Here is a 57,671-nt window from a genome sequence, read left to right as displayed (position 1 = left end):
TGCAGCAGGTCGTAGGCGTGCGACTGGCAGTCGATGTCGAAGCCGGAGCGCGCGCCGATGCCGTGCACCACCATGTGCAGCGGGCGGGAGGCGGTGACGAGCGGGTCCTTCTGGCGCAGCGAGCCGGCGGCGGCGTTGCGCGGGTTCATGAACAGCCGGATCATCGCCCGGGGCCGCTTGCCCTCCTTGGCGCGCTCCTCGTTCTCCACCCGGCGGCGCTCGTTCTCCTCCGCGAAGGAGGCGTTGAGCGCCTCGAAGGCCTCGGTCGGGAAGTAGACCTCGCCGCGGATCTCCACCAGCTCCGGGACGTTGTCGCCCTGGAGCCGGTGCGGGATCTCCTTGATGGTGCGGACGTTGGCGGTGATGTCCTCGCCGACCCGGCCGTCGCCGCGGGTCGCCGCCTGCACCAACTGGCCGTTCTCGTACGTGAGGTTGACGGCCAGGCCGTCCACCTTGAGCTCGCACAGGTAGTGGTAGTCGATCCCGGCCAGCTCGCCGGCGACCCGCTCGGCCCAGGCGGCGAGCTCCTCGTCGTCCATCGCGTTGTCCAGGCTGAGCAGCCGCTCCCGGTGCTCGACCGGGGCGAACAGCAGGGTCGGCGCGCCGCCGACCTTCTGCGAGGGCGACTCCGGGGTGACCAGCGCCGGGTGCTCGGCCTCCAGCCCCTCCAGCTCGCGCATCAGCGCGTCGAACTCGGCGTCGCTGACGACCGGAGCGTCCTGCTCGTAGTAGCGGGCCCGGTGGTCGGTGATCTCGGCCGCCAGCTCGGCGTGCCGCTTGCGCACCTCCGCCGGAACGTCCTCCCAGCCCTCGACAGCCACCACCGCAAGCCCTCCGTCAATCTCTCATTCCGGGTTGTCCACCAGGCTCCGGGCCGCCTTCACGCTGAGTGACAGCGCCGCGCGCGCATGGGACGGGGAGGCCCCGGCCAGCCCGCAGGTCGGCGTCACCAGCACACGACGGCCCAGCAGCTCCGGGGCGAACCCGAGCCTGCGCCACAACGTCCTGACACCCTGGACACTACCGGCCGGGTCCGACAGTGCCTGGTCAGTGGAGGGGACGACACCGGCGAGGATCACGGTGCCGGCCTCGACCGCCTCGCCGAGGTCGTCGTCCTCACGCTCGGTCAGCAGCGAGAAGTCCACCGAGACGCCGGCCACCCCGGCCCGGCGCAGCAGCGGCAGCGGCACCCGGGGCGAGCAGCAGTGCACCACGACGGGCGCGTCGAGTCCGCGGACCAGCTCCCGCAGCGCCTCCTCGGCGACCTGCCGGTCGACCGAGCGCAGCCGCTGGAAGCCGCTGGCGGTCTTCACCTCGCCGGCCAGCACGGCGGGCAGCAGGGGCTCGTCCAGCTGGAGCACCACCTCCGCGCCGGGCACCCGCTTGCGGACGTCGGCGAGGTGGCGGCGCAGGCCCTCGGTCAGCGAGCCCGCGATGTCCCGGCAGGCACCGGGATCGGCGAGCGCCTTCTCGCCGTGCTTGAGCTCGACGGACGCCGCCAGCGTCCACGGGCCGACCGCCTGGACCTTCAGCGCGCCCCGGTAGCCCTGGGTGAACTCCTCCAGCGCGTCGAGGTCCTCGCCGAGCCAGGAGTGGGCGCGCCGGGTGTCCCGGCCGGGGCGGTCGGCGAAGCGCCAGCCGCTCGGCTCGGTCTGCGCGAACAGCTCGACGAGCAGACCGGCGGAGCGGCCGATCATGTCGGCACCCGGCCCGCGGGCGGGCAGCTCCGGCAGGAACGGCAGGTGCTCCAGCGCGCCGGTGGAGGTCCTGACGGCCTCCCGGGCGTCGGTGCCGGGCAGCGAGCCGACGCCGGTGGCGGCGCCGACCAGGTCGGGGAAGGGGTGTCCGTTGCTCACCCGTCCGAGCCTAGTGCGCCGCCACCACGCCTTCGCTCAGCGTCCGGGGCGGACCGTGATGTCGGTGATCTCCGCGTCCCGGGAGGCGTCCAGCGCCGCCAGGATCGCCTTCGCCACCGATTCCGGCTCGATCCACTGCCCGGCGTCGTACTGCTTGCCCTCCTGCTGGTGCACCTTGACCTGCATCGCGGTGGCGGTCCGGCCCGGGTACACCGAGGTGACCCGCACGCCGTTGCCGTGCTCCTCCAGCCGCAGCGCGTCCGCGAGCGCCTTCAGGCCGTGCTTGCTCGCCGCGTACGCCGACCACTCGGCGCTCGCCCGCAGGCCCGCACCGGAGTTCACGAACACCACGTGCCCCTTCACCAGCCGCACCGAGGGCAGCAGCAGCCGGGTCAGCTCGGCGGGGGCGACCAGGTTGACGTTCAGGGTGTCCTGCCAGGCCTTGACCGGCAGGTCGCCGACCGGGCCCAGCTCGACCGTGCCGGCCACGTGCAGCAGCGAGTCCAGCTCGACCGGCAGCGCCTGGTGCCCGAAGGCCCAGGACAGCTTGCCCGGGTCGCCGAGGTCGCCGACCAGGGTCCTCGCGCCGGGGAACCGCTCGCGCAGCTCGGCGGCCCGGCGGGCGTCGCGGGCCAGCAGCCAGAGCTCGTCGCCGCGCTCGGCGAGACGTTCGGCGAGGACGGCGCCGATGCCGGAGCCGGCGCCGGTGATCAGATGAGTGGCCATGGTCCCGATCCTCTCAGGCCCCGAGCTGCTCGAAGACCTGGGCCGGGGTGTCGGCGAAGGTGATCAGCTCGGCGAGCGGGCGCGGCAGGAAGCCCTCCGCCTCCATCCGCTCCATCTGCGTCCGGAGCCCCGCGTAGAAGCCCTCGGTGTCCAGCACGACCACCGGCTTGTCGTGCAGCGCGTGCTTCTTGAGCTCCAGCACCTCGGTGACCTCGTCCAGCGTCCCGAGCCCGCCGACCAGCACCACGACCGCGTCCGCCCGGGACAGCAGCGTCGCCTTGCGCTCCGCGAGGTCGGCGGTGACGACCAGCTCGTCGGCCCCCTCGTACCCCTTGTGCTTCAGGAACTCGACGGATATCCCGACCAGCCGCCCCCCGGCCGCCTTCACCCCGTCCGCCAGCTCGCCCATCAGCCCGGTGTTGGAGCCGCCCCACACCAGGGTGTGACCCCCCTCACCGAGGAGCCGGGCGAAGTCGGCGGCGGGGGCCGAGTAGCGGTCGTCGAGCGAGTTCGCGGAGCAGAAGACACAGATATTCATAGTGGGATCCGGTCTATCACGCCCCCGCGCCCCCGCTCACCGCCTTTATCCACCGCATCAGTCCCTGTACGGCAGGAGCGCCGCCAGGCTCAGCGTGAACCCGAAGGGCTCCGGAATGTGGATCTCGTCGCCGAACTTCCGGTCACTGCGGGTGTGGTACCGGTCGTGGTCCGGCTCGGAGAACAGCGTCACCGTGTGCTGGCGCGGATCCACGATCAGATAGAGCGGGACGCGCATCACGGCGTAGTCGTGCAGCTTGTCCATCCAGTCGTTGCCCGGGTTCGACGGCGAGACGATCTCCACCGCGATCAGCGCCTCAGCGGCCGGCGCCCGGTTCCCCGGCTCGGAGAGCACCTCCAGTGGCAGGTAGGTGAGGTCCGGCTCACGCCCCTTGGAGACGTCCGGGCTGACGATCCTGGTGTGCTCACTGGGAAGGCAGCCATCGGGAGCGTGTCGCTCGAACTGCCCGCGCAGCAACGCAAGGTCGAGCGCATGAATGTTCGGCGGCGGCGCCTGCATGATCAGCACGTCCCCGGACCACTCGATCCGGACGCCTTCCGGGGCGATCCGCTCCACCTCCTCGACGAAGTCGCGGTGCCGCTCGTAGAAGCTCATGCCGCGTCCTCCCGGCGGCTCACGACCGTCAGCCAAGCACCTGCCGCCCGTCATGGGCCCGCACGACCGGTACGGCGTCGTCCCGGAGCGCGTCCAGCACGCGCACCGCGTACACCTCGGCCATACGGTCGGAGACCTCGCCCGGCGTGAGCCAGTCGACGGCGGTCGACTCCTCCGAGAGCCGCTCGCTCCCGCTCTCCGGTCGGCAACGGAAGACCAAGGCGACGATTCCGCGGCTCACGTTCTTGTAGACGCCCGTCAACCGCTCCACACCGGCTTTGATCCCGGTCTCCTCGAACACCTCGCGCCGCACGCCGTCCTCAACGGCCTCCGTCATCTCCAGCACTCCACCCGGCAGCTCCCAGGTCCCGTTGTCGGCCCGCCGGATCGCCAGCACCCGGCCGTCCTCCCGCACCACCACCCCGGCGACGGACACCGAGTGGAGCGGCGTTGACTCGGCGATCCTGTCGCTGTTACTCATGTGCAGGAGAATAGGAGCCTTGAAGGTCTCATGCAGCACGCCTCGTTGGAGACTCAGGCGTCTTCCGATGCCTCCCCGACGCCACTCCCAGAAGCGGCCGGTCAGGCGCGCCGGTTCCTCCGAACGACGCTCACGGGGTGGGGGTTGGACGGGCTGGTCGACGCGGCCGTGCTGGTCGGCAGCGAGTTGGTCACCAATGCCGCGAAGACCGGGTGCCGGCAGCAGATGACGGTCGCCGTCCGGCACGTCTCGCGGACGACCGTGCGGATCGCGGTGCGCGACGGCTCGTGTGTTCTCCCGGTCCTGATCCGCGCTTCCCCCGATGAGGAGTGCCACCGGGGCTTGACCCTGGTGGATCACCTGACCGGGGGCCGGTGGGGCGCGACCGTCGAACCGGCCGGGAAGGTCGTTCACGCCGACCTGACGACTACCCGGTGAGGCCGGCGTCCGACGACGACCCCGACTCCGATTCCGTCCGGGTCTGGGCCGCGTACGGGGTCTCCGTCGCGGCCGCTCTCCACGTCCTCGCTGCGGCTCTGGTGCTGATCAACCACTCCCGCTGAACGCCGCCCGCGCAGCCGGGCGGCGCGGGCGGTGGCGACCGAGTCGGGGCTCAGACGGTGACGGCCGGGCGGTGGGTGGTGGCGATGGTGGCGGAGCCGACGACGCGGGGGCCGTCGTAGAGGACGACGGCCTGGCCGGGGGCGATGCCGCGGGCCGGGGTGTCGAGGGTGACGTGGAGGGTGTCGTCGACGACCGAGGCGGAGACGGGCACCTCCTCGCCGTGGGCCCGCAGCTGGGCGGTGTAGCGGCCGTCGGCCACCGGCTCGGTGCCGCACCAGCGGGGGCGGACGGCGGTGAGGGCGGTGACGTCCAGGCCCTCGACCGGGCCGACGGTGACGGTGTTGTTCACCGGGGAGATGTCGAGCACGTAGCGCGGCTTGCCGTCGGCGGCCGGGCGGCCGATCCGCAGGCCCTTGCGCTGGCCGATGGTGAAGCCGTACGCGCCGTCGTGCTCGCCGAGCTTGGTGCCGTCGACGTCCAGGATGTCGCCGGTCGCGGTGCCCAGGTGCTTGGCCAGGAAGCCCTGGGTGTCGCCGTCCGCGATGAAGCAGATGTCGTGCGAGTCCGGCTTCTTGGCCACGGCCAGGCCGCGCCGCTCGGCCTCCTCACGGATGACGTCCTTGGTGGTGTCGCCCAGCGGGAAGAGCGAGTGGGCGAGCTGCTCGGCGTCCAGCACGCCGAGCACGTAGGACTGGTCCTTGGCCGCGTCCACCGCGCGGTGCAGCTCGCGCGAGCCGTCCGGGAGGTCGACGATCCGGGCGTAGTGGCCGGTGCAGACGGCGTCGAAGCCCAGCGCGATCGCCTTGTCCAGCAGGGCGGCGAACTTGATCTTCTCGTTGCAGCGCAGGCACGGGTTGGGCGTGCGGCCGGCCGCGTACTCGGCGACGAAGTCGTCGATGACGTCCTCGCGGAAGCGCTCGGCGAGGTCCCAGACGTAGAACGGGATGCCGATCACATCGGCGGCGCGGCGCGCGTCCCGGGAGTCCTCGATGGTGCAGCAGCCGCGCGCGCCGGTCCGGAAGGACTGCGGGTTGCTGGAGAGCGCCAGGTGCACGCCGGTCACCTCGTGCCCGGCTTCGACGGCGCGGGCGGCGGCGACGGCGGAGTCCACCCCGCCGGACATCGCTGCGAGCACGCGCAGGCGGCCAGTGGCGGACGGAGCGGTCGGGGCACCCGGGAAGTCAGTCATGATGCATCCAAGCGTACGTGCTGCCGCCCGGCATTCCGCCGGGGTTTCCTCAGCGCCGGACGGCCGCCAGGCCCGCGTTGCGGGCGCGCTGGACGGCCGGGGCGATGGCCCCGGCGAGGGTGGTCACATCGGCCCGGGTGGAGGTGTGGCCGAGCGAGAAGCGCAGCGAGGCGCGGGCCAGCAGCGGGTCGACGCCCATCGCCAGCAGCACGTGGCTGGGCTGCGGGACGCCGGCCGAGCAGGCCGAGCCGGTGGAGCACTCGATGCCCTGGGCGTCGAGCAGCATCAGCAGCGCGTCGCCCTCGCAGCCGGGGAAGGAGAAGTGGGCGTTGGCGGGCAGCCGCCCCTCCCCCGCCGGGTCGCCGTTGAGCACCGCGTCCGGGACGGCCGCCAGCACCGACGCCACCAGCTCGTCGCGGAGCGCGCCCAGCGTGACGGCGTGCTCCGCGCGCCGCTCGACGGCGACGGCCGCCGCGGCGGCGAAGCCCGCGGCGCCGGGCGCGTCCAGGGTGCCGGAGCGGACGTCGCGCTCCTGGCCGCCGCCGTGCAGCAGCGGTACGGGCGTCGCCCCGCGCGAGAGCAGCAGCGCGCCGATGCCGAACGGGCCGCCGATCTTGTGGCCGGTGACGGTGAGCGCGGTGAGCCCGGAGTCGGCGAAGGAGACCGGCACCTGACCGAGCGCCTGCACCGCGTCGGCGTGCACCGGGATGCCGTACTCGGCCGCCACGGCGGCGAGTTCGGCGATCGGCTGGACGGTGCCGACCTCGTTGTTGGCCCACATCACGGTGACCAGCGCGACCGAGGCCGGGTCGCGCTCGATCGCCTCGCGCAGCGCCGCCGGGTGGACCCGGCCGAGCGCGTCCACCGGCAGGTAGTCGACGGTGGCGCCCTCGTGCTCGGCGAGCCAGTGCACCGCGTCCAGCACCGCGTGGTGCTCGACCGGGCTGCACAGCACCCGGGTGCGGGCCGGATCGGCGCCGCGGCGGGCCCAGTACAGGCCCTTGACGGCCAGGTTGTCGGACTCGGTGCCGCCGCCGGTCAGGATGATCTCGCTGGGCCGGGCGCCGAGCGACTCGGCCAGCGACTCACGGGCCTCCTCGACCACCCGGCGGGCCCGGCGGCCGGCCGCGTGCAGGGAGGAGGCGTTGCCGACGACCCCCAGGTGCGCCGTCATCGCGGCGATCGCCTCGGGCAGCATCGGCGTGGTCGCGGCATGGTCCAGGTATGGCATAACCATCCGATTGTAGAGGGCCCCGGCCCGCACCGGACCGGCACGGGCGGACGCGGTCCCCCGCGCCGCACCGATCCGGCCACCGGACGCGGCGCACCGCGGGGTTGCCCGTCCGGGCAACCCCGGTACGGGAGGGGGTCCGCGAGCGGTTAGCCTGACGGCCGGTGCGGCCGGACCGGAACCGGGCGTTCCCGACCGGAAACCACCGGAAGCCAGGAGTCAGGGGGGTGCGATGTCCCAGTCGGTCGACCGCGCCCTGACCCTGCTCGGGTCGCTCGGCGACGGCCCGGTCACCCTGGAGCAGGCCGCCACCTCGATCGGCGTGCACAAGTCCACCGCGCTGCGCCTGCTGCGCACGCTGGAGGAGCACGGCTTCGTCCACCGGCTGTCCGACCGGCGCTACCGGCTGGGCGGCCGGGTGCTGTCGCTGGCACAGGCGGCGCTGCGGGAGATCGACGTCCGGCAGGTCGCCGCGCCGTACCTGGCCTCGCTGCACGAGCGCTGCGGCTGCACGGTGCGGCTGGCGGTGCTGCAGGACGACGAGGTGCTGTACGTGGACGAGCTGACCGGGCGGTGGAGCGCCACCGCGGGCCTGCCGACCCGGATCGGGCGGCGGGCGCCGGCCGCCGGCACGGCGATCGGCCGGGTGCTGCTGGCCGGGCTGCCGGAGGACGGCCGGGCGGCGGAGGAGCTGTCGGCCGATCTGGCGGCGGTGCGCCGGCGGGGCTGGGCGGCGGAGTCGGCCGAGCACCCGGAGGCGGTGACCTGCGTCGCGGCGCCGGTGGCGGGCAGCGACCGGCGGGCGGTCGCGGCGTGCGCGATCTCGGCGCCGCGGGACCGGGTGTCGCCGGCCGAGCTGGTGAAGCTGGTGCCCGAGCTGCTCTGCACGGCGGAGGCGATCTCGCTGGCGTACGGCGGCTCGCCTACTCCTCGCTGGTGCGAGAACCGTTGCGGTGCCAGGCCCGCGGTGCGCGCCAGCCGTACTTGAGGGCGAGCATCCGCAGGCCGAACGCGGTGAGCGCGGCGGCGGTGCCGGTGGCGGCGGTGAGGCTGTCGAGGGCGATGAGGACGGCGACCAGCGCGGCACCGACCAGGGCGGGCACCGCGTAGATCTCGCGGTCCCAGCGGAGCAGCGAGGGGATCTCGCCGGCCAGGACGTCGCGCATCACACCGCCGCCGGCGGCGGTCACCATGCCGAGCGCGACGGCGGAGACGGCGCCGAGGCCGAAGTCGTGGGCCTTGGCGGTGCCGGTGACGCAGAACAGGCCGAGACCGAGCGCGTCGAGGGTCTGCACGGCGCGGTTGATCCGTTCGACCTCGGGGTGCAGGAAGAAGACGACCAGGGCGGCGACCAGCGGGGTGACGAAGTAGCCCAGGTTGCTGAAGGCGGCGACCGGGGTGGCGCCGATCACGAGGTCGCGCATGACTCCGCCGCCGAGCGCGGTGACCTCGGCCAGCACGCAGATGCCGAAGATGTCCATGTTCTTGCGGACGGCGAGCAGGCCCCCGGAGAGGGCGAAGACGAAGATGCCGACGAGGTCCAGCGACTGCTGCACGTCGGTGGGGAAGATCTGGGAGGTCACCGTCCCTTTTGTACCCGACGCCGGAGGCACTCCCGCGCGCCGGGCACGGGGAGGCGCGCGGAGAAAAATGGTCACGGTACGGACAAGAAGGACATCGACGGGAACATTTGCCCTCCCTCGAACAATCAGTTCCACGCCGTTTCGGCTAGCCTCCGCCTGTGAAGCTGATCGAACGCGCATCCAGGCATCGCACCGACCGTCGGTCGGCCAAGGGCGCCACCACCACCCCCGCCGCGTCGCGGCTCGCCTGGCTCGACGCGCTGCGCGGGATCGCCGCCCTCTCGGTGGCGGTCTACCACTTCGCGCTGCCGTTCTACTGGGTGCCGCACGGCACCAAGGTGCCCTACTACCTGGACCCGGGCATCTTCGGTGTGATGCTGTTCTTCCTGGTCAGCGGGTACATCATCCCGGCGTCGCTGGAGCGGCGCGGCGACGTCCGCGGCTTCTGGGCGGGACGGTTCTTCCGGATCCTCCCCGTGGTGATCCTCACCGTGGTCGGCAGCCTGCTGATCCTGCCCCGCCAGTACTCGGTGGTGAACCCCTGGTCCTACGAGCACCCGCTGCTGTCGCTCGTCGCCAGCGGCACGATGCTGCAGGACATGATGGGCGTGGCGAACGTCATCGGGGTGATGTGGACGCTCACCTACGAGATGATCTTCTACTACTTCGCGACGGCCCTGTTCGTCGTCGGGTGGCACCGCAAGAGCGCGCCGATCGCGATCGGCTTCGCCGCGTTCGCCGTCGTCCTCGGCGCGTGGCTGTCGCTGGGCACCATCACCAAGGACATCCAGTCGACCCGGCACCTGGTGGCCGCCGCCACGCTGGTGGTCGTCATGGCGATGGCCTGCATCGCCACCGCGCGCCCGGAGCTGGTCCGCTGGGGCGGCGTCATGCTCGGCGGCCTCGGCCTGACGCTGATCCTCCTCAACGGGCGGTCCACCGCCTTCGAGACCATGATGATCTTCGCCACGATGTTCGCCGGCACCGTCCTCTACCGGCTGGAGCACGGGCAGATCGAGCGCCTGCCCGCCATCCTGTGCTGCACCTTCGTGGCCATCTCGGGCTTCCTCTGCGGCTACCTCTACAACCGCGGCCCGGCCCTGTGGCGGACGTGGAGCAGCTCGTGGATGTCGTTCTCCTACGCCTACATCGCGGCGTGGGCGGTGTTCGTGATCGGCATGCTGCTGCGCAAGCGCCGCTTCCCGCGCTGGCTCAGCTGGCTGGGCGCCGTCAGCTACTCCGTCTACCTGCTGCACAACCCGCTGATCCACGCCATGAACTGGCTGCTGGAGGGCCACGCGCCGATCGTCAGCTGGAAGGACCGCGGCATCCAGCTCGTCGCCTTCTCGGCGGCGCTGCTGATCATCAGCTACGCCAGCTACCGGCTGATCGAGATCCCGTTCCAGAACCTCGGCCGCAAGGTCATGAAGGCCGTGAACCGCCGCTTCCCGGCGCCCGCCGCGGCGCAGCCGACCGTCGTCGGCCAGGCCCGGCCGGCCGAGGCACCCGGCGGTGCGGCCCCGGCCCCGGCCTCGCCGGAGCCGGTGCTGTCCGGCAACCGCGACTGACACCGCTTCGCGCACAGGAGTCCGCCCGCCCCGGTGACCCGGGGCGGGCGGACTCTCTTGTTCCTGCGGGGACCGCGTCACGCGTTCCCCGCGCTCAGCTCGGGACGGTGCCAGTCGCTCCCCTCGCTCCGCTCGGGGCTGCGCTAGTCGTTCCCCTTGCTACCCTCCGGGCTGCGCTAGTCGTTCCCCTCGCTCCGCTCGGGACGGTGCCAGTCGCTCCCCTCGCTCCGCTCGGGGAAGTGACACGCCACCTGGTGCCCCGCCGTCGCGGCGGTCAGCAGCGGCTCCTGGCTCGCGCAGATCTCCTGGGCCTTCCAGCAGCGGGTGCGGAAGCGGCAGCCGCTGGGCGGGTTGATCGGCGAGGGCACGTCGCCCTTGAGCAGGATCCGCTCCCGCCCGCCGCGCTGCCGGCGGCGCGGGTCGGGCACCGGCACGGCGGACATCAGCGCGGTGGTGTACGGGTGCATCGGGCTGCGGTAGAGCGAGTCCCGGTCGGCGATCTCGACGATCTTGCCGAGGTACATCACCGCGACCCGGTCGGACACGTGCCGGACCACCGAAAGGTCGTGCGCGATGATCAGGTAGGTCAGCCCGAGCTCCCGCTGGAGGTCGTCGAGCAGGTTGACCACCTGGGCCTGGATGGACACGTCGAGCGCCGAGACCGGCTCGTCCGCGACGATCATCTTGGGCCGCAGGGCGAGCGCCCGGGCGATGCCGATGCGCTGGCGCTGGCCGCCGGAGAACTCGTGCGGGTAGCGGTTGTAGTGCTCCGGGCTGAGCCCGCACAGCTCCAGCAGCTCCTGGACGGCCTTCTTGATCCCGCCCTCGGGCTCCGCCTTCTGCAGCTTGAACGGCGCGCCGACGATGGTGCCGACGGTGTGCCGGGGATTCAGCGAGGAGTACGGGTCCTGGAAGATCATCTGGATGTCGCGGCGCAGCGGCCGCATCGCCCCGACGCCCAGGTGGGTGATGTCGGTGCCCTCGAACTCGACCGTCCCGCCGGTGGGTTCGTCGAGCCGGGTGACCAGCCGGCCCATCGTCGACTTGCCGCAGCCGGACTCGCCGACGACGCCCAGGGTCTCGCCGGCGTTGACGGTGAAGTCGATGCCGTCGACCGCCCGGACGGCGCCGGTCTGGCGCCGCAGCAGGCCGCTGTGGATCGGGAAGTGCCGGGTCAGACCGGTCACCTTGAGCAGCGGCTGCCGGTCCGAGGCGGGCGCCGGTGCGGGAACCTTCTTCAGAGGTTCGGGGCTCGCCGCCTGAGTGTCCGTCATCGGTTCTCTCCAGAAAGGTGGTACGAGGCCGGGCTCACAGCCGGGGCGCGATCTCTTCGGCGAAGATGCGGTGCCGCTCGGCGAGCGCGAGGTGGCAGGCGGCGTGGTGTCCGGGGGCGACCTCGGTGAGCTTCGGGGTCTCCTCGGTGGAGCGCCCGCCGGTCAGCTCGGCGTAGGGACAGCGCGGGTGGAAGGCGCAGCCGGACGGCACGTTGATCAGGCTGGGCGGGGTGCCCTTGACCGGGACCAGGCGGTCCTGCAGCTCGCGGTCGAGGCGCGGCATCGAGCCCAGCAGGCCCCAGGTGTAGGGGTGCTCGGGCGCGTCGAAGAGGGTCTCGGCCGGACCGCGCTCGACGCACTTGCCGCCGTACATGACGAGGATGTCGTCGGCGAGCTCGGCCACCACCCCGAGGTCGTGGGTGATGATGATGACGGCCGAGCCGAACTCCTCCTGGAGGTCCCGGATGAGGTCCAGGATCTGCGCCTGGACGGTGACGTCCAGGGCGGTGGTGGGCTCGTCGGCGATCAGCAGCGAGGGGTCGTTGACCAGCGCCATGGCGATCATGGCGCGCTGGCGCATGCCGCCGGAGAACTGGTGCGGGTAGTCGTCGACCCGGCGGTCCGGCTGCGGGATGCCGACCCGGTCGAGCATCTCGACGGCGCGGGCCCGGGCCTGCTTCCTGCTCGCCTGCGGGTGGTGCACCCGGTAGGCCTCGACGATCTGCTGCCCCACCGTGTAGTAGGGGTGCATCGCGGTCAGCGGGTCCTGGAAGATCATCGCCATCTGCCGGCCGCGCAGCTGGCGGACCCGGTCCGGCCCGGCCGAGATGAGCTCCTCGCCGTCGAGCCGGATCTCGCCGCTGATCCGGGCCCGCTTGGAGCGGTGCAGGCCCATGATGCCGAGCGAGGTGACGGACTTGCCGGAGCCGGACTCGCCGACGATGCCGAGGGTGCGGCCCTTGGCGAGGTCGAAGCTGACCCCGTCGACGGAGCGGACCAGGCCGTCGTCGGTGTCGAAGTGGATCCGCAGGTCCCGCACGGAGAGGAAGGCCTCCTCGCCGCCCGGGGCGGCCGTGCGGGCCGGGGTCTTCTGGAGCTCGGTCACGACAGCCTCACCCGGGGGTCGACAGCGGCGTACAGGAGGTCAACCACGAGGTTGCAGAGGACGATGAAGAACGCGGCGAGCAGGGTCACGCCGAGGATCTTCGGGAGGTCGTTGTCGGAGATCGCCTGCACGGCGAACTGGCCGACGCCCTGGAGCGAGAAGACCTGCTCGGTGATCAGCGCGCCGCCGAGCAGCAGGCCGAGGTCCATGCCGAAGATGGTGACGATCGGGGTGAGCGCGGCCCGCAGCCCGTGCCGGGTGACGACCTTGGACTCGGCCAGGCCCTTGGCCCGGGCGGTGCGGATGTAGTCCTCGCTCATCGTCTCCAGCATTCCGGCGCGGGTGAGCCGGGCGTAGAGCGCGGAGTAGAGGAAGGCCAGCGAGATCCACGGCAGGATCAGGTTGCGGGCCCACATCAGCGGGTTGTCGGTGAAGTTGACGTACTGGAGGTTGTCCAGGATCGGCCACTCGTAGCTGAACACCGTGAGCAGCAGCGCGCCGGTGAAGAAGACCGGCAGCGAGACGCCGGCGAGCGCGATGCCCATGGAGAGCCGGTCGAAGATCGAGCGCGGCTTGAGCGCGGAGATGACACCGGTGGTGACGCCGGAGGTCAGCCAGATCACCGCGGCACCGATGGCCAGGGAGATGGTCACCGGGATCCGCTTGGTCAGCTCGGGCCAGACCTCCAGGTGGTTCTTGAAGGAGTAGCCGAAGCAGGGCACGTGGCAGGTGGCCGGTTCCGGGCCGAACTTGTACTCGGCGCCGCTGACCAGCGCCTTGAGGAAGTTCCAGTACTGCGTGTACAGCGGCTGGTCGAGGCCGAGGTTCTGCTTGACCGCCTTGATCGCGTCCGGGGAGGGGTTCTTCCCGATGTACTGGGTGGCCAGCTGGTCGGCCGTCTGTCCGGCGAGGCGCGGGAGCAGGAAGAAGATCGCGAAGGTGACCGCGCTGACGACCAGCAGCAGCACCACGGCCGCGAGGATCCTGCGGATGATGTAGGCAAACACAGTTGGTCGGCTCCGGCCGCCCGCCGCCGTCCGGGGTCCTCCGGACGGCGGCGGGCGCCGCTGCCTTCACCTGCCTTCAGGGATGCGGAGCCAGGCTCTTACTTGGTGGTGCCGATGTTCAGGTAGTCGTACTCACCCGAGAAGGCCGGCGTGGACACGAGGTTGGTGGCGTTGTCCGGGCGGTACAGGAAGACCTTGAAGTCGGTCAGCGGGACGTAGACCGCCTGCTCCATGACCTTCTTGTCGATGTCGCCGTAGATCTTCTCGCGGGCCGCCCGGTCCGGGTTGGTGGCGGCGTCGTCGAGCAGCTTGTTGATCGCCGGGTCGTTCAGCGAGGGCAGGTTGCTGTTGCCGGAGGCCTTGATCGCGCGGCCGTCGACGATCTGCTGCAGGAAGCCGTAGCCGGTCGGCCAGTCGGCGCCCCACTGCATCATCATCAGGCCGATGTTGTGCTCCTTGGCGAAGGCCGGGGCACCGGCGCTGTCGGCCAGGTACTTGCCCTGCGGGAACTGCTGGATCTCGGCGTTGATGCCGACCTTCTTCAGCGCGGCCTGGATCGAGGTGGCGGCGGCGACCTCGGTGGCGCGCTCGGTGCGGGCGGAGAGCACGGTGGTGATGCTGTCCTTGCCGCAGGCCTTCAGGGCCTCCTTGGCCTTGGCCTCGTCGCCCTTGTTGTCCTTGGTCTCCCACAGGTTGAAGTCCTGGTGGCCCGGGATGTCCGGCGGGAGCATGGTGTTGGCGACCTGGCCGCGGACCGGGCCGCCGAGCGAGGTCTGCACCGAGACCTTGTCGACCGCGAACTGGACGGCCTTGCGGCACTCGATGTTGTCGAACGGCGCGACCTCGGTGTTGATCGCCATGTAGACCTTGCGGCCGCCGTAGGCGTTGTCGGTGCTGGCCTTCAGCTTCGGGTTCTGCAGGATCTGCGCCTGGGTCTGCGGGTCGACACCGCCGCCCACCAGGTCGACCTGGGCGTTGCCGGCCAGCAGGTCCTTGTCGATGGTGGCCTGGTCGATGTTCATCCGCAGCACGATCTTGTCCGGCAGCTGCTTGCGGATCGGGTCGGTGGCCGGGTCCCAGTTGGTGTTCGGGACCAGGACGGCCTGCTTGCCGTCCTCGTAGGACTCGAACTTGAAGGCGCCGGAGGCGACGATCTTCTTGACGTACTCGGCGCCGGTGTCCTTGGCCTGCGGGACCGGGACGGTCTGCGGGGCGCTCACCAGGTAGTCGAAGTCCGCGAAGGCGTGCTTCAGGTGGAAGACGATCGTGGTGTCGTCCGGCGTCTCGATCGACTTCAGGTCGCCGGTCTTGTCCTTGTACGGACCCGCGTACGGCGTGCCCTCGTTGTCGACCAGCAGCTCCTTGAAGTACGTCGGGCCGTTGGAGTTGACCTCCGGCGCGAAGTTGGAGCGCTCGACGGCGTACTTGACGTCCTTCGAGGTGATCGGGGTGCCGTCGTCGTACTTCAGGCCCTTGCGCAGCTTGTACGTCCAGGTGAGGCCGTCCGGGCTGACCTGGCCGAGCGACTCGGCGAGGTCCGGGACGAGCTTGTTGCCCGCATCGCCGGCGCCCGGCTGGAAGGTGGTGAGCGGACGGCCGTAGAGGCGCGAGAAGTTGTAGATGTACGCGTAGTACGTGTTCCCCGGGTCGAGCGAGTCCGGGGTGCCCTTCATCTCGAAGGTGACCGTCCCGCCCTTCTTGTCCGAGGCGTTGACGATGCCCTTGGTGGCCGCGTTGGCCCCGGAGCCGCCGGCGGCCTCGGTGCTGCTGCCGGTGGCGGTGGACTTGGCGTCGTCGCTCTTCTTGCTCGACGAGCAGCCGGTGACGACCAGGACCGCGGCAGCGGCCATGGCGGTCAGCGCGACGGTGCGGGACCTACGCATGGGTGAGATCAACCCCTTGAGGAAGTGGTGGCTGAACGAGGGATCCTGACGCTGTGTCAGTTGCTCTTGGGATCGAGGGCGTCACGCAGCCCGTCACCGAGCAGGTTGAAGGCGAGCACGGTGAGGAAGATCGCCAGACCGGGGACCACCATGTACTGGGGGTCCACCTGGTAGTACCGGATCGCGTCCTGGAGCATCCCGCCCCAGGAGGCCTGCGGAGGCTGGATGCCGACGCCGAGGAAGCTCAGCCCGGCCTCGAAGAGGATGTTGGTCGGGATCAGCAGGGTCGAGTAGACCAGGATCGGACCGACCAGGTTGGGCAGCAGTTCCTTGAACAGGATGAACGGGCCCCGGGCGCCGAGGCTGCGGGCCGCGTAGACGAACTCGCGCTCGCGCAGCGAGAGGGTCTGTCCGCGCACGATCCGGCCGATGTAGGGCCAGTTGAAGAAGCCGATCACGAAGATCAGCACCAGGATGTGCAGCGGCAGGCCGTGCAGGCCGAACGCGCCGCCCTGCAGCGACGTGGAGATCGCGATGGCGAAGAGCAGCAGCGGGAAGGCGAGGAAGACGTCCATCACCCGGCTGATCAGGGTGTCCACCCAGCCGCCGTAGTAGCCGGCCATGATGCCGAGCACGGTACCGATGGTGTTGGACAGCACGGTCGCGCCGAAGGCGACCAGCAGGGAGACCCAGGAACCCTCGATGACGCGGGTGAGCAGGTCACGGCCCTGCAGCGGGTCGACGCCGAGCGGGTGGTCCCAGCTCATGCCGCCCCAGTCGCCGAACGGCAGGCCGCCGAGGTCGGCGTCCAGCAGGTCCTGGTGGAGGGCGTCGGGGTCGAGCCCGAAGACCGACTCGATCGGCTTGGCCAGCACGGCGAGCAGGATCAGGAGGATCACCACGATGCCGCCGGCGACGGCGGCCTTGTCCCGCTTGAAGCGGGTCCAGGCGATCCGGCCGAGGGAGCGTCCCTCGATCGTCTTGGCCGGGCTCGCGGCGGCGTCTGCCTCCGGTGCGTTGCCGGCGGTCTTGATGGGTGCGGTCATGGTCAGTTCGGTCCCCTCGCCGACGGTGGCCGGCCCACGGGTGCCGGACGCCGGGATCGGCGGCTCGGCTGGTGCGGACGTGCTTGGGTGCGGACGTGCGGAGGTGCAGGTACGGGTGCGGGGGCGTTCCCAGCGGTACGACGTGCTCAGTACTGCTGCCACGCGGGATGGGCGTCACGTGGATCATGCGGTCCGTCAGCGCGTTCGCCTTTGTGAGGCGCCAACCACGCGCGGCGGGCTGTTGCAGAACTCTCTGCCATCCGAACTGGCTTGCGCCAGCCCTGCCAACCGACAGATGCCCAACTGTGATCTGTGCGCATGCACCTCCCGGATCTTCGGCATATCCCTCTTCACACAGCTGTAACAGCCATGTCAAGATGTCTGCCACCCACTCCGCGGAGAACGTCCGGAAAAACGCCGAAACCGGCCTGACGTGACGTCAAGCCGGTTCAACGGGCGGGTATTTGGCGCGTTTGAGCGGTCAGCGACCGGGGTAGCCGGGCCATGGCTGCTGCGGCGGGGGCTGCTGCCCCGGCCAGCCCGGGGCCGGCGGCTGCGTGCCGTAGCCGAAGCCCTGCCCGTGCGCCGGACCCTGCTGCGAGGCGTACGGCGGCGGGGGCACCGGCGGGTACGGACCCGTCTGCGAACGGCCGTGCCCGGCCGCCTCGCGGTCGTAGAACGGGCGCGCGTTGGCCCGCATCCACAGGGCCACCGGGTCGTACTCGTCCGCCATCGCCACCGTCGAGACCGCGAGCCCCTCCGGCGCGACCGCGATCGCCCGCTGCATCAGCGCCCGCACCGCCTCCACCGTGGGCGGCGAACTCTCGTACAGGTCGAGGCCGATGGCGAGGTACGGTTCGCCCACCGACGGCCGCACCCAGGCCCGGCGCAGCGCCTTCACCGCGCGCACCTCGACCGCCTGCCGCTCCAGCAGCGCGAAGAACTGCTGCGCCGGCACCTGCGGTTCGCTCAGCTTCAGCGGCCCGGCCGGCAGCCGGTCCAGGCCCGCGGCGACCCGGCGCAGGTCCGCCCAGGGCACGCCCACCCCGCCGCCCGGGGCGTGCGGGTTCAGCCACAGGCCCCACCGGGTGCGGTACAGCGAGGCCGCGATCTCCCGGCCGGAGATCACCTCGTGCGCCCGCGCCCAGCCGGACGCCGCCAGCTGCTCGGGCGAGGTCACGGCCGGGGCGTACCCGTGGCCGCTGATCTCCATGTTCCCGTACTGGGCGTCCGGACTGCCCGGCGTGCCGTGCCAGAGCAGCATCCAGACCCGGCCCTCGGCGAGCGCGTGCAGCATCGTCTCGTAGGCCTCGTAACGCTCCGGCGCCACCTCGCGCAGCGCGCGCTCCAGCGCGCCCGGATCCGGGCGTCCGGTGGGCGCCTGGCCCCAGGGCCCCGGTGCACCGCCAGCTACCGATCCCGCACTCATGCGCCCACCTCGCTGCGCTTCTTCGTTCCTCGTCCGTCACCGGCGGCCCGGCGGCCGTCAGCACGCACCCTATGGGGCGGTTGCCGACCACCGCCACGCCGACGTGCCAGGGTCCCACCGCCACCCCGCCCGAACCCGTCCGGCGGGTGCCGGACGGACGGCCGGAGTCCGGATCAGCCCCGTCCGTAGAAGGGCGCGACCCGGGTCACCAACCAGTCGACCACCGGATCGTCCGCGAGGTCGAGCAGTACGAGGTGGACGCCGCCGGGCAGCGGCGCGGTTCCCAGCGCTCGCCCCAATGCCTCGTTCACCGCGGCCGGGTCGGCCGGGGCCAGCGGGTCCAGCTGGACGCCGACGAACATCACGGTCGGCTCGCCCTCGACGCTCGCCAGCGCCCGCCGCGCGGTCAGTACTCCCGGCAGCGCCGCGAGTTCCCCGCGGCAGGCGGCCAGGAACGCCTCCGGGTCCTCCCCCGGCACCGGCTCGCGCAGCGCCACCCGGCCGCCGCCGGGGGCGTCCGGCGCGTCCTGGGCGGCGTCCCAGCGCTCCTCGCGCGGCCCGCGGCGCAGCTCGGCCACACCCTCCGGCGGCACCGGGATGCCCACCGCCGCCTCCGGGTTGACCGCGATGCCCACGCCCAGCGGCAGACCCCGGGCGAACTCCCAGACCGGCGCGACCGCGAACGGCATCCCCGGCGCCTGCTGGAGGAACACCTCCTGCGAGGAGAACACCGGGACATAGGGGTCGCCGGCCAGTTCGACGACCGGCAGGTCCAGCGACTGCCCCTGCGGGTCGCCGCCCGACGGCAGCGGGATCCACACCTGGCTGCGCGCCAGCACCTCGACCACCCGCGGGGTCGCGCCCGGGTCGCCGAGCGCGGCGGTGAGCACCTGCTCCAGCTCGTTGGCCGGCCACCCGCCGCCCGGCGGCGCCGAATCCGCCCCGCCCCACCCCTGCTGCTCCACCGGGTACCCCATGCGCCGCCGTACCGCCCTCTGCTCGCCGATGCCCGCAGCCTAGCGTTCCGGCGCCGCGCCCGCCCCGCCCCGGGCCGCCGGGCCCGACGTGACGCAGCCCCCTCTCCCCTCATTCCCGCGGACGTGCCATGATGTGGCCGTCTGCGGTGGCATCCACCCAGGCCCCGCCAACTCCATACCGGCCGCTCGAACCCGCGCGGGAGAGTCCGGAGCGCCCCCGTCCAGGAGGCGCAGCCGGCGCCGAAGGAGCAAGTCCTCCCCGGAATCTCTCAGGCACCCCTACCGCACGGGTTAGGCACATCTGGAAAGCGGCGCACGGCCCTGCCGTCCGCCCACCCACGGTGCAAGCCGCCATGCTGTTCCCCTACAGGGCAGTGGACGGTGAAGCTCTCAGGTTCGACGACAGATGGGGAGACCCAGCCGCCGCATGCCCGCGTGCAGGGTCCGCCGCCCCCGAAGCAGGGCCGGTCCCGGCGCGCGCACCCCTGAGTGCCCCGACCGAGGAGTTCCTGGCCATGTCGTCCCCCCGCCTCACCGCGCTCGACGCGCTGCACCGCGCCCTGGGCGCCACCATGACCGACTTCGCCGGCTGGGACATGCCGCTGCGCTACGGCAGCGAGCGCGAGGAGCACCTCGCCGTCCGCACCAAGGCGGGCCTGTTCGACCTCTCCCACATGGGCGAGATCACCGTCACCGGCCCGCAGGCCGGGGAGATGCTGGACCACGCCCTGGTCGGCTTCGTCTCCGCGCTGGGCGTGCTGCGCGCCCGCTACACCATGATCTGCGCCGAGGACGGCGGCATCCTGGACGACCTGATCGTCTACCGCCTGCGCGAGGACGCCTTCCTGGTCGTCGCCAACGCCTCCAACGCCCAGCTGGTGCTGGACGAGCTGATCGCCCGTGCCAAGGGCTACAACGCCGTCGTCTCCGACGACCGCGACGCCTACGCGCTGATCGCCGTCCAGGGCCCGGAGTCCACCGCGATCCTGGCCGGCACCACCGAGGCCGACCTGGCCGGCCTGAAGTACTACGCGATCCTCCCGGCCCAGGTGGACGGCCGCGACGTGCTGCTCGCCCGCACCGGCTACACCGGCGAGGACGGCTTCGAGATCTTCTGCAACCCGGGCGACGCCGAGCAGATCTGGCAGGCGCTGACCGAGGCCGGCGCCGACCGCGGCCTGATCCCCTGCGGCCTGTCCTGCCGCGACACGCTGCGCCTGGAGGCCGGCATGCCGCTGTACGGCCACGAGCTGTCCACCGACCTGACCCCGTTCGACGCGGGCCTGGGCCGGGTCGTCCGCTTCGACAAGACCACCAACGAGGGCGCCTTCGTCGGCCGCAAGGCCCTGGAGCGGGCCGCCGCCGAGGCCGAGGCCAACCCGCCGCGGGTGCTGGTCGGCCTGGTCTCCGAGGGCAAGCGCGTGCCGCGCGCCGAGTACACCGTGGTCTCCACCGACGGCGAGCCGATCGGCCGGATCACCTCCGGCGCGCCCTCCCCCACCCTGGAGAAGCCGATCGCGATGGCCTACGTGGACGCGGCCCACGCCGCCCCCGGCTCCACCGTCGCGGTGGACGTGCGCGGCAAGCACGAGCCGGTCCAGGTCGTGGCGCTGCCGTTCTACAAGCGCGCCCGCTGACACCCTCCCCCGCTGTTTCCCACGCGAGGCACGTCCGCGCGCCGGGCCGCTTCGCCGTACCCGCTTCCCATCCTGGAGAATGACGCCATGAGCACCAACCCCCAGCACCTGCAGTACACCGAGGAGCACGAGTGGCTGACCGCCGCCGACGCCGACGGTGTGTCCACGATCGGCATCACCCAGCACGCCGCCGACGCCCTCGGTGACATCGTCTACGTCGAGCTCCCCGAGGTCGGCGCCACCGTGACCGCCGGCGAGACCTGTGGCGAGCTGGAGTCGACCAAGTCGGTCAGCGACCTGTTCTCCCCGGTCACCGGTGAGGTCACCGAGGTCAACGAGGACGTCAAGAACGACAACGCCCTGGTCAACGGCGAGCCGTTCGAGGGTGGCTGGCTGTTCAAGGTCCGCGTCGAGTCGACCGGCCCGGTCCTGACCGCCGACGAGTACACCGCGCTCACCAACCCCTCGGCCTGAGCCACCGCCGGGGCGGCCGCCGCACCGCGGCCGCCCCGGGCACGCCGGCCCTCCTCCCTCTCTCCTCCCGGGAAGACCCCACCATGACGGTTCTGAACCAGTCCCTGCACGCCCTCGACCCGGAGATCGCCGCCGCGGTCGACGCCGAGCTGCACCGCCAGCAGACCACCCTGGAGATGATCGCCTCCGAGAACTTCGCCCCGGTGGCGGTCATGGAGGCCCAGGGCTCGGTGCTGACCAACAAGTACGCCGAGGGCTACCCCGGCCGCCGCTACTACGGCGGCTGCGAGCACGTCGACGTGGTCGAGCAGATCGCGATCGACCGGATCAAGGCCCTGTTCGGCGCCGAGCACGCCAACGTCCAGCCGCACTCCGGCGCGCAGGCCAACGCCGCCGCGATGTTCGCGCTGATCAAGCCGGGCGACACCATCCTGGGCCTGAACCTGGCCCACGGCGGTCACCTGACCCACGGCATGAAGATCAACTTCTCCGGCAAGCTCTACAACGTGGTGCCGTACCACGTGAACGACAAGAGCGGCCAGGTCGACATGGAGGAGGTCGAGCGCCTCGCCAAGGAGCACCGGCCGCAGCTGATCATCGCCGGCTGGTCCGCCTACCCGCGCCAGCTCGACTTCGCCGAGTTCCGCCGGATCGCCGACGAGACCGGCGCGCTGCTGATGGTCGACATGGCCCACTTCGCCGGCCTGGTCGCCGCGGGCCTGCACCCCAACCCGGTGCCGTTCGCGGACGTGGTCACCACCACCACCCACAAGACCCTGGGCGGCCCGCGCGGCGGCGTGATCCTCTCCAAGGCCGAGCACGCCAAGAAGATCAACTCCGCGGTCTTCCCCGGCCAGCAGGGCGGCCCGCTGGAGCACGTCATCGCCGGCAAGGCCGTCGCCTTCAAGGTCGCCGCCTCGGAGGAGTTCAAGGAGCGCCAGCAGCGCACCCTGGACGGCGCCCGGATCCTGGCCGAGCGCCTGCTGCAGGACGACGTCACCGAGGCCGGCGTCTCCGTGCTGTCCGGCGGCACCGACGTCCACCTCGTCCTGGTCGACCTGCGCAACAGCCAGCTCGACGGCCAGCAGGCCGAGGACCGCCTGCACGAGGTCGGCATCACGGTCAACCGCAACGCCGTCCCGAACGACCCGCGCCCGCCGATGGTCACCTCCGGCCTGCGGATCGGCACCCCGGCGCTCGCCACCCGCGGCTTCGGGGCCGAGGACTTCCGCGAGGTCGCCGACATCATCGCCGAGGCCCTGAAGCCGGCCTTCGACGAGGGCACCGCCGAGGCGCTCAAGGCCCGGGTCACCGCCCTGGCCGAGAAGTACCCGCTCTACCCGAACCTGTAAGTCCCGCCGTTCGGCTGCGGGTGACCGGGCTCACCCCGCCCGGACACCGGGGATTCCGGGGCACCGCGCACACTGGAGAGTGCACGCGGTGCCCCGTCCCGTGTCAGCCGCCCGACCGCCCCTTCCGCCACCGCCGTCCTCCCCTCCCTGCCGGCACCACCCACGAGACCAGACAAGGACGTCCCTCCGTGGCCATCAGCGTCTTCGACCTCTTCTCCATCGGCATCGGTCCGTCCAGCTCCCACACCGTCGGCCCGATGCGCGCCGCCCGGATGTTCGCCCGCCGACTGAAGTCGGACGGCCTGCTGGCCGAGGTGACGGCCGTCCGCGCCGAGCTGTACGGCTCACTGGGCGCCACCGGCCACGGCCACGGCACCCCCAAGGCGGTGCTGCTGGGCCTGGAGAACGCCTCCCCCCGCACCGTCGACGTCGACCAGGCCGACCGCGACGTCGAGCGGATCACCGCAGAGAAGCGGATCCACCTGCTCGGCGTCCACGCCATCGACTTCGACCCCGACACCCAGCTGGTGCTGCACCGGCGCCGCTCGCTGCCGTACCACGCCAACGGCATGACGCTGTGGGCGTACCGGGCCGACGGCTCCACCGTGCTGGAGAAGACCTACTACTCGGTCGGCGGCGGCTTCGTCGTCGACGAGGACGCGATCGGCGCGGACCGGGTCAAGCCCGACGACACCGCGCTGAAGTACCCCTTCCGCACCGGCGAGGAGCTGCTCCGGCTCACCCGGGAGACCGGCCTGTCGATCTCCGGCCTGATGCTGGAGAACGAGAAGGCCTGGCGCACCGAGGAGGAGATCCGCGCCGGGCTGCTGGAGATCTGGCGGGTCATGCAGGAGTGCGTCCGGGCCGGCATGTCCCGCGAGGGCATACTCCCCGGCGGCCTCAAGGTCCGCCGCCGTGCCGCCGCGGCCGCCCGCGCGCTGCGCGCCGAGGGCATCGGCCCGGCCAACGCCATGGAGTGGGTGACCCTCTACGCGATGGCGGTCAACGAGGAGAACGCCTCCGGCCGCCGGGTGGTCACCGCCCCGACCAACGGCGCGGCCGGCATCATCCCCGCCGTCCTGCACTACTACCTGAACTTCATCCCGGGCGCCGACGAGGACGGCATCGTCCGCTTCCTGCTCGCCGCGGGCGCCATCGGCATGCTCTTCAAGGAGAACGCCTCCATCTCCGGCGCCGAGGTCGGCTGCCAGGGCGAGGTCGGCTCGGCCTGCTCGATGGCCGCCGGCGGTCTCGCCGAGGTCCTCGGCGGCAGCCCGGAGCAGGTCGAGAACGCCGCCGAGATCGGCATCGAGCACAACCTCGGCCTCACCTGCGACCCGGTCGGCGGCCTGGTCCAGATCCCCTGCATCGAGCGCAACGGCATGGCCTCGGTCAAGGCCGTCACCGCCGCCCGGATGGCCCTGCGCGGCGACGGCCGCCACCACGTCTCCCTCGACAAGGCGATCAAGACCATGAAGGAGACCGGCGCCGACATGAAGATCAAGTACAAGGAGACCTCGCGCGGCGGCCTCGCCGTCAACGTCATCGAGTGCTGACGGCGCACCCGGCAACGCCCTCGCCGCTTCCCCGCTGTACGGCCGCGTGCCGTGCGGCCGCATGCCGGACGGCCGCGCGCTCACTCGGCCGGGTGAACCGCTCCGCATCCGGCCCGTCCGGGGTTCCGGTGGCTGCCATCGTGGCGGAACACCACCACCACGAGCCCCCGGAGCGCGGATGAAGCACACCCGAAACGGTGTCCGCACCCTCACCACCCTGCTGCTGGCCGCCGTCCTGGCCGCGGCCGCCACCACCCCGGCCGCGGCCCGCGCCGCGCTGCCGGACGCCACCGACGCCGCCTTCACCGACGACTGCCTGCGCGCCCACAACGAGTACCGCGCCCGGCACGGCGTCCCCGCGCTGACCCCGGACCCCGCCGTCCAGGAGCACGCCAGGACCCGCGCCGCCCGCCTGTCGACCTCCGAGCGCCTCTCCGGCGGCCACGCCGGCCTCGACCCCGCGTACGGCGAGAACCAGTCCTGGTTCGGCTCCACCGCCCCCGGCCCGGCCACCTGCCGCCGGGCCGTCGACACCTGGTACGCGCAGGCCGGGAACTACGACTACGGCAAGCCCGGCTACTCCACCGCCACCGGCCTGTTCACCCAGCTGGTCTGGAAGTCCTCCACCCGCCTCGGCTGCGCCCGCGCCCACGGCCGCGGCGACACCTGGTACGAGACCTACGTCGTCTGCGACTACGGCCCGCCGGGCAACGTCGCCCCCGAGTACGCCGAGAACGTCCTGCCCCCGCGCGGCTGAGCGCCGCCGCGGCCCGTCAGCCGGCGGGCAGGCGGCGGTGGAGCTCCTCGGCCGAGAGGTCCTCCAGGTGGGTCAGGAAGATCCACACGTGGCCCGAGGGGTCCTTGAGGACGGCGGTGCGGTCGCCGTGGAACATGTCGGTCGGCGGCTGGAGGACGTCCGCGCCGGCCGCCTCGGCCCGCGCGGCGAGGGCGTCGACGTCCGGCACGTAGACGTGCAGGGCGACGCTCGTGCCGCCGAGCGCGGACGGGGCGGTGAACGGCGCCCCGTCCGCTCCGCCGTCCCCGAGCATCAGCACGGACCGCCCGATGCTGATCTCCGCGTGCAGCACCCCGCCCCCGGGCGCGTCGATCCGGATGTCCTCGCGGGCCCCGAAGGCCCGCACGTAGAAGTCGATCGCCGCCGCGGCGTCGCCGACCATGATGTGCGGGACGACGGCGTAGCGGTAGCGGTCGGGAACGACGCTGTCAGCGGTGGTCACGGCGAATCCCCCTCGATGGGCGCCGCCGGCCGATCACCGGCGGTCGGGGGACGACCCTAGGAGCTGAAGCCGACTTCAGGTCAAGGGCGGATCACCGAGGACGGCGGCCGCCGGCTCCCCGGCCCGGGCGCACCGTTCCCGGAGGCCACATAGTGTCGATCATGAATAATCTCAGGCGCTGGCGTGAACCTATGCAAATTCCCAAGGTGAACTAAGTTACAAACCTTGAAATCGAAGCCACCTGGTTTGCCCACATGCTGAGATCCATGCGATAGTCGAGATGTCCGAGGGCGGACGCCGGCAACTGGCACGCGCCCTCGGCGACGATGACTTCGGCCGGCCCGACCTGGCACGGCCGACGCCCATCGCGCGGCACGCACCCCCTTGGCCGGCGCGATGACCTGCAGGGGCCCCCAGCCGCCGGACCACGGCGAAGTCGGGGGCCCCGCGTGTTTTCCCGGAGCGGACGGGCTCAGACCGCCCGCTCGCGGACCTTCAGCTCGAACCAGACGCCCTTGCCGCGCGGCAGCAGGTCGGCGCCCCAGCGGTCCGCCAGGTCGTCGACCACCTGCAGCCCGCGCCCGCGCTCGGTGGCCGGCAGCGGCTCCGCCACGATCATGCACGGCAGCGCCCGCGAGGAGTCCCGCACCTCCACCCTGACCCAGCCCGGCTTGCGCGCCACGTGCAGTCCGATCGTCCGGCCGGCCGCGTGCCGCAGCGCATTGGCGACGAGTTCGCTGGTGAGTAACTCGCCGACCTCCAGGTGCTGGTGCAGGTCCCAGTTCTCCAGGGCCGCGAGCACCAGCCTGCGCGCCAACGGGCCGGTCGCCGGCCGGGACGGCAGCCGCACCTCGCGCGGCGCGTCCCGGTCGCACAGCTTTCCGACGTACAACTGCTCCAGCTCCTCGGAGCTGAGCCGTTCCAGGGCCGCGAGGGCGTCCCGGAACGGTGCCCGCGACACGTCAGCGACCAAGCTGGATCCCGGAAGTGATGACTGATCTGTTTCGCCCCAACCCGCCATGCGGACCATCATTGCGGAACGCAAGCGGCCGCGTACGGACAATGAGCAAACGATCACTGGGTGTTTCGGCATATGCCGCGTGCAACCCGAACCCGCGTTCGGGCAGGTCCGGGCCACGGGGCGGCGCGTGCTACCAGGCGCTCCAGTCGAGGTTCCAGCCGCTGAGGCCGTTGTCCGGCGCGACCTGGCCGCGCGTGGAGTTCTGCACGGTCACGACGTCCCCGATGAGCGAGCCGTCGTAGAACGTGCCCGCCGAGGTCCCCGAGCCGCCGCCCTTGACGTCCTTCAGGCCCACGCAGCCGTGGCTGACGTTGTCCTCGCCGAAGGCGTTGCTCCAGTAGTTGCCGTGCACGTAGGTGCCCGAGTCGGTGAGCCGCATGGAGTGCGGCACCTGGAGGTCGTAGGGCTCGCCGGTCATCCCGGGCAGGGTGCTGGACTGCATCCGCACCACGCCCTCCTTCGACATGACGACCATGGTGCCGTTCCAGGTCGGGTGCTCCGGCGAGCCGGAGGTGATCTCGACGACCGAGCTCCGACCGCTCTGGACCACCGTCATCTCGTGCGTCTTGGCGTCAACCGTCGAAATCTGGGATCGCCCGATAGTGAAGGGCTCGTCCCGGTCGACTCCCCCGTAGACGCCCGGGGCGATCTCCACGCTCTTCAGCCGGTACTGGACGGTGACCTTCGTCCCCGGGGCCCAGTACTTCTCGGGGCGGAAGTCCAGCCGACGGCTGCCGAACCAGTGGCCCTTCACCGCCGTGCCGTCGCTGGTCATGAAGGTGATGCCCTTGGCCACCGCCTCCTTGTTCTTCACGTCCTTGTCGAAGGAGACCGAGACGATCATGCCCACGCCGTAGGTGGCGCCGTCCTCGATGTTGTCGCTCGCCTTCGCCTCGCGCTCGGGCGTGAGCGTGGTGAAGCTGCTGTCCGCCGAGGCGACCACGCCGCCGGAGTCCGCCGCCAGCGCGCTCACCTGGTAGGCGGTGCCGACCGCGAGCGGGCCGGACGGGCTCCAGCTCGACCCGTCGGCGGCGATCGCGCCGGCCACCTCCTGGCCGGCCCTGTCGCTCACCTTGACGGTGGTGAGCCTGCCGCCGGAGACCGCGACCTTGAGGGTGCCGTCCGGGGCGACGTCCACCGCGCCGGTCTTCGGCTGGATGTCCACCACGGCCTGCGACACCTTGGGCGCGGCACTCGCGGCGGGCGCGCCCGGCGACGCCGCCGCCGCTGGGGCCGACGCCGACGGGGCCCCCGCGGCCCCGCCCGCGCCCAGCTCCGCCTTGGCCGCGCCCCCGTTCCCGCCGCCCCCGCCGCAGGCGCTGGTCAGCACCAGCGCACCCCCGACCAGACCGGCCGCCACCGCCCTGCGTATCGACTTCACCGTCGACTCCCTCCCTCGTGTCCCGCTGTTCGACAGATACACGCGCCGACCACCGGAAAGGTTGCGCCGTCCGGGGCACGATCCGGGGCGCGATCCGGGGGAGAACGCGACCGGTCCGACCCCCACGCGGGAGGATCGGACCGGGCGTCGTCGTACGGTGACCGACGGTGTCTACCGACGGGTAGGGCCTACCAGTTCGCCCAGCCGATGTTCCAGCCGCTCAGGCCGTTGTCGGGGGCGACGGTCTTCTCCTTGGAGTTCTTGATGACGACGACGTCGCCGACCATCGAGTCGTTGAAGAACTTGCCCGCCACCGAGCTGTCGCTGCCGCCCTTCTCGTCCTGCATCGAGATGCAGCCGTGGCTGGCGTTGACCTTGCCGAACGGGCTCGCCCAGTAGTTGCCGTGCACGAAGGTGCCGGAGGTGGTCAGCCGCATCGCGTGCGGCACGTCCGGGATGTCGTACTCGCCGCCGAGGCCGACGGTCTGCGAGTTCATCCGGGTGACCTTCTCCTTGCTGGAGATCACCATGGTGCCGTTCCACGACGGGTTCTTCTCGTCGCCGAGGGTCACCGGCACGGTGTGGCTCGCGCCGTCCCTGGTCACCGTCATCTGGTGGGTGGACGAGTCGGCGACGGACACCTGGGAGCGGCCGATGGTGAACGGCTCGTCCTTGTCGATGTCGCCGTAGACGCCCGGGGCGATCTCGACGTTCTTCAGCCGGTACTTGATGGTGACCTTGGTGCCCGGCTCCCAGTATTTCTCGGGGCGGAAGTCCAGTCGGCGCGAGCCGAACCAGTGGCCCTTGACCGTCGTGCCGTTGCTGGTCTCGAAGGTGATGCCCTGGACGACCGCGTCCTTGTTCTTGATGTCCTTGTTGAAGACGACCGAGACGATCATGCCGACGCCGTAGGTGGCCTTGTCGGCGATGTTGTCGTTGGTGGAGACGGTCTTCGCGGGCGTCAGCGTGGTGAAGGTGGTGGTGGACGCGGCCACCAGGCCGTCGGCGTCGGTGGCCTGGGCGTTCACCTTGTACGCCATGCCGACCGCCAGCGCGGCGCTCGGCTTCCAGCCGCTGCCGTCCGGGGTGATGGCGCCGGCGACCGGCTTGCCCTCCTTGTCGGTCACCTCGACCGTGGTGAGCTTGCCGTTGGCCACGGCGACCTTGAGCGCGCCGTCGGGAGCGACGTCCTGGGCGCCGTCCTTGGGCTCGACGGTCACCACGGCGGCGGACGTCTTCGGCGCGGTCGAGGACTGGGCCGGTGCCGGGGTGCCGTTGCCGGCCTCCCCGTTGGCGCCGGCGGTCGTGGCCGCACCGCCGCCACCGGCGTTCTTGTCGTCGCCGCCGCTGCTGCAGGCCGCGGTGAGCAGCAGGACACCGCCCATCGCCAATGCCACCGCGCTCTGACGCGCGCGGCGGCGGGTGACGGTGGTACGTATTGCGGCGTCGGCCGCCCTAACCGGCTTCACGGTTTCTCCCCTCCCGGTGTTCATCCTGATGGACGCCCTGTTCGCCCGGACGGGTTGCACCGGACCGGCGATCTTTCGCACCGGTCTTCGGCGCGGCAAGCAGGATAGCTGGGCCGAACGGGTGAATCCTGGGGAGGCTGCCGGTGAACGCCGGTGAAGATCATCCGCACATGGGCGTCAGGGGGTGACGGCCGGGGCGGGGCTCGGGGTCGGGGTCACGGACGGGCTCGGGGCGGGGCCCGGGGCAGGGGTCGCGGACGGGCCCGGAGCGGAGCTCATGGACGGGCTCGCGGAAGGGCTCGGGGCGGGGCTCGCGGAAGGGCTCGCGCCGGGCTGGAGGGCGCTCCCGGCCACCCACTGCGCCCAGGGCAGGTTCCAGCCGTTCAGCCCGTTGTTCGGCGGGACGACGTCCCCGGCCGAGGCCTTCACCTCGAACACGTCGCCCGGGATCGTGTGCTCGAACAGCCAGCCCGCCGGGGTCTCGCCGCTCGACCCGCCCTTGACGTCGGCCAGGCCGATGCAGCCGTGGCTGGTGTTGGCGCTGCCGAACACCGACGAGCTGGCCCAGTAGTTGCCGTGCACGAAGGTGCCGGAGTTGGTCAGCCGCATCGCGTGCGGCACGTCCTTGATGTCGTACTCGTCGCCCATCCCGACGGTCTGCGAGTTCATCCGGGTGACCTTGTACTTCTCGGACACCACCAGGACGCCCCGGTACGTCGTGTGCCTGGCGTCCCCACCGGACACCTTGAGCGTGCGCACCGCCTTGCCGCCCTGGCCGGCCCGGACGGTGAGGGTGTGGGCGTCCAGGTCGACGGTGGACACCTGGGCCCGGCCGACGGTGAACCGGACGTCCTTGCTCTGGGTGCCGAACTCGCCCGGCGCGCCCTGCACGTCCTTGAGTCGCAGCGCGACCGAGACCCTGGTGCCCGGCGCCCAGTACTCCCGGGGGCGGAAATCCAGGCGCTGGCCGCCGAACCAGTGCGCGGCCACCTCCACCGGCGGGTCGGCGGTCACCGCGATCGCGCGCTCCACCGCGGCCCGGTCGGTGATCGGGCGGCTGAACCGCAGCGACACCGGCATGCCGACGCCCACCGTGGAGCCGTCCTCGGGGGTGAAGAAGGCGACGAAGGTGTGCGCGCGGGCCATCGTCGAGAAGTCGGTGTGCTGGGCCGCCCGCAGGCCCTGGTCGTCCTCGGCCACGGCGTCCAGGGTGAACGCGGTGGCCAGCGGCAGCGGGCCGTCCGGGGTCCAGCTGGTGCCGTCCGCGGAGAGCGAGCCGGGGACCTCGCCGCCGCGGGCGTCGGCGAGCCGGACGGAGACCAGCCGGCCCTGCGCGACCGTCACCCGGACCGGGCCCTCGGGCGGCAGGTTCTGGGCGTCGTCGGCGGGCACGGCGGTGATCGACGCCCGGGAGGCCGGCGGCGGACCGGCCGGACCACCCGTCGAGGCCGCGTCACCACTCGTGCCCCCCGCCGCGCCGCCGCCCCCGGCACACCCGGCCAGTACCGCCAGGCAGCAGCCCAGCGCCGCCAGCCGCCGTACCCACATCTCGGGGCCTCCCCCCGTCTCCGTCCACTACCTCCCACAACGAGGCCGCTCCCCACCAGGACACGCCGACACGCCATCCCCCGCCCCGGCTTTTTATGTAGACCGGTCTACAGACCTCCTGCCCCCGGGAGTGGAAAGTCGGCCCGCCCGACTTTCCACTCCCGCGCACCCCTCACCACCCCGCCCGGAGCAGGAAGTCGGACCCGCCGACTTCCTACTCCCGCGCACACCCCGGATTCTGTAGACCGGTCGACATATTCCCCCCGGGGCGGAGCGCGGGAGGCCGGGCGGGGGCGGGAGGCCGGGCGTGCGCACGGGCGCCATCTGCCGGTAAGACGGTGTTCAGCCGCTTCCGTCCGGCGCGAACAGGGAATGAGAGACCCCACGGGGTCCGGGACACCCCGTCAGGGAGGGCACCGCCATGGCGTCAGGGCAGGAGTCGGCGACCGCCGTACGCGCGCAGCCCGGCGGTGCGGTGCCGTGGCCGGGCAGCCGGCAGCCGCTCGGCGCCCGCTTCCACCCCGGCCCGGACGGCCGCCCCGGCACCAACTTCGCCCTCTGGGCCGCCGGCGCCGAGGCCGTCGACCTCTGCCTCTTCGACGACGACGGCCACGAGACCCGCCTGCGCCTCACCGAGCAGGACGCCCGGACCTGGCACGGCTTCGTCCCCGGCGTCCTCCCCGGCACCCGTTACGGCTACCGCGTGCACGGCCGCTGGGACCCGTGGACCGGCGCCCGGTGGAACCCGGCCAAGCTGCTGCTCGACCCCTACGCCCGCGCCATCGACGGCACCTACACCTCCCACGACGCCGCCTGCGCCGCCGTCCGCGGCTGGCCAGAGGCGGACGTCGCCGACACCGTCCGGGACAACCGCGACTCGGCCCCGTACGTGCCCAGATCCGTCGTCGTCCGGGACGACGACGACTGGTCCGACGACCACCGCCCCAAGACCCCCTGGGCCGAGACCGTCCTCTACGAACTGCACGTCCGCGGCTTCACCCTCCGCCACCCCGACGTCCCGCCCGCCCTGCGCGGCACCTACGCCGGCCTCGCCCACCCCGCCGCCCTCGCCCACCTCACCGGCCTCGGCGTCACCGCGGTCGAACTGCTCCCCGTCCACCAGCACGTCAGCGAGGACCACCTCCAGGCCCGCGGCCTCGTCAACTACTGGGGCTACAACACGGTCGGCTACTTCGCCCCGCACGCCGGCTACTCCGCCTCCGGCTCGCGCGGCGGCCAGGTCGGCGAGTTCAAGCGGATGGTCCGCGCCCTGCACGCCGCCGGCATCGAGGTGATCCTCGACGTCGTCTACAACCACACCGCCGAGGGCTCCGAGATGGGGCCCTCGCTGTTCCTGCGCGGCATCGACAACGCCGGCCACTACCGCCTGCCGCCCAACCGCCCGCGCGGCTACGCCGACTACACCGGCTGCGGCAACACCCTGGACACCCGCCGCCCCCAGGTGATCCGGCTGATCACCGACTCGCTGCGGTACTGGGTGCACGAGATGGGCGTGGACGGCTTCCGCTTCGACCTCGCCGCCGCCCTCACCCGCGGCGGCGGCAACGGCGGCGGCAACGACGTCACCATGGACCACCCGCTGCTCACCGCCATCGCCCAGGACCCGCTGCTCAACCGGGTGAAGCTGATCGCCGAGCCCTGGGACGTCGGCCCGGGCGGCTACCAGGTGGGCGGCTTCCCGCCACCGTGGGCCGAGTGGAACGACCGCTACCGCGACACCGTGCGCGACTTCTGGCGCGGCGCCCGCCCCGACGTCCGGGAACTCGGCTACCGCCTCTCCGGCTCCTCCGACCTCTACCAGCACGCCGGACGGCGCCCGTACGCCTCCGTCAACTACGTGACCGCGCACGACGGCTTCACCCTGCGCGACCTCGTCTCCTACGACCGCAAGCACAACGAGGCCAACGGCGAGGCCAACCGGGACGGCACCGACGACAACCGCTCGTGGAACCACGGCGCCGAGGGCGAGCGCGCGGACCCCGCCGTCACCGCCCTGCGCCGCCGCCAGCTGCGCAACCTGACCGCCACCCTGCTGCTCTCCGCCGGCGTCCCGATGCTCACCGCCGGGGACGAGTTCGGCCGCACCCAGGGCGGCAACAACAACGCCTACTGCCAGGACAACGAGGTCAGCTGGCTGGACTGGTCGCTGCTCGACGACCCCGCCTGGCGCGGCCTGTCCGCGTTCACCGCCGGGCTGGTCCGGCTCCGCCGCCGCCACCCCGTGCTGCGGCAGCGGGCCTTCTTCTCCGGCCGCGCCGCCGCCCCGGGCGGGCGCCCCGACCTCGCCTGGTTCACCCCGCTCGGCCGGGAGATGACCGAGGCCGACTGGTTCGCGCCGACCGCGGCCCTCGGCATGCTGCTGTCCGGCACCGCGATGTCCGAACGCGACGCGTGCGGCCGCCCGCTGCTGGACGACAGCTTCCTGCTGCTGCTCAACGCCGGACCGCGGCCGCTCCCCTTCACCCTGCCCGGCGCACCCTGGGCCGCCGACGGCACCGGGTACGAGACGGTCGTCGACACGGCCGCCGAGGACGGCACCGGCCCCACCGGACGGCACCTCCCCCAGCACACCCTCCTGCTCGACGGACGCTCGCTGCGCCTCCTCCGCACCGCCCTTCCCGGCGTGTCGGCTGGCCGGTAATCGACGACAGGTCCGAAAAACCGGATGAGAAATGACGGGCACCCGGCCTACCCTCACCGCGATGTCCGAGAACCAGGCCCCCGACGCCACACCCGACTCCGCACCGCCCGCCCCCCGCCGGTCGACGGTGCGCTCGCTGCTGCGCCTGTGGCCGTACGTCCGCCCGATCCGCACCCGGCTGGCCGTCTCGGTGACCGCCGCCCTGGTCGCCGCGCTCAGCACGCTGATCGTGCCGACCGTCCTCGGCCGCATCGTCGACGGCCCGATCGCCGACCGCGACCTCGACGGCCTCTGGCAGCCGGCCGTCCTGCTGGTCCTGCTCGGCCTCGCCGAGGCCGCCCTCTTCTACACCCGCCGCGTGGTGCTGGCCCGGCCGCTGGCCGGGGTCGAGACGGCGATGCGCGGCGACCTCTTCGCCAAGCTGCAGCGGCTGCCGGTCTCCTTCCACGACCGCTGGGGATCCGGCCAGCTGCTCTCGCGCGCGACCTCCGACATGTACACCATGCGGCTGTTCCTGGCCTTCCCGCTGGTCTTCCTCATCGTCAACACGGTGACCTTCCTGGCCGGCACCGCCCTGATGTTCACCCAGGACTGGCGGCTCGCCCTGATCGCGCTCGGCCCGGCCGTCCCGCTGTTCGTGCTCACCCGCCGCTTCGAGGCCGGCTACTCGGGCGCCTCCCGCCTGGCGCAGGACCAGAACGGCGACCTCGCCACCGTCGTCGAGGAGTCCGTCCTCGGGATCCGGATCCTCAAGGCCTTCGGCCGCCACCGCTCGATGGCGGAACGGTTCCGCGAACGCTCGCACGACCTGCGCCGCACCGAGCTCAAGAAGGCCGGTCTGCTCGCCAACCTCTGGGCGGTCATCGTCGGCCTGCCCGAGCTCGCCCTCGGCTGCGCTCTCGCGGCCGGCGCCTACCTGGTCGCGCACGACGAGCTGAGCGCCGGCACCCTGGTCGCCTTCCTCTCCACCGCGCTCGCGCTGCGCTGGCCGGTCGAGTCGCTGGGCTGGCTGCTGGCCTACGCCAACGAGGCCGCCACCGCCACCGACCGCTTCTTCGAGGTGCTGGACGAGCCCGACGCGGAGAACCCGGAGACCGCGGACAGCCCGGAGCACACCGGGAACGCCGGGAACACCGCGGGCGCCGGGAACACCGGGGGCCCCGACGGCATCCGGCTCACCGGCGTCCGCTTCCGCTACCCGGACGCCCCCGCCGACACCCCTGACCTGCTCCGCGGCATCGACCTGCACATCCGCAGCGGCGAGACGATGGCCCTGGTCGGCGCCACCGGCAGCGGCAAGACCACCCTGACCGCCCTGCTCCCCCGCCTCTACGAGGCCACCGGCGGCACCATCACCCTCGACGGCCGGGACATCCGCGCGCTGGACCGCTCCCGGCTGCGCGAACTGGTCGCGGTCGCCTTCGAGGAGCCCACCCTGTTCTCCGCCACCGTCCGGGAGAACGTGCTGATGGGCGCCCCCGGCGCGGGCGACGACCGGCTGCACGCCGCGCTCGCCACCGCCCAGGCCGGCTTCGTCGAGAGCCTGCCCGAGGGCGCCGCCACCGAGGTCGGCGAGCAGGGCCTGAGCCTGTCCGGCGGCCAGCGCCAACGGCTCGCACTGGCCCGCGCGGTGGTCGGCGACCCGGCCTTCCTGGTGCTCGACGACCCGCTCTCCGCGCTGGACGTGCACACCGAGGCGCTGGTCGAACGCGCCCTGCGCCAGGTCCTCGCGTCCACCACCGCCCTGGTGGTCGCCCACCGCCCGAGCACCGTGCTGCTCGCCGACCGGGTCGCCGTCCTCGCCGACGGCCGGATCTCGGCGGTCGGCACCCACCAGGAACTGCTGCACCGCTCGGCGCACTACCGGGCACTGATGTCGGGCGAGGCCGCCCTCGTCCCCGAGGGGAGCACCGCCCGATGACCACCACCGTCGAACCCGCCGACGCCCGCACGAAGGACTCCCGGACAGCACCGGCCCGACCGGTCGAGGAGGAGCTGCCGCCCCCGCCGGCCGACGAGGAGGACATCCCCGTCCCACCCGGCGCGCCCCGCGCCCTGCTGCGCGCGCTGCTCGGCCCGCACCGGGGCCGGGTCGCCACCGCCATGGCGGTGATCCTGCTCCAGCAGGCCGCCCTGCAGGCCGGACCGCTGCTGGTCGCCTTCGCGATGGACCGCGGCATCCCGGCCCTGCGCGAGGACGACGCCGGCCCGCTGATCGCGGTGGTCGTCGCCTACCTGGGCTGCGCGCTGATCGGCACGCTGCTCCAGTGGTCGTTCATCAAGATCAGCGCCCGGGTCAACCAGGACATCCTGCTGGAGCTGCGCGGCCGGATCTTCCGGCACGCCCAGCGGCTCAGCCTGGACTTCCACGAGCGGTACACCTCGGGGCGGATCATCTCGCGCGCCACCAGCGACGTGGACGCGCTGCGCGAGCTGCTCTCCGAGGGGCTCCAGGAACTGCTGACGGTCTTCCTGTCGGTCTGCTCCATCTCGGTGATCCTGCTGGTGCTGGACTGGCGGCTCGGCCTGGCCTCGCTGGCCGCCTTCCTGCCGCTGTGGCTGATCGCCCGCTCGTTCCGGCGCCGCTCGCGCCTGGTCTACCGGCGCTCGCGCACCTCGGCGGCCTCGCTGATCGTCCGCTTCACCGAGACCATGAACGGCATCCGCCCGGTGAAGGCCTTCCGCCGCGAGCGGACCAACGACGCCGCGTTCGGCGTGGTGAACCGGCAGTCGGCCGCCGCCACCGCGGACGGCCTGCTGGAGATCGCCCGGTACGTCGGCCTCTCCCGCTCGACGGCCAACCTGTGGACCACCGCGGTGCTGCTGTTCGGCGCCTACCTGGTCACCGACGGCTCGGTCGAGCTGGGCGTGCTGACCGCCTTCGTGCTCTACCTGCGCCGGCTGTTCGACCCGATCGACCAGCTGGCGATGTTCCTCAACAGCTACCAGTCGGCCGCCGCCGCCCTGGAGAAGATCGCCGGCCTGCTCGCGCACGAGCCGACGGTCGCCGAGCCCGCGGAGCCGAAGGAGCTCCCGGCCGTCGGCACCGAGGGCAGGGCGGTCCACTTCGAGAAGACCCGGTTCGCCTACCGCACCGGCAAGGAGGTGCTGCCGCCCTTCGACCTGGTGCTGCCGGCCGGGCAGACCGTCGCCGTGGTGGGGGCGACCGGGGCCGGGAAGTCGACGGTGGCCAAGCTGCTCGCGCGGTTCTACGACCCGACCGACGGCCGGATCACCCTGGACGGCGTGGACCTGCGCGACCTGGCCGGGCCGGAGCTGCGGCGCGGGGTGGTGATGGTGACCCAGGAGTCCTTCCTGTTCTCCGGCACGGTCGCCGAGAACATCGCGATCGGCCGCCCGGGCGCCGACCGCGCCGAGGTCGAGGCGGCCGCCCGGGCGATCGGCGCGCACGACTTCATCGCCGAGCTGCCGGACGGCTACGACACCGACGTGCGCAAGCGCGGCGGACGGATCTCGGCCGGCCAGCGCCAGCTGGTGGCCTTCGCCCGCGCGCTGCTCGCCGACCCGGCGGTGCTGATCCTGGACGAGGCCACCAGTTCGCTGGACGTGCCCGGCGAGCAGGCGGTGCAGCGGGCGATGCGCACGGTGCTGGCCGGCCGGACGGCCGTGATCATCGCCCACCGCCTCTCCACCGTGGAGATCGCGGACCGGGTGCTGGTGATGGACCAGGGCCGGATCGTCGAGGACGGCACCCCGCGCGAGCTGATCGACGGGGCCGGACGCTTCGCCCAGCTGCACCAGGCCTGGCGGGACAGCCTGGTCTGAGGCCGGCGCACAGCGGCTGCCCCGCAGCGCCGACACACCGCACGTAACAGCCCCTGGGCCCTTTCATCCATTACCGAAAGGGCCTAGGGTCGTTCCCGGGGCACATCGATCCCCCACGAAAGGGAGCGACCATGGTCGACCGCCACCACTGGGAGCAGTGGCAGCGCAGCTGGGACCGCCAGCAGGAGTGGTACCTGCCGGACCGCGAGGAGCGGTTCCGGGTGATGCTCGACGTCGTCGAGGCGGTGACCGGGCCCGCCCCGCGCGTCCTCGACCTCGCCTGCGGCACCGGCAGCATCACCGAGCGGCTGCTCGCCCGGCTGCCCGGCGCCACCAGCGTCGGCGTGGACCAGGACCCGGCGCTGATGACCATCGCCCGCGGCGTCCTCGGCGAGGACGAGCGGTTCACCCTGGTCAGCGCCGACCTCAAGGACCCGCGGTGGGCCGACGCCCTGCCGCCCGGCCCGTTCGACGCCGTGGTGACCGCCACCGCGCTGCACTGGCTGCCGGCCGCCGCCCTGGTCCGGCTCTTCGGCGACCTGGCCGGCCTGGTCCGCCCGGGCGGGGTGTTCCTCAACGCCGACCACATGCCCGACCCGGCGGTCCCGCTGCTCAACACCGCCGAGCGGGCCCTGCGGCACGGCCGGCAGGAGCGCGAGAAGGCCGAGGGCGTCCTCGACTGGGAGAGCTGGTGGCTCGCCGCCGCGGCCGACCCGCTGCTCGCCGAGCAGGTGGCCGCCCGCAACCGGATCTACGGCTCGCACGCCGACGGCGAGTCGCACCCGGCCGGCTGGCACACCGAGCGGCTGCGGGAGGCCGGTTTCGCCGAGGCCGGAGTGGCCTGGCGCTCGGTCACCGACGCCCTGGTGGCCGCGGTCCGCTGAGGCCGCCGGACAGGAGGACGGGAGGGGCACCGGTCGGACCGGCGCCCCTCCCCCGCCCGCTCAGCGCAGCAGTCCGGCGTCCATCCCGGCCGCCTCCGGCGGCAGCGCCACCAGGCCCAGCTCGGCGGGCGAGGCCAGCCGGGGGTGGGCGGGCAGCACCCGCACGGTGTAGCCGAAGGGCCCGGTGCGGCCGAGCTCCAGGGAGCCCTCGTACCTGGTCCGCCCGTCGAGGTCGGGCCCGCCGACCGGCTTGAGGGCGAGCAGCGCGGCGTCGGAGATCCGGTCCGACTCGTCGACCCGGCCGGAGACCACCTGCACCTCGACGTCGGCCGGCTCCAGGGGGCCGAGCGCCACCTGCACCCGCAGCGCCAGGGCGCTGCCCAGCTCCTGCGCCTCGTCCGGGCAGTCCGCCTCGACGTGCTCCACCCGGACGACCGGCCAGGCCTCGCGCACCCCGGCCTTCCACTCGGCCAGCTCGTGGGCGGCCCGGAACGCGCCGGTCCCCGCCAGCTCCCGCTGGGCCAGCGCGGCCGGGGCGTAGAGCCGTTCGACGTACTCGCGGACCATCCGCCCGGCCAGCACCTTGGGCCCGAGGGTCACCAGGGTGTGCCTGACCATCGCGATCCACCGGTGCGGCAGGCCGTCCGAGCCCCGGTCGTAGAACCGGGTGGCCACCTGGTCCTCGATCAGGTCGTAGAGCGCGGCGGCCTCGATGTCGTCGCGCCGCTCGGCCTCCCGGCTGTCCGGGTCGAGCACGCCCTCGCCGGTGTCGGCGGTGGGGATCGCCCAGCCGTTCTGGCCGTCGAACCACTCGTCCCACCAGCCGTCCAGCACCGACAGGTTGAGGCAGCCGTTGAGCGCGGCCTTCATTCCGGAGGTGCCGCAGGCCTCCAGCGGGCGGAGCGGGTTGTTCAGCCAGACGTCGCAGCCCGGGTAGAGGTGCTGGGCCATCGCCATGTCGTAGTCCGGCAGGAAGACGATCCGGTGCCGGACGGCCGGGTCGTCGGCGAAGGCCACCATCTGCTGGATCAGCCGCTTGCCGCCGTCGTCGGCCGGGTGGGCCTTGCCGGCGACCACGATCTGCACCGGCCGGGTCGGGTGCAGCAGCAGGGCGCGCAGCCGCTGGTGGTCCCGGAGCATCAGGGTGAGCCGCTTGTAGGACGGCACCCGGCGGGCGAAGCCGATGGTGAGCACGTCCGGGTCGAGCACCGAGGAGACCCAGCCGAGCTCGGCCTCGCCGGCCCCGCGCTGGCGCCAGGACGCGCGCAGCCGGTGGCGGACCTCGTCGACCAGTTGGGCGCGCAGGGTGCGGCGCAGCTCCCAGACCTCGGTGTTGCCGATCCGCTCCAGGCCGGTCCAGCGCTGGGTCCCGCCGGTGGTCATGGCCTCCTCGGCCCGGTCGGCGCCGATCTCGCCGGCGCCGAGCCGGACGACCGCCGGGTCGATCCAGGTGGCGGCGTGCACGCCGTTGGTGACGGAGGTGATCGGGACGTCCGCGGCGTCGAAGCCCGGCCAGAGGCCGTTGAACATCGAGCGGCTGACCTCGCCGTGCAGGGTGGAGACGCCGTTGGCGCGCTGGGCGAGCCGCAGGCCCATGGCGGCCATGTTGAAGAGCTTGGGGTCGCCGCCGCGCCAGGTCTCGGCGCCCAGCGCGAGCACCTGGTCGACCGGGACGCCGGGCAGCGCGGTGTCGCCGCCGAAGTGCCGGGCGACCAGGTCGCGGTCGAAGCGGTCGATGCCGGCCGGGACGGGCGTGTGGGTGGTGAACAGGGTGCCGGCCCGGACCGCCTCCAGGGCGGCGGCGAAGTCGAGCCCGGCGTCCGCGACGAGTTCCCGGATCCGCTCGACGCCGAGGAACCCGGCGTGGCCCTCGTTGGTGTGGAAGACCTCGGGGGCGGGGTGGCCGGTGAGCCGCTGGTAGGCGCGCACCGCCCGGACGCCGCCGATGCCGAGCAGCATCTCCTGGAGCAGCCGGTGCTCGCTGCCGCCGCCGTAGAGGCGGTCGGTGACGTCGCGCTCGGCGGGCGAGTTGGCCTCGATGCCGGAGTCGAGCAGCAGCAGCGGGACCCGCCCGACCTGGGCCTTCCAGATGTGCGCGGCGAGGGTGCGGCCGCCGGGCAGGGCGAGGTCGACCCGGCCGGGGGTGCCGTCGGCCTCCCGGAGCAGGGTGACGGCCAGCTCGTCCGGGTCCAGCAGCGGGTAGCGCTCCTGCTGCCAGCCGTCCCGGTCGAGGGACTGCCGGAAGTAGCCGTGCCGGTAGAAGAGGCCGACGCCGATGACCGGGACGCCGAGGTCGCTGGCGGCCTTGAGGTGGTCGCCGGCCAGGATGCCGAGGCCGCCGGAGTACTGGGGCAGCGCGGCGGCGATGCCGTACTCGGGCGAGAAGTAGGCGATGGCGGCCGGCAGCGGGGCGGCGCCCTGCTGCCCGGCGCCCTGGTACCAGCGCGGGCCCGCCAGGTACTCCCGCAGGTCGTCGGCGAGGTCGCCGAGCCGGCGCAGGAACCGGCGGTCGGCGGCGAGCGCGGCGAGCCGGGCGGCGGGGACCTCCCCGAGCAGCCGCACCGGGTCCTCCCCCGTCGCGGCCCAGACGTCCGGGTCCACGGACCGGAAGAGGTCCCGGGTCTCGGGGTGCCAGGACCAGCGCAGGTTGAGGGCCAGCTCGTGCAACGGCTGGAGTTGTTCGGGCAGGACGGTGCGGACGGTGAATCTGCGGATTGCCTTCACGGCGTGAAGCGTAGCCTCGGCGGATGGCATGATGGTGCGTCAGTTGGGCTATTCGGCATCCGTTCGGCCTATTGATGAGATCGCATTCGGCGCATTGGTCTGCACGGGGGGCGCGCGAGGCGCACTTTTCGCAGGGCCGCGCCACCAATACGTGAACACCGCGGAACAGATCCATTTCCGCCGGCGGACCCGCGCCCGATCGTCTCTGAAACTCCTGGCGTACCGCTGCGGAATCGGGGTCACCAGTGCGAGGATGAAGCACGGTCGTCGATGCTGCGGGGTGTGCGGAGACGGGTGGCGTTCCCCCGCGAAGCAGCACGTCCGAATCCTTTTCGCGTTGACCGTTCCTCATCCTGATTGGTCCATTCGGCGCCCATCGCGGACCGCCGCGTGTCCTCGGTCCGACCCTGCTCGTTCACGGGTGGGCTGGGTCGTCCGGAGGCGCGCCCGGAGAGGCGTGCGCCGGAACGCGCGCGGGCTCTCGGGCTCTCCGCCACGGGCCGAGCGGGAGCGGGGCAGGTTGCCCGGAACGGCGGCGCGGGCAGGCTTCCGTCGCACGTCCTCCCCACCCAGCAGTCCTCCCGGTACTCCCCTGGCCGCCCCCCGGCCCGCGGGAGCTGCCGCCGATCTCGGGCAGGAGTTTGGCATGCACGGCGACACGCGGGACCAGTCCACACCGGTGGCCGACACCCCCGACGCAGCGGTCGCGGAATCCGCCGGACGGATGGATTCTGACACTCGGACAGACGCGGCGATGCCGGGGCCCCGGGGTGCCGGGGCTATCCGTACGGAGCGACCGGACGAACCGGCCCGGCAACCCGGGGCCGACGAGAGCCGGACCGCCCCAGGGCCGAGCCGAGCCGAGGCCCCGCGCAAGCGCACCACCACCCGTCGCAGCGCGAGCACCGCCGCTCCCTCCGCCCCGAAGGCCGAGGGCGGCGCACCGGCCCGGACCGCCGCCGCGCGCCCCGCCGCCGGGGGCGCCCGCGCCAAGCCCGCCGCCGCCCGCAAGCCCGCCGCCCGCAAGACGACAGAGAGCGACACCGTGATCGGCCGCATCCCCGTCCTGGACGTCAGCCCCCTCGTAGACGCCGGCCGCCGCCCGGCCAAGGCCGTGGTGGGCGAGACCTTCCCGGTCCGCGCGACCGTGTTCCGCGAGGGCCACGACGCGGTCAACGCCAACGTCGTGCTGCGCGACCCGCGCGGCCGCAGCGGCCCGTGGACGCCGATGCGCGAGCTGGCCGAGGGCAGCGACCGCTGGGGCGCGTACGTCACGCCGACCGCCCCCGGGCGCTGGTCGTACCTGGTGGAGGCCTGGTCGGATCCGGTGGCCACCTGGCGCAGGGCCGCCGCGGTCAAGCTGCCGGCCGGGATCGACACCGCGCTCGTCCTGGAGGAGGGCGCCCAGCTGCTGGAGCGCGCCGCCGCCGGGGTGCCGAAGAAGGACGGCCGGGCGGTGGTGCTGGCCGCCGCCGAGGCGCTGCGCGACCCGGGGCTCCCGCCGCTGTCCCGGCTGGCCGCCGCGCTCGCCCCGGAGGTGCAGGAGCTGCTCGGCCGCTTCCCGCTGCGCGAACTGGTGAGCGCCTCCCGGCCGGCGCCGCTCCAGGTCGACCGGGAGCGGGCGCTGTTCGGCTCCTGGTACGAGTTCTTCCCCCGTTCGGAGGGCGCGGTGGTCGACCCGGCCGGGGTGGAGCCGCCCCGCTCCGGCACCCTGCGGACCGCCGCCGAGCGGCTGCCGGCGATCGCCGCGATGGGCTTCGACGTGGTCTACCTGCCGCCGGTCCACCCGATCGGACGAGCCTTCCGCAAGGGCCCGGACAACACCCTGACGGCCGGTCCGCACGACGTCGGCTCGCCGTGGGCGATCGGCTCGCCGGAGGGGGGCCACGACGCCGTCCACCCGGACCTCGGGACCATCGAGGACTTCGACCACTTCGTCGCCGAGGCCGCCGCGCTGCACCTGGAGGTGGCGCTGGACTTCGCGCTCCAGTGCTCGCCGGACCACCCGTGGGTGAACAAGCACCCGGAATGGTTCAGCCACCGCGCGGACGGCACCATCGCGTACGCCGAAAATCCGCCGAAAAAATACCAGGATATTTATCCGATCAACTTCGACCAGGACATGGACGGAATCGTCAAGGAGACGATCCGGGTCCTCCGGTTCTGGATGGCGCACGGCGTACGGATCTTCCGGGTCGACAACCCGCACACCAAACCGGTGGTCTTCTGGGAGCGGGTGCTCGCCGACATCGCCCGCACCGACCCGGACGTCCTCTTCCTCGCCGAGGCCTTCACCCGCCCCGCGATGATGCACACCCTGGGGAAGATCGGCTTCCACCAGTCGTACACGTACTTCACCTGGCGCAACAGCAAGGCGGAACTCACCGAGTACCTCACCGAGCTGACCGGCGAGGCGGCCGCGCACATGCGGCCCAACCTCTTCGCCAACACCCCGGACATCCTGCACGCCTTCCTCCAGCACGGCGGCCCGGCCGCCTTCGCGATCCGCGCCGTGCTGGCCGCCACCCTCTCCCCCAGCTACGGCGTGTACGCCGGCTTCGAGCTCTGCGAGAACGAGCCGGCCCACCCCGGATCCGAGGAGTACCTGCACTCGGAGAAGTTCGAACTGCGCCCCCGGGACTGGAGCCGCACCGACACCCTCGCCCCGCTGCTCACCGTCCTGAACCGGCTGCGCCGCCGTCACCCGGCCCTCCAGCAGTTGCGTTCGCTGCGCTTCCACCCCACCGACAACGACCAGGTGCTCGCCTACTCCAAGACCGCCCTGACACCCGACGGCCTCACCGACCACCTCATCACCGTGGTCAACCTGGATCCCCACCACGCCCAGGAGGCCACCGTCACCCTGGACGGGGACGGGCCCTTCGCGGTCCACGACGAGCTCACCGGTGCCGCCTACACGTGGGGCCGGCACAACTACGTCCGGCTCGACCCCTCAGCCGAGCCTGCCCACCTCCTCACGGTTCGGAGGAACCCAGCGTGACAGTGAACGAGCCCGTCCCCGACACCTTCCCCGAGACCTCCAAGAAGAACTTGGACCCGGACTGGTTCAAGCGTGCGGTCTTCTACGAGGTGCTGGTGCGGTCCTTCCAGGACAGCAACGGCGACGGGGTCGGGGACCTCAAGGGGCTCACGTCCAAACTCGACTACCTGCAGTGGCTCGGCGTCGACTGCCTCTGGCTGCCGCCGTTCTTCGCCTCGCCGCTGCGCGACGGCGGGTACGACGTGTCCGACTACAAGTCGGTGCTGCCGGAGTTCGGCGACCTCGCGGACTTCATGGAGTTCGTGGACGCCGCGCACGCCCGCGGCATGCGCGTGATCATCGACTTCGTCATGAACCACACGAGCGACCAGCACCCGTGGTTCCAGGCCTCCCGGGAGGATCCGGACGGCCCGTACGGCGACTTCTACATGTGGGCCGACGACGACAAGCAGTACCCCGACGCCCGGATCATCTTCGTCGACACCGAGACCTCCAACTGGACGTACGACCCGGTGCGCAAGCAGTACTTCTGGCACCGGTTCTTCTCCCACCAGCCGGACCTCAACTACGACAACCCGCGGGTCCAGGACGAGATGATCGCCGGCCTGCGGTTCTGGCTCGACCTCGGCATCGACGGGTTCCGGCTGGACGCGGTGCCGTACCTGTTCGCCCGGGAGGGCACCAACTGCGAGAACCTGCCGGAGACGCACGAGTTCCTCCAGCGGGTCCGCAAGGAGATCGACGCCGACTACCCGGACACCGTGCTGCTCGCCGAGGCCAACCAGTGGCCGGAGGACGTCGTCGACTACTTCGGCGACTTCGCCTCCGGCGGCGACGAGTGCCACATGGCGTTCCACTTCCCGGTGATGCCGCGGATCTTCATGGCGGTCCGCCGGGAGTCCCGCTACCCCGTCTCGGAGATCCTCGCCAAGACGCCCAACATCCCGCACGGCTGCCAGTGGGGCATCTTCCTGCGCAACCACGACGAGCTGACCCTGGAGATGGTCACCGACGAGGAGCGCGACTACATGTACGCGGAGTACGCCAAGGACCCGCGGATGCGCGCCAACGTGGGCATCCGCCGACGGCTCTCCCCGCTGCTGGAGAACGACCGCAACCAGGTCGAGCTCTTCACCGCCCTGCTGCTCTCCCTGCCCGGCTCCCCGGTGCTCTACTACGGGGACGAGATCGGCATGGGGGACAACATCTGGCTGGGCGACCGGGACGGCGTCCGGACCCCGATGCAGTGGACCCCGGACCGCAACGCGGGTTTCTCCTCCGCCGACCCGGGCAGGCTCAGTCTGCCACCCATCATGGATCCGGTGTACGGCTATCAGGTGACCAACGTCGAGGCGCAGCAGAGCAGTTCGAGTTCGCTGCTGCACTGGACGCGTCGCATGATCGAGATCCGCAAGCTCAACCCGGCGTTCGGCCTCGGCACCTACACCGAACTGCCCTCCAGCAACCCCGCGGTGCTGGCCTTCGTGCGCGAGCACGAGGGGGACCTGGTCATGTGCGTGAACAACTTCTCCCGCTTCGCGCAGCCGACCGAACTGGACCTGAGGCAGTACGGCGGACGGTACCCGGTGGAGCTGATCGGCGGGGTGCGCTTCCCCTCGATCGGTGAGTGGCCGTACCTGCTCACCCTCGCCGGCCACGGCTTCTACTGGTTCCAGCTCCGCCGGCCCCCCAGGCTGAGCGGAACCAGGCGATCGAAGTAACGATCCGGCACCTGCCGCAGGCCCCATCGAAGCCTCCGGGGGCGCGAGTTCGCACCCCGCGCCCCCGGTCGTCTCTGCACCACCGCGTACGGAGAACAGCCCAACGGCCACCCACACGAAGGCGTGACACCCGGGCCCACCGCTCGCGTGCCGCGCCGCCGCGCCGCCGCAATCCGGAAGACTGACGGACCCGGCCAGACCCGTCGGGCGATCCGCCCAGCTCCTCCGGGGAAAGGGAGTCATGTCCGAAACCTCCCGTTCGCAAGCCCCCCTGCACCGTGACGCCCCCGCCGGCCCCGCCGCGGCGGCCGCCCCGCGGGGCGCCGGGGTCCGGAGGACCGCCCTGGGGGTCAGCGAACTCGTCCAGGCGGCGCTGCCGCTGATCGCCGAATGGCTCCCCACCCAGCGCTGGTACGCCGGGAAGGGCCGGCCGATCACCGGCCTCACCCCGGTGGTCGGCACCCCCCTCCAGGTCGGCGACCCCGCCCTGCTGCACCTGCTGCTCCGGGTCGAGCACGCGGCGACCGCCGGCGCGCCGCACGGCGACCTGTACCAACTGCTGCTCGGCATCCGCTCGGCCGGCCCGACCGGCATCGAGCCCTCCGCCGTCCTCGGCCGGCTCACCCAGGGCCCGTACGACGGGGCGGCGCTCTACGACGCGGTGCACGACCCCGAGCTCACCGGCCGGCTGCTGGAGCACCTGGCCACCGGCGACCGGTTCGGCTCGCTGTCCTTCCGCCGCACCCCCGGCTCCGGGCTCCCCACCAACCTGCCCGGCCGCGCCTCCACCGCCGAGCAGTCCAACAGCTCCGTCATCTACGGCACCTCGTACATCCTGAAGCTGTTCCGCCGTGTCCACCCCGGCACCAACCCCGACCTCGAACTGTCGCTCGCGCTCTCCCGGGCCGGCTCGACCCGCATCCCCCGGGTCGCCGCCTGGTTCGAGAGCCGCCTGGAGCGTGCCGAGCCGGCCACCCTCGGGCTGCTCCAGCGCTACCTCCCCGAGGCCGAGGACGGCTGGGAGCTCGCCCTCGACCAGGTCGGCCGGCTGAAGGGCGACCCGTCGCCGGGCAACTTCGCGATCGAGGCGCACCGGCTCGGCCGGGCCACCGCCGAGGTGCACCGGGTGCTCGCCCGCTCGATGCCGGTCGCCCGGCTGGACCGCACCCAGACCCGGCAGCTGGCCACCGCGATGGCCGACCGGCTGGACAGCGCGGTCGCCGCCGTCCCCGGGCTGATGCGCTACCGGGGCGCGCTGCGCTCGGCCTTCCGGCAGCTGGCCGACGCCCACCCGGACGGCCTGCCGGTCCAGCGGATCCACGGCGACCTGCACCTCGGCCAGGCGATGCGCACCCCGCACGGCTGGGTGCTGCTGGACTTCGAGGGCGAGCCCGCCAAGTCGGTCGCCGAACGGCGCGAGCCGCAGACCGCGCTGCGGGACGTCGCCGCGATGCTCCGCTCCTTCGACTACGCCGCCGCCCACCTGCTGGCCGGCGGGCCGCCCGACCCGGAGCTGGCGCACCTGGCCGCCGCCTGGGCGCAGCGCAACCGCACCGCGTTCTGCGCCGGCTACACCGCGGGCGGCGGCACCGACCCGGCCGCCTCGCCGGAGCTGATGCGCGCGCTGGAGATCGACAAGGCGGTGTACGAGGTGGTGTACGAGGCCCGGCACCGGCCGAGCTGGCTGCCGATCCCGCTGGCCGCGATCAACCGGCTGGCGCTCACCGTCTGACGTCCCTCGTTCCGCCGTCCCGCTCCAAGAGAGGTCCCCGCCGTGACGCCGCTCGACCCGCCAGGCCGCACCACCCGCTCCGTGCCGGCCACCTTCCTGGCCGGCACGGACTCCCCGAAGCGTGAGCCCGCGACCGTCCGGCGGGCCGAGCCGGCGCCCGCCGGGCCGGCATCCGCCCCCGAGCCCTCCCCCGAACCCGTTCCCGACCCCGCCGACGAGCCGGTGCCCGCCGCCGGCCCGCTGCCCGCCGACCCGCTGCCCGCCGGGGCGCTGCGGCTGCCCGAGGCACCGCTGCCGCCCGGCGAGGTGGACCGGCTGGTCGGCGGCCAGCACCACGACCCGCACGCCCTGCTCGGCGCCCACCCCGTGCACGGCGGCACCGCGATCCGGGTGCTGCGCCCGTTCGCCGAGCGGGTCGTGGTGGAGACCGGGCAGGGCCCGGTCGAGCTCACCCACCAGCAGGGCGGGCTGTTCACCGGCCTGCTCGCCGCCCCGCAGGCGCCCGACTACCGGCTGCTGGTCAGCTACCCGGGCGGCGAACCGATCCGCCAGCACGACGGCTACCGCACCCCGCCCACGCTCGGCGAACTCGACCTGCACCTGATCTCCGAGGGCCGGCACGAGCAGCTCTGGCGGGCCCTCGGCTCGCACCTCCGCACCGTGGACGGGGTGCCCGGCACCGCGTTCGCCGTCTGGGCGCCGAACGCCGCCGGGGTGCGGCTGATCGGCGGCTTCAACCACTGGGACGGCACCGGCCACCCGATGCGCTCGCTGGGCTCCTCCGGCGTCTGGGAGCTGTTCGTCCCCGGCCTCGGCGAGGGCACCGAGTACAAGTACGAGATCCACACCCGGCAGGGCTGGGTCCTGGACAAGGCCGACCCGCTGGCCCGCGCCGCGCAGGTCCCGCCCGGCACCGCCTCGGTCGTCACCGCCTCGGCCCACCGCTGGCAGGACGGCGAGTGGATGGCCCGCCGGGCGCGCACGGCGCACCACCGCGCCCCGATGTCGGTGTACGAGCTGCACCTGCCGTCCTGGCGCCCCGACCTCACCACCTACCGCGCCATCGCCGCCGAACTCCCGGGCTACCTGAAGGAGTTGAACTTCACCCACGTGGAGTTCATGCCGGTCATGGAGCACCCGTTCGGCGGTTCCTGGGGCTACCAGGTGTCCGGCTACTACGCGCCCACCTCCCGGCTCGGCAGCCCGGACGACTTCCGCTTCCTGGTCGACACCCTGCACCGGCACGGCATCGGCGTGATCGTCGACTGGGTGCCCGCGCACTTCCCCAAGGACGACTTCGCGCTCGCCCGCTTCGACGGCGAGCCGCTGTACGAGCCGGCCGACCCGCTGCGCGCCGAACACCCGGACTGGGGCACCCTGGAGTTCGACTACGGCCGGGTCGAGGTGCGCAACTTCCTGGTCGCCAACGCGGTCTACTGGTGCGAGGAGTTCCACGTCGACGGCCTGCGGGTGGACGCCGTCGCCTCGATGCTCTACCTCGACTACTCGCGCGACAGCGGCAACTGGACCCCCAACCGGTACGGCGGGCGGGAGAACCTCGACGCGGCCGCCTTCCTGCAGGAGATGAACGCCACCGTCTACCGGCGCTGCCCCGGCGTGATCACCGTCGCCGAGGAGTCCACCGCCTGGGACGGCGTCACCCGGCCCACCGACCAGGGCGGCCTGGGCTTCGGCCTCAAGTGGAACATGGGCTGGATGCACGACTCCCTGGTCTACATGAGCAAGGACCCGGTGCACCGCAGGTACCACCACAACGAGATGACCTTCTCGATGGTGTACGCCTACTCGGAGAACTACATCCTGCCGATCTCGCACGACGAGGTGGTGCACGGCAAGCAGGCCCTGGTCGCCAAGATGCCCGGCGACTGGTGGCAGCAGCGCGCCAACCACCGCGCCTACCTCGGCTTCATGTGGGCCCACCCCGGCAAGCAACTCCTGTTCATGGGCCAGGAGTTCGCCCAGGGCTCGGAGTGGCACCACGAGCAGGGCCCGCAGTGGTGGGTGCTCGACGAGCAGTGGCCGGCCCACCGGGAGCACGCGGGCGTGCGCCGGCTGGTCGGCGAGCTCAACCGGTGCTACCTCGGCACCCCGGCGCTGTGGGAGCAGGACACCTCCCCGGCCGGCTTCCGCTGGCTGGACGGCGGCGCCGCCGAGGACAACCTGCTCTCCTTCGTCCGCCACGCCGCCGACGGCACCCCGCTGGTCGCCGTCTGCAACTTCTCCCCCGTCGTCCGGCACGGCCACCGGGTCGGCCTGCCCGAGCTGGACGGCCGCGACCAGCTCTGGGAAGAGGCCCTCAACACCGACGCCGCGGAGTACGGTGGCAGCGGGACGGCCAACTCCCGTCCGGTGAAGGCCGAGGCGGTCACCTGGAACGGCCAGCCGCGCAGCGCCGAGCTGGTGCTGCCCCCGCTCGCGACCATCTGGCTCCGCCCGGCGTGACGTTCTAGGCTCCCCGCCTGAGACGTCGACAGCGGGCGGGGGGCCTTCTGTGGGAGTGGTGCTGGGCTGGGGCTACGTTCTGCTGCCACTGGCCTGTTGGGCCGCACTGGCCCGCACCCGGGCGGTCGGGGTGGTGGTGGCCGCCGTCCTGGCCGTGCTGGCGGTGATCCCGGTCGGACTGCAGTACGCGTGGTTCCACAGCCGGGCCACCGCCGAGTCGCAGTCCGGCTACCCGCTCGCCGCCGGACTGGTGGTGCTGCTCGGCACCCTGGCCGAACGGCGGCGGTGCGGCCCCCGGCCCGCCCGGGGGTCCGGCCAGCCGGCCGCCGGGGCGACCATCGTGATCGCCGCCCACTCCCTGGTCGGCCTCGTGATCGGCCTGCTCTACCAGCTCGCCGTCCACGAGCCCTTCTCCCCGGAGCGCTCCGAGCTGTCGCTGCCGGCGGGCCTCGTCGTCGAGCAGGACAGCGGCCCCGACCGCAGCTGCGGACTGCACGCCTGCCGCCGCGACCTCGTGGTCGTGAGCACCGAGGGCCTGCCCGCCGCCGAGGCGGCCCGCCGGCTCCGCGCCCGGCTGGCCGCCGACGGCTGGACCCCGGGCCCGGGCGGCAGTCTGGTCCACCGGCACGGCTGGCTGCTGGACAAGCGGATCACCCAGCTCCTCCTCACCGAGCAACCCGCCGCGGTGACCGTCCGGCTCACCGGTCCCGACCGCTTCCCGTAGGCCGGGTCCGGGGACCTTCGGCCCCTTGCCGCCCACGGGACCGCTCTGCTCGCGGCCGGGCGTTCACGGTGCGAAGGTATGGTCGATATGACCACTTCCTGAGACGACGGGACGGAGAGAGCCGCGTGGCGCGCAGCGTGTACGTGACCGGGATCGACCGCGGGGACGGCCGCCAGGCGGTGGAGCTCGGGGTCATGGAGCTGCTCACCCGCCGGGTGGACCGGGTCGGGGTGTTCCGCCCCCTGGTGCACGCCCAGGCGCCGGGAGAGGCCGGCTCGGACCACGTGGTCGAGCTGCTCCGCGCCCGGTACCGGCTGGACCTGCCGGCCGCCGAGCTCTACGGCCTCACCTACGAGGAGGCCGCCGCGCTGCAGGCCGCGCAGGGGCAGGACGAGCTGGTCTCGGTGCTGGTGGACCGGTTCCACGCGCTGGAGCGGCGCTGCCAGGCGGTCCTGGTGCTGGGCACCGACTTCGCCGACACCAACATCCCCGACGAGCTGGCCTTCAACGCCCGGCTGGCCAACGAGTTCGGCGCCGCCGTGCTGCCGGTGATCGGCGGCCACGGCGAGGACGCCGACGCGGTGATCGCCGAGGTCCGCAACGCCCACCGCGCCTACACCGACCTCGGCTGCGAGACGCTGGCGGTGATCGCCAACCGGGTCGCCCCGGCCGCCGAGCAGCCGGTCCAGCGCAAGCTCACCGAGAAGCTGCCGATCCCCGCCTACGTCATCCCCGAGGAGCCGGCGCTGGCCGCGCCGACCGTCGCCCAGCTGGTCGAGGCGACCGGTGCCGAGGTGCTGCTCGGCGACGCGGCGGGCCTGGCCCGGGACGTCCGCGGCTTCGTCTTCGGCGGCGCCATGCTGCCGACCTTCCTGGACGCGCTGACCGAGGGCGCGCTGGTGGTCACCCCCGGGGACCGCGCCGACCTGGTGATCGGCTCGCTGGCCGCGCACGCCGCCGGCGCCCCGCCGATCGCCGGCGTGCTGCTCACCCTCGGCCAGCACCCCGGCCCGAACGTGATGGCCCTGGCCGCCCGGCTCGCCCCCGGCACGCCCGTCGCGGTCGTCCCGGAGGGCAGCTGGCTCACCGCCGCCGCGCTGACCCATCTGGAGGGCAAGCTCTCCTCGGCCAGCCCCCGGAAGGCCGAGATCGCCCTCGGACTGTTCGAACTGCACGTGGACACCGACGAGTTGACCAAGCTGATCGAGGTCGGCCGGTCCGAGCGGGTGACCCCGATGATGTTCGAGCACGAGCTGCTGGAGCGGGCCCGGGCGGCCCGCCGGCACGTCGTGCTGCCGGAGGGCACCGAGGAGCGGGTGCTGCGCGCCGCCGAGATCCTGCTGCGCCGCAACATCTGCGACCTCACCCTGCTCGGCGAGGCCGACGCCGTCCGCCGCCGGGCCGCGGCCCTGGGCATCGACCTGCCGGCCGAAGACCCGGCCGCCGACCGCGCCCAGGTGCGGATCGTCGACCCGGCCACCAGCCCGCTGCGCCGCCAGTTCGCCGAGCTCTACACGAGGCTGCGGGCGCACAAGGGCATGACCGTCGAGCTGGCCCTGGACGTGGTCACCGACGTCTCCTACTTCGGCACCCTGATGGTCCAGGAGGGCATCGCCGACGGCATGGTCTCCGGCGCGGTGCACTCCACCGCCGCCACCATCCGGCCCGCCTTCGAGGTGATCAAGACCTCGCCGGGCGCGTCCATCGTCTCCAGCGTCTTCTTCATGTGCCTGGCGGACAAGGTGCTGGTGTACGGCGACTGCGCGGTCAACCCCGATCCGGACGCCCAGCAGCTCGCCGACATCGCCATCCAGTCGGCCGCCACCGCGGCCCAGTTCGGCGTCGAGCCGCGGGTCGCGATGCTCTCCTACTCGACCGGCACCTCGGGCTCCGGCGCGGACGTCGACAAGGTCCGCAAGGCCACCGAGCTGGTGCGCGAGCTGCGCCCGGACATCCTGGTCGAGGGGCCGATCCAGTACGACGCCGCGGTGGACGCGCACGTCGCGGCGACCAAGCTGCCGGGCTCGGCGGTGGCCGGCCGGGCGACCGTGCTGATCTTCCCGGACCTCAACACCGGCAACAACACCTACAAGGCGGTCCAGCGCTCGGCCGGAGCGGTCGCCGTCGGACCGGTGCTCCAGGGGCTGCGCAAGCCGGTCAACGACCTGTCGCGCGGCGCGCTGGTGCAGGACATCGTCAACACGGTGGCGATCACCGCCATCCAGTCGCAGGAGCGCGGGTCCCAGCCGCGCGGTGAAGGGGGCGCGGCATGAGCGCGGGCACGCGGGTCCTGGTCCTGAACGCCGGCTCTTCGTCGGTGAAGTACCAGCTGATCGACATGCTGGACGGCGACCGCCTGGCCTCCGGCCTGGTCGAGCGGATCGGCGAGGCCGGCGGCCGGCTGGTGCACACCCCGCGCGGCGGCGCGGAGCGGGAGGCCGTCCAGGCCTTCCCCGACCACGGCGCGGCCCTCAAGGCGGTCTCCGAGGAGCTGGCCGCCGACGGCCTGGGGCTGGACTCGCCCGAGCTGGCCGCGATCGGCCACCGGGTGGTGCACGGCGGGCTGCGGTTCACCGAGCCGACCGTGATCACCGACGACGTGCTCCGGGAGATCCGCCGGCTGATCCCGGTCGCGCCGCTGCACAATCCGGCCAACATCACCGGCATCGAGGTGGCCCGGGCCCTGCGGCCCGACCTGCCGCAGGTGGCCGTCTTCGACACCGCCTTCCACGCCTCGATGCCCGAGCACGCCGCCCGGTACGCGATCGACAAGGCGGTGGCCGACGAGCACCGGGTGCGCCGCTACGGCTTCCACGGCACCTCGCACCAGTACGTCTCGCGGGCCACCGCGCGGCTGCTCGGCAAGGACCCGGCCGAGGTCAACGTGATCGTGCTGCACCTGGGCAACGGCGCCTCCGCCTCGGCGGTGAGCGGCGGGCGCTGCGTCGACACCTCGATGGGCCTGACCCCGCTGGAGGGCCTGGTGATGGGCACTCGATCGGGTGACATCGACGCGGGCGTGGTCTTCCACCTGCACCGGGTGGGCGGGCTGTCGATCGACGGCATCGACGACCTGCTCAACCGCCGCAGCGGCCTGCTGGGCCTGTGCGGCGACAACGACATGCGCGAGATCATGCGCCGCGCCGACGACGGCGACGCGGACGCGAAGCTGGCCTTCGACGCGTACATCCACCGGCTGCGCAAGTACATCGGCGGGTACTACGCGGTGCTCGGCCGGGTGGACGCGATCGCCTTCACCGCGGGTGTCGGGGAGAACGCGGCGCCGGTGCGGGCGGCCGCCACGGCCGGGCTGGAGGAGCTCGGCATCGCCGTCGACCCGGAACTCAACTCGGTACGCTCGCGCGAGCCGAGGATCATCTCCCCCGCGCTGCTCCCCTCCGGGGGCAGCGCCCGGGTGGCGGTCGCCGTCGTCCCCACCGACGAGGAGCTGGAGATCGCCCGGCAGGCCTTCGCCCTGGTGCACCAGTTGTCCGAAAACTGACCCCCCGTCGTCTCGATCCGCGGACTCCACGGCGGCGATTCCTCTCCATTCGGGCCGAATGCACCAATAACACGAACGGATAGACTGATCGATATGCGCCGAGCGAAAATTGTCTGCACCCTGGGTCCCGCGACGGACTCCTACGAACAGCTCAAGGCCATCGTCGAAGCGGGCATGAACGTCGCCCGACTGAACATGAGCCACGGCTCCCATGCGGAACACGAGGAGCGGTACCGCAAGGTCCGCCAGGTCTCGGAGGACACCGGCAAGACCATCGGCGTTCTGGCCGACCTCCAGGGCCCCAAGATCCGTCTGGCGACCTTCGCCAACGGGCCGGTGACCGTCGACAACGGCGACGAGTTCACCATCACCACCGAGGACGTCCCCGGTGACCAGCACATCTGCGGCACCACCTACAAGGGCCTGCCGGGCGACGTGAAGCCCGGAGACCCGGTCCTGATCAACGACGGCGTCATCGCCCTGGAGGTCGTCAGCGTCGACGGCCCGCGGGTGAGGACCATGGTCGTCGAGGGCGGCGTGCTCTCGAACAACAAGGGCATCAACCTCCCCGGCGCGGCCGTCAACGTGCCCGCGCTGTCCGAGAAGGACAAGGAGGACCTGCGCTTCGCCCTGCGCCTGGGCGTCGACATGGTCGCCCTGTCCTTCGTCCGCAACGCCGCGGACATCAAGGACGTCCACGCGGTCATGGACGAGGTCGGCATCCGGGTGCCGGTCATCGCCAAGATCGAGAAGCCGCAGGCCGTCGAGGCGATGGAGGAGATCGTCCTCGCCTTCGACGCGATCATGGTGGCCCGCGGCGACCTGGCCGTCGAGTACCCGCTGGAGCGGGTGCCGCTGGTCCAGAAGCAGCTGATCACCCTGGCCCGCCGGAACGCCAAGCCGGTCATCGTCGCCACCCAGATGATGGAGTCGATGATCCACGCCTCGCGCCCGACCCGCGCCGAGGTCTCCGACGTCGCCAACGCCATCCTGGACGGCACCGACGCGGTCATGCTGTCCGCCGAGTCCAGCGTCGGCAAGTACCCGGTCGAGACCGTCCGCACCATGAGCCGGATCTGCGAGAAGGCCGAGGAGGAACTGGTCTCCCAGGGCCTCCAGCCGCTCAACCCGGGCCGCAAGCCGCGCACCCAGGGCGGCTCGATCGCCCGCGCCGCGTGCGAGCTGGGCGACTTCCTGAACGGCAAGGCGCTGGTCGCGTTCACCAAGTCCGGTGACACCGCGCGCCGGCTCTCCCGCTACCGCTCGCCGATCCCGGTGATCGCCTTCACCCCGGACCACGCCACCCGCAACCAGCTCTCGCTGAGCTGGGGCGTCGAGGCGCACGTGACCGAGCAGGTGGAGACCACCGACGAGATGGTCGCGCAGGTCGACCGCGAGCTGCTGCGCATCAGCGAGCTGGGCGAGGGCGACACCGTGATCGTCACCGCCGGTTCCCCGCCCGGCATCCCCGGCAACACCAACATGGTCCAGGTGCACCACCTGGGCACCCGCAGCGCGTAAGGCGGCGCGGAAACACGCCCGTGGGGCGGTCCCTCCGGACGGGAGGGGCCGCCCCACGGGCGTCGGGGGCCGGGATCAGGCCTTCCCGGGGTAGGGCTGGTCGTCGTTGAACAGCTGCATGCCGGGGATCCTCAGGGTGCCGCCGAACTGGCCCGACTGGACCGCGGTCACCCCGGTCAGCTCGATCCACAGCGGCAGCTCCAGCTGACCGATCAGGTCGTACAGCCACTGCGGCAGCGGGCCGTCCGGGGTGAGGGTCAGCTCGCCCAGGTCGATCGGGACCGGCAGGCCGAGCACCTTGGACAGGTGGCCGGAGAGCCGCTCCACGTACATGGTGACCGGGCCCTTGCGCATGGTCGAGACCGAGCCGGGGGCGCCCTTCACGTGGAAGGTCCTGCCGTTGCCCTCCAGCGTCGACATGTGCAGGTTCTCGATGTCGACGCTCTCCACCTCGAACTTCAGCACCCGCTTGGTGCCGGTGGGGGTCTGCACGTTGACCACGCCGAGCAGCACCGCGTGGTTCAGGGCGAGCCGGGTGGTCTGCAGCGTCCAGTTCTGGTCCGGCACCAGGATCGGGTTGTCGGCCGGCTTGCCGCCCGGGGCGAGCGCCTTGGAGTCGACCAGGCAGTTCGGGTCCTTCGACGGGGTGGCCGAGGGGCTGCCGGAGGCGGACGGCTTCGCGGCGGCGGACGGCTTCGCCGACGCGGACGGGGTGCCGGACGGCTTCGGGCCCGTCGGCGCGGCCGGCGTCGTCGGCGCGGACGTCGGCGCGGTGGGCGTGGCCGGAGCGGTCGGCGCCGGGGTGCCCGGGGTGGCCGAGGGCGTGGGCGCCGCGGTGACCGGCGGGCCCGTCGGCTCGGCGGCCGGGGCGGCGCCGGCCGTCGTCGGCGCGGCGGCCGGGGCGGCGGCGTGCGTCCCGGCGGACGGGGTCGCGGTGGCGCTCGGCCCGAGCAGGTTGGTGACGCCGCCGACGAGGTCGTCGATGAGCCCGGCCTGGACGACCCCGCCGTTCGCCTTGCCGGTGGCGGTGCCAGTGGCAGGGGCGGTCGCGGTCGGGTCCGGCGCGGTCGTCGGGGCGGCGCTCGGCGCGCCCGTCGGGGCGGGCGTCCCGGGGGCCGGGGCCTCGGGCAGCGGCACGGACGGACCGGGGAGCGGCGGCGGCAGCTCGCTCTTGGGCACCGGCGTCTCGGCCACCGCGGGCGCCCGCGGCACGGCGTCCGGGGCGGTGGCGCACGGCTTGCCGGCGGTGGGCTCGGCGATCGCCGGGTTCGGCGTGTAGGCGGCGGCCATCAGCAGCGCGGTCGGCACGGCGGCCATCGCCAGCGCCCGGCCGCGCAGCCGGACCCGCACGGGCGTGCGGGGCGCGGCGTGCCGGGGCGAGCGCCGCGCCGCGGTCTGCGGAAGCTCCTCGCGCGGCTCGCTCACCGGACCTCCTTCGGCTCTCCGGCCTGCTGTGCCGGGACGGTGCCCTCGGTGGCGGCCGGGGGCCGCGGGGCGGGCTCGTCGGCGGAGGTCCCGGCGGCGGGCACGGCACCGGCCGCGGTGACCGGCTCCTCGGGGGCGACGGTGCTCTCCGCCACGGCGGCGGTCCCGGCGGAGGTCGCCTCGGCCGCCTCGACCGCCTCGGCGGGCGGCATCGGCGCCCAGGCGATCATCAGACCGCCGCCGATCAGACCCGGCAGGATCGACAGGCCGAAGCCGCCCAGGTTGGAGACCGGGATCGAGACCAGGGTGAGCAGCGTGGTGGCGATGCCCGCGAAGACCCGGACGACCGGCTGGAACCAGCCGGTCAGCCCGAGCACGATCAGCAGCACCCCGATGATCAGCGAGCCCGCGCCGGCCGTGGTGGCCATGGCGATCGTCATGCCGTTCAACGACAGGTTGGCGTACGGGAAGTACATGATCGGGACGCCGGCGAGGACGGCCAGCAGCCCGCCGTAGAACGGCCGGGAGCGGCGGAAGTCACGGAACGCCCGGCGTACCCATCGGAGGGGGTTCTCGCGTTCGACGGGCCGCGGCTCGGCAAGGGTGCTGGACACGGAGCAGCTCCTCGGGGGTGTGGCGAGGTGAAACAGAAAGGGGGAGTCCGGGGGCGGGGGGCGGGGGGGCCCCCCCCCCCCCCCCCCCCCCCCCCCGGAGGCCGGGAGCCCCGGAAACCCGGGAACCCCCGCCAAACCACCGGGGCCCCCCCCGGGGGTTGGGG

At 72.7% G+C, this 57,671-nt stretch carries 45 protein-coding genes and 1 riboswitch (1 of these 46 only partly in view); of the genes, 21 read left to right on the top strand and 24 right to left on the bottom strand.

Going from position 1 to position 57,671, the window contains the following annotated elements; genetic code table 11:
• The 6 genes in view from ligA to ACFC0B_RS28270 are tightly spaced (at most 57 nt apart) and all read right to left on the bottom strand, a layout consistent with a single transcriptional unit that may run on beyond the window.
• On the bottom strand, nt 1-821 hold the start of the coding sequence (gene ligA, locus ACFC0B_RS28295; protein WP_376091726.1) for an NAD-dependent DNA ligase LigA. It extends 1,564 nt beyond the left edge of the window; 821 of the gene's 2,385 nt are visible here — the first part of the coding sequence; the start codon lies at nt 819-821; the stop codon falls past the left edge of the window.
• A gap of 24 nt (nt 822-845) precedes the next feature.
• Nucleotides 846-1,856 carry a methionine synthase gene (locus ACFC0B_RS28290; RefSeq protein ID WP_376091665.1) on the bottom strand — a complete coding sequence of 337 codons (1,011 nt, stop codon included), beginning with the start codon at nt 1,854-1,856 and terminating at the stop codon, nt 846-848.
• Between the two features lie 36 nt (nt 1,857-1,892).
• A complete protein-coding gene (locus ACFC0B_RS28285) occupies nt 1,893-2,582 on the bottom strand; it encodes an SDR family oxidoreductase (protein WP_376091662.1) in 690 nt (229 codons plus the stop codon).
• A gap of 13 nt (nt 2,583-2,595) precedes the next feature.
• The gene (locus tag ACFC0B_RS28280) at nt 2,596-3,120 is read right to left on the bottom strand and encodes a TIGR00730 family Rossman fold protein (RefSeq protein WP_376091659.1); all 525 of its coding nucleotides are present in this window, start codon (nt 3,118-3,120) and stop codon (nt 2,596-2,598) included.
• A 57-nt stretch (nt 3,121-3,177) separates the two neighbouring features.
• On the bottom strand, nt 3,178-3,735 hold the full coding sequence (locus ACFC0B_RS28275; protein WP_376091656.1) for a Uma2 family endonuclease: 558 nt from the start codon (nt 3,733-3,735) through the stop codon (nt 3,178-3,180).
• A gap of 28 nt (nt 3,736-3,763) precedes the next feature.
• Nucleotides 3,764-4,228, bottom strand: coding sequence for an NUDIX hydrolase (locus tag ACFC0B_RS28270; protein ID WP_376091723.1), 465 nt, complete (start codon nt 4,226-4,228; stop codon nt 3,764-3,766).
• A gap of 18 nt (nt 4,229-4,246) precedes the next feature.
• On the opposite strand from ACFC0B_RS28270, the gene ACFC0B_RS28265 reads away from it, so the two are divergent.
• Together ACFC0B_RS28265 and ACFC0B_RS28260 are read left to right on the top strand one after the other, a co-directional pair.
• Nucleotides 4,247-4,654 carry an ATP-binding protein gene (locus ACFC0B_RS28265; protein WP_376091653.1) on the top strand — a complete coding sequence of 136 codons (408 nt, stop codon included), beginning with the start codon at nt 4,247-4,249 and terminating at the stop codon, nt 4,652-4,654.
• Complete coding sequence (locus ACFC0B_RS28260; RefSeq protein WP_376091650.1) at nt 4,651-4,779, top strand: hypothetical protein; 129 nt, start codon at nt 4,651-4,653, stop codon at nt 4,777-4,779. Before ACFC0B_RS28265 ends, ACFC0B_RS28260 begins: the two co-directional genes overlap by 4 nt.
• Before the next feature lie 50 nt (nt 4,780-4,829).
• On the opposite strand, the gene mnmA is transcribed toward ACFC0B_RS28260, so the two are convergent.
• Both mnmA and ACFC0B_RS28250 read right to left on the bottom strand, forming a co-directional pair.
• A complete protein-coding gene (gene mnmA, locus ACFC0B_RS28255; RefSeq protein WP_376091647.1) occupies nt 4,830-5,969 on the bottom strand; it encodes a tRNA 2-thiouridine(34) synthase MnmA in 1,140 nt (379 codons plus the stop codon).
• 49 nt (nt 5,970-6,018) lie between these two features.
• The gene (locus ACFC0B_RS28250; RefSeq protein WP_376091644.1) at nt 6,019-7,200 is read right to left on the bottom strand and encodes a cysteine desulfurase family protein; all 1,182 of its coding nucleotides are present in this window, start codon (nt 7,198-7,200) and stop codon (nt 6,019-6,021) included.
• Between the two features lie 232 nt (nt 7,201-7,432).
• Between ACFC0B_RS28250 and ACFC0B_RS28245 the strand changes: the two genes are divergently transcribed.
• Nucleotides 7,433-8,188: an IclR family transcriptional regulator gene (locus tag ACFC0B_RS28245; RefSeq protein ID WP_376091641.1), complete on the top strand. Its 756-nt coding sequence runs from the start codon at nt 7,433-7,435 to the stop codon at nt 8,186-8,188.
• On the opposite strand, the gene ACFC0B_RS28240 is transcribed toward ACFC0B_RS28245, so the two are convergent.
• Nucleotides 8,124-8,783 carry a trimeric intracellular cation channel family protein gene (locus tag ACFC0B_RS28240; RefSeq protein ID WP_376091638.1) on the bottom strand — a complete coding sequence of 220 codons (660 nt, stop codon included), beginning with the start codon at nt 8,781-8,783 and terminating at the stop codon, nt 8,124-8,126. The two genes, ACFC0B_RS28245 and ACFC0B_RS28240, sit on opposite strands and share 65 nt — an antisense overlap.
• Nucleotides 8,784-8,941: 158 nt before the next feature.
• On the opposite strand from ACFC0B_RS28240, the gene ACFC0B_RS28235 reads away from it, so the two are divergent.
• Nucleotides 8,942-10,351 (top strand): acyltransferase family protein, encoded by a 1,410-nt coding sequence (locus ACFC0B_RS28235; RefSeq protein ID WP_376091635.1) that lies wholly within the window; start codon nt 8,942-8,944, stop codon nt 10,349-10,351.
• A 176-nt stretch (nt 10,352-10,527) separates the two neighbouring features.
• Here ACFC0B_RS28235 and ACFC0B_RS28230 read toward each other — a convergent pair whose 3' ends face one another.
• The 7 genes from ACFC0B_RS28230 to ACFC0B_RS28200 form a co-directional block, all read right to left on the bottom strand.
• Entirely contained in the window at nt 10,528-11,625 is a 1,098-nt protein-coding gene (locus ACFC0B_RS28230) for an ABC transporter ATP-binding protein (RefSeq protein WP_376091632.1), read from the bottom strand.
• A gap of 34 nt (nt 11,626-11,659) precedes the next feature.
• The gene (locus tag ACFC0B_RS28225) at nt 11,660-12,730 is read right to left on the bottom strand and encodes an ABC transporter ATP-binding protein (RefSeq protein WP_376091630.1); all 1,071 of its coding nucleotides are present in this window, start codon (nt 12,728-12,730) and stop codon (nt 11,660-11,662) included.
• Nucleotides 12,727-13,737 (bottom strand): ABC transporter permease, encoded by a 1,011-nt coding sequence (locus ACFC0B_RS28220; protein WP_376091627.1) that lies wholly within the window; start codon nt 13,735-13,737, stop codon nt 12,727-12,729. The genes ACFC0B_RS28225 and ACFC0B_RS28220 overlap by 4 nt, the downstream gene beginning before the upstream one ends.
• A gap of 98 nt (nt 13,738-13,835) precedes the next feature.
• The gene (locus ACFC0B_RS28215) at nt 13,836-15,620 is read right to left on the bottom strand and encodes an ABC transporter substrate-binding protein (RefSeq protein ID WP_376091624.1); all 1,785 of its coding nucleotides are present in this window, start codon (nt 15,618-15,620) and stop codon (nt 13,836-13,838) included.
• 56 nt (nt 15,621-15,676) lie between these two features.
• Complete coding sequence (locus ACFC0B_RS28210) at nt 15,677-16,666, bottom strand: ABC transporter permease (RefSeq protein WP_376091621.1); 990 nt, start codon at nt 16,664-16,666, stop codon at nt 15,677-15,679.
• A 481-nt stretch (nt 16,667-17,147) separates the two neighbouring features.
• On the bottom strand, nt 17,148-18,095 hold the full coding sequence (locus tag ACFC0B_RS28205) for an enhanced serine sensitivity protein SseB C-terminal domain-containing protein (RefSeq protein ID WP_376091618.1): 948 nt from the start codon (nt 18,093-18,095) through the stop codon (nt 17,148-17,150).
• A gap of 173 nt (nt 18,096-18,268) precedes the next feature.
• Nucleotides 18,269-19,072: an enhanced serine sensitivity protein SseB gene (locus ACFC0B_RS28200; protein WP_376091615.1), complete on the bottom strand. Its 804-nt coding sequence runs from the start codon at nt 19,070-19,072 to the stop codon at nt 18,269-18,271.
• 187 nt (nt 19,073-19,259) lie between these two features.
• Nucleotides 19,260-19,367, top strand: a riboswitch (glycine riboswitch).
• 220 nt (nt 19,368-19,587) lie between these two features.
• On the opposite strand from ACFC0B_RS28200, the gene gcvT reads away from it, so the two are divergent.
• The 5 genes from gcvT to ACFC0B_RS28175 all read left to right on the top strand — a co-directional run bounded on the left by gcvT (nt 19,588) and on the right by ACFC0B_RS28175 (nt 24,848).
• Entirely contained in the window at nt 19,588-20,709 is a 1,122-nt protein-coding gene (gcvT, locus tag ACFC0B_RS28195) for a glycine cleavage system aminomethyltransferase GcvT (RefSeq protein ID WP_376091612.1), read from the top strand.
• A gap of 87 nt (nt 20,710-20,796) precedes the next feature.
• On the top strand, nt 20,797-21,183 hold the full coding sequence (gene gcvH / locus ACFC0B_RS28190; RefSeq protein ID WP_376091609.1) for a glycine cleavage system protein GcvH: 387 nt from the start codon (nt 20,797-20,799) through the stop codon (nt 21,181-21,183).
• A gap of 83 nt (nt 21,184-21,266) precedes the next feature.
• Nucleotides 21,267-22,535 carry a serine hydroxymethyltransferase gene (gene glyA / locus ACFC0B_RS28185; protein ID WP_376091606.1) on the top strand — a complete coding sequence of 423 codons (1,269 nt, stop codon included), beginning with the start codon at nt 21,267-21,269 and terminating at the stop codon, nt 22,533-22,535.
• Nucleotides 22,536-22,723: 188 nt separating this feature from the next.
• Complete coding sequence (locus tag ACFC0B_RS28180) at nt 22,724-24,091, top strand: L-serine ammonia-lyase (protein WP_376091603.1); 1,368 nt, start codon at nt 22,724-22,726, stop codon at nt 24,089-24,091.
• A 178-nt stretch (nt 24,092-24,269) separates the two neighbouring features.
• The gene (locus ACFC0B_RS28175) at nt 24,270-24,848 is read left to right on the top strand and encodes a CAP family protein (RefSeq protein WP_376091600.1); all 579 of its coding nucleotides are present in this window, start codon (nt 24,270-24,272) and stop codon (nt 24,846-24,848) included.
• A 16-nt stretch (nt 24,849-24,864) separates the two neighbouring features.
• On the opposite strand, the gene ACFC0B_RS28170 is transcribed toward ACFC0B_RS28175, so the two are convergent.
• The 5 genes from ACFC0B_RS28170 to ACFC0B_RS28150 form a co-directional block, all read right to left on the bottom strand.
• Nucleotides 24,865-25,269, bottom strand: coding sequence for a VOC family protein (locus ACFC0B_RS28170; protein WP_376091720.1), 405 nt, complete (start codon nt 25,267-25,269; stop codon nt 24,865-24,867).
• Nucleotides 25,270-25,801: 532 nt separating this feature from the next.
• Nucleotides 25,802-26,302: an ATP-binding protein gene (locus tag ACFC0B_RS28165; RefSeq protein WP_376091597.1), complete on the bottom strand. Its 501-nt coding sequence runs from the start codon at nt 26,300-26,302 to the stop codon at nt 25,802-25,804.
• Between the two features lie 178 nt (nt 26,303-26,480).
• The gene (locus ACFC0B_RS28160; RefSeq protein WP_376091594.1) at nt 26,481-27,731 is read right to left on the bottom strand and encodes an Ig-like domain-containing protein; all 1,251 of its coding nucleotides are present in this window, start codon (nt 27,729-27,731) and stop codon (nt 26,481-26,483) included.
• Nucleotides 27,732-27,919: 188 nt separating this feature from the next.
• The gene (locus ACFC0B_RS28155) at nt 27,920-29,116 is read right to left on the bottom strand and encodes an Ig-like domain-containing protein (protein ID WP_376091591.1); all 1,197 of its coding nucleotides are present in this window, start codon (nt 29,114-29,116) and stop codon (nt 27,920-27,922) included.
• 261 nt (nt 29,117-29,377) lie between these two features.
• Nucleotides 29,378-30,748 (bottom strand): Ig-like domain-containing protein, encoded by a 1,371-nt coding sequence (locus ACFC0B_RS28150; RefSeq protein ID WP_376091588.1) that lies wholly within the window; start codon nt 30,746-30,748, stop codon nt 29,378-29,380.
• Nucleotides 30,749-31,169: 421 nt separating this feature from the next.
• On the opposite strand from ACFC0B_RS28150, the gene glgX reads away from it, so the two are divergent.
• From glgX to ACFC0B_RS28130, 4 genes are all read left to right on the top strand, one after another.
• Nucleotides 31,170-33,410, top strand: a complete 2,241-nt coding sequence (gene glgX, locus ACFC0B_RS28145; protein ID WP_376091585.1) for a glycogen debranching protein GlgX — start codon at nt 31,170-31,172, stop codon at nt 33,408-33,410.
• 61 nt (nt 33,411-33,471) lie between these two features.
• Complete coding sequence (locus tag ACFC0B_RS28140; RefSeq protein WP_376091582.1) at nt 33,472-35,331, top strand: ABC transporter ATP-binding protein; 1,860 nt, start codon at nt 33,472-33,474, stop codon at nt 35,329-35,331.
• Nucleotides 35,328-37,196 carry an ABC transporter ATP-binding protein gene (locus ACFC0B_RS28135; protein ID WP_376091579.1) on the top strand — a complete coding sequence of 623 codons (1,869 nt, stop codon included), beginning with the start codon at nt 35,328-35,330 and terminating at the stop codon, nt 37,194-37,196. The genes ACFC0B_RS28140 and ACFC0B_RS28135 overlap by 4 nt, the downstream gene beginning before the upstream one ends.
• A 131-nt stretch (nt 37,197-37,327) precedes the next feature.
• On the top strand, nt 37,328-38,080 hold the full coding sequence (locus tag ACFC0B_RS28130; protein ID WP_376091576.1) for a class I SAM-dependent methyltransferase: 753 nt from the start codon (nt 37,328-37,330) through the stop codon (nt 38,078-38,080).
• Nucleotides 38,081-38,140: 60 nt separating this feature from the next.
• Here the strand turns inward: ACFC0B_RS28130 and glgP are convergent, their stop codons facing one another.
• Entirely contained in the window at nt 38,141-40,804 is a 2,664-nt protein-coding gene (gene glgP / locus ACFC0B_RS28125) for an alpha-glucan family phosphorylase (protein ID WP_376091573.1), read from the bottom strand.
• A 1,045-nt stretch (nt 40,805-41,849) separates the two neighbouring features.
• On the opposite strand from glgP, the gene ACFC0B_RS28120 reads away from it, so the two are divergent.
• The 8 genes from ACFC0B_RS28120 (at nt 41,850) to pyk (ending at nt 55,468) form a co-directional block, all read left to right on the top strand.
• A complete protein-coding gene (locus tag ACFC0B_RS28120; protein ID WP_376091717.1) occupies nt 41,850-43,805 on the top strand; it encodes an alpha-1,4-glucan--maltose-1-phosphate maltosyltransferase in 1,956 nt (651 codons plus the stop codon).
• Nucleotides 43,802-45,526, top strand: a complete 1,725-nt coding sequence (treS, locus tag ACFC0B_RS28115) for a maltose alpha-D-glucosyltransferase (protein WP_376091570.1) — start codon at nt 43,802-43,804, stop codon at nt 45,524-45,526. The genes ACFC0B_RS28120 and treS overlap by 4 nt, the downstream gene beginning before the upstream one ends.
• Before the next feature lie 241 nt (nt 45,527-45,767).
• Nucleotides 45,768-47,258, top strand: a complete 1,491-nt coding sequence (locus ACFC0B_RS28110) for a phosphotransferase (protein ID WP_376091567.1) — start codon at nt 45,768-45,770, stop codon at nt 47,256-47,258.
• Between the two features lie 42 nt (nt 47,259-47,300).
• Entirely contained in the window at nt 47,301-49,721 is a 2,421-nt protein-coding gene (glgB, locus tag ACFC0B_RS28105; RefSeq protein ID WP_376091564.1) for a 1,4-alpha-glucan branching protein GlgB, read from the top strand.
• 49 nt (nt 49,722-49,770) lie between these two features.
• Nucleotides 49,771-50,445 carry a hypothetical protein gene (locus ACFC0B_RS28100; RefSeq protein ID WP_376091561.1) on the top strand — a complete coding sequence of 225 codons (675 nt, stop codon included), beginning with the start codon at nt 49,771-49,773 and terminating at the stop codon, nt 50,443-50,445.
• Between the two features lie 125 nt (nt 50,446-50,570).
• Nucleotides 50,571-52,718: a phosphate acetyltransferase gene (pta, locus tag ACFC0B_RS28095; RefSeq protein WP_376091558.1), complete on the top strand. Its 2,148-nt coding sequence runs from the start codon at nt 50,571-50,573 to the stop codon at nt 52,716-52,718.
• Complete coding sequence (locus tag ACFC0B_RS28090; protein ID WP_376091555.1) at nt 52,715-53,947, top strand: acetate kinase; 1,233 nt, start codon at nt 52,715-52,717, stop codon at nt 53,945-53,947. The genes pta and ACFC0B_RS28090 overlap by 4 nt, the downstream gene beginning before the upstream one ends.
• Before the next feature lie 93 nt (nt 53,948-54,040).
• A complete protein-coding gene (gene pyk, locus ACFC0B_RS28085) occupies nt 54,041-55,468 on the top strand; it encodes a pyruvate kinase (RefSeq protein ID WP_376091553.1) in 1,428 nt (475 codons plus the stop codon).
• 75 nt (nt 55,469-55,543) lie between these two features.
• Here the strand turns inward: pyk and ACFC0B_RS28080 are convergent, their stop codons facing one another.
• Both ACFC0B_RS28080 and ACFC0B_RS28075 read right to left on the bottom strand, forming a co-directional pair.
• A complete protein-coding gene (locus ACFC0B_RS28080) occupies nt 55,544-56,893 on the bottom strand; it encodes a hypothetical protein (protein WP_376091550.1) in 1,350 nt (449 codons plus the stop codon).
• Nucleotides 56,890-57,507, bottom strand: a complete 618-nt coding sequence (locus ACFC0B_RS28075; RefSeq protein ID WP_376091547.1) for a DUF6114 domain-containing protein — start codon at nt 57,505-57,507, stop codon at nt 56,890-56,892. Before ACFC0B_RS28075 ends, ACFC0B_RS28080 begins: the two co-directional genes overlap by 4 nt.
• Nucleotides 57,508-57,671 lie beyond the last annotated feature (164 nt).

The sequence above is a fragment of the Kitasatospora sp. NPDC056184 genome (assembly GCF_042268405.1).
Lineage (GTDB): Bacteria > Actinomycetota > Actinomycetes > Streptomycetales > Streptomycetaceae > Kitasatospora.
This window is presented reverse-complemented; position numbering and strand designations above follow the sequence as displayed.

What these genes read in the sequence shown, in the direction of transcription:
- ACFC0B_RS28265 (WP_376091653.1), top strand. Translation starts at nt 4,247, where the DNA reads ATGCAGCACGCCTCGTTGGAGACTCAGGCGTCTTCCGATGCCTCCCCG.
- ACFC0B_RS28230 (WP_376091632.1), bottom strand. Translation starts at nt 11,625, where the DNA reads ATGACGGACACTCAGGCGGCGAGCCCCGAACCTCTGAAGAAGGTTCCC.
- ACFC0B_RS28135 (WP_376091579.1), top strand. Translation starts at nt 35,328, where the DNA reads ATGACCACCACCGTCGAACCCGCCGACGCCCGCACGAAGGACTCCCGG.
- gcvH (WP_376091609.1), top strand. Translation starts at nt 20,797, where the DNA reads ATGAGCACCAACCCCCAGCACCTGCAGTACACCGAGGAGCACGAGTGG.
- ACFC0B_RS28200 (WP_376091615.1), bottom strand. Translation starts at nt 19,072, where the DNA reads ATGGGGTACCCGGTGGAGCAGCAGGGGTGGGGCGGGGCGGATTCGGCG.
- glgX (WP_376091585.1), top strand. Translation starts at nt 31,170, where the DNA reads ATGGCGTCAGGGCAGGAGTCGGCGACCGCCGTACGCGCGCAGCCCGGC.
- ACFC0B_RS28250 (WP_376091644.1), bottom strand. Translation starts at nt 7,200, where the DNA reads ATGCCATACCTGGACCATGCCGCGACCACGCCGATGCTGCCCGAGGCG.
- ACFC0B_RS28215 (WP_376091624.1), bottom strand. Translation starts at nt 15,620, where the DNA reads ATGCGTAGGTCCCGCACCGTCGCGCTGACCGCCATGGCCGCTGCCGCG.
- ACFC0B_RS28130 (WP_376091576.1), top strand. Translation starts at nt 37,328, where the DNA reads ATGGTCGACCGCCACCACTGGGAGCAGTGGCAGCGCAGCTGGGACCGC.
- ACFC0B_RS28090 (WP_376091555.1), top strand. Translation starts at nt 52,715, where the DNA reads ATGAGCGCGGGCACGCGGGTCCTGGTCCTGAACGCCGGCTCTTCGTCG.
- ACFC0B_RS28205 (WP_376091618.1), bottom strand. Translation starts at nt 18,095, where the DNA reads ATGAGTGCGGGATCGGTAGCTGGCGGTGCACCGGGGCCCTGGGGCCAG.
- ACFC0B_RS28275 (WP_376091656.1), bottom strand. Translation starts at nt 3,735, where the DNA reads ATGAGCTTCTACGAGCGGCACCGCGACTTCGTCGAGGAGGTGGAGCGG.
- ACFC0B_RS28175 (WP_376091600.1), top strand. Translation starts at nt 24,270, where the DNA reads ATGAAGCACACCCGAAACGGTGTCCGCACCCTCACCACCCTGCTGCTG.
- ACFC0B_RS28285 (WP_376091662.1), bottom strand. Translation starts at nt 2,582, where the DNA reads ATGGCCACTCATCTGATCACCGGCGCCGGCTCCGGCATCGGCGCCGTC.
- ACFC0B_RS28110 (WP_376091567.1), top strand. Translation starts at nt 45,768, where the DNA reads ATGTCCGAAACCTCCCGTTCGCAAGCCCCCCTGCACCGTGACGCCCCC.
- ACFC0B_RS28140 (WP_376091582.1), top strand. Translation starts at nt 33,472, where the DNA reads ATGTCCGAGAACCAGGCCCCCGACGCCACACCCGACTCCGCACCGCCC.
- ACFC0B_RS28210 (WP_376091621.1), bottom strand. Translation starts at nt 16,666, where the DNA reads ATGACCGCACCCATCAAGACCGCCGGCAACGCACCGGAGGCAGACGCC.
- glyA (WP_376091606.1), top strand. Translation starts at nt 21,267, where the DNA reads ATGACGGTTCTGAACCAGTCCCTGCACGCCCTCGACCCGGAGATCGCC.
- ACFC0B_RS28245 (WP_376091641.1), top strand. Translation starts at nt 7,433, where the DNA reads ATGTCCCAGTCGGTCGACCGCGCCCTGACCCTGCTCGGGTCGCTCGGC.
- gcvT (WP_376091612.1), top strand. Translation starts at nt 19,588, where the DNA reads ATGTCGTCCCCCCGCCTCACCGCGCTCGACGCGCTGCACCGCGCCCTG.
- ACFC0B_RS28280 (WP_376091659.1), bottom strand. Translation starts at nt 3,120, where the DNA reads ATGAATATCTGTGTCTTCTGCTCCGCGAACTCGCTCGACGACCGCTAC.
- ACFC0B_RS28170 (WP_376091720.1), bottom strand. Translation starts at nt 25,269, where the DNA reads ATGGTCGGCGACGCCGCGGCGGCGATCGACTTCTACGTGCGGGCCTTC.
- ACFC0B_RS28150 (WP_376091588.1), bottom strand. Translation starts at nt 30,748, where the DNA reads ATGTGGGTACGGCGGCTGGCGGCGCTGGGCTGCTGCCTGGCGGTACTG.
- pyk (WP_376091553.1), top strand. Translation starts at nt 54,041, where the DNA reads ATGCGCCGAGCGAAAATTGTCTGCACCCTGGGTCCCGCGACGGACTCC.
- ACFC0B_RS28155 (WP_376091591.1), bottom strand. Translation starts at nt 29,116, where the DNA reads ATGGGCGGTGTCCTGCTGCTCACCGCGGCCTGCAGCAGCGGCGGCGAC.
- mnmA (WP_376091647.1), bottom strand. Translation starts at nt 5,969, where the DNA reads ATGACTGACTTCCCGGGTGCCCCGACCGCTCCGTCCGCCACTGGCCGC.